The 57671-nt window shown below is 46.9% G+C and carries 54 protein-coding genes, 3 tRNA genes and 3 pseudogenes (2 of these 60 running past the window's edge); 17 read left to right on the forward strand and 43 right to left on the reverse strand.

Annotation, left to right across the window (positions count from 1 at the left end; translation table 11 throughout):
* The 5 genes from C558_RS0109815 to C558_RS0109835 form a co-directional block, all read right to left on the reverse strand.
* Positions 1-1324, reverse strand: the 5' portion of a protein-coding gene (locus tag C558_RS0109815) for a DRTGG domain-containing protein (RefSeq protein WP_018756089.1). It extends 14 nt beyond the left edge of the window; the window shows 1324 of its 1338 coding nt (coding positions 1-1324); the start codon lies at positions 1322-1324; its stop codon lies beyond the left edge, outside the window.
* A gap of 84 nt (positions 1325-1408) precedes the next feature.
* On the reverse strand, positions 1409-4135 hold the full coding sequence (locus tag C558_RS0109820) for an Ig-like domain-containing protein (protein ID WP_018756090.1): 2727 nt from the start codon (positions 4133-4135) through the stop codon (positions 1409-1411).
* Between the two features lie 164 nt (positions 4136-4299).
* Positions 4300-4593: a hypothetical protein gene (locus C558_RS0109825; RefSeq protein ID WP_018756091.1), complete on the reverse strand. Its 294-nt coding sequence runs from the start codon at positions 4591-4593 to the stop codon at positions 4300-4302.
* A gap of 113 nt (positions 4594-4706) precedes the next feature.
* Positions 4707-5042: a YlbF/YmcA family competence regulator gene (locus C558_RS0109830; protein WP_018756092.1), complete on the reverse strand. Its 336-nt coding sequence runs from the start codon at positions 5040-5042 to the stop codon at positions 4707-4709.
* Between the two features lie 43 nt (positions 5043-5085).
* Positions 5086-6252, reverse strand: a complete 1167-nt coding sequence (locus tag C558_RS0109835) for a DUF445 domain-containing protein (protein ID WP_018756093.1) — start codon at positions 6250-6252, stop codon at positions 5086-5088.
* Between the two features lie 147 nt (positions 6253-6399).
* On the opposite strand from C558_RS0109835, the gene C558_RS0109840 reads away from it, so the two are divergent.
* The 6 genes from C558_RS0109840 to C558_RS0109865 are packed head-to-tail and all read left to right on the forward strand — an operon-like array spanning position 6400 to position 13087.
* Entirely contained in the window at positions 6400-7764 is a 1365-nt protein-coding gene (locus C558_RS0109840) for a YheC/YheD family endospore coat-associated protein (RefSeq protein ID WP_018756094.1), read from the forward strand.
* Positions 7765-7777: 13 nt separating this feature from the next.
* Complete coding sequence (locus C558_RS0109845) at positions 7778-8908, forward strand: YheC/YheD family endospore coat-associated protein (RefSeq protein ID WP_018756095.1); 1131 nt, start codon at positions 7778-7780, stop codon at positions 8906-8908.
* Positions 8905-10278, forward strand: a complete 1374-nt coding sequence (locus tag C558_RS0109850; protein ID WP_018756096.1) for a YheC/YheD family endospore coat-associated protein — start codon at positions 8905-8907, stop codon at positions 10276-10278. The genes C558_RS0109845 and C558_RS0109850 overlap by 4 nt, the downstream gene beginning before the upstream one ends.
* Positions 10279-11391: a YheC/YheD family endospore coat-associated protein gene (locus tag C558_RS0109855; protein WP_018756097.1), complete on the forward strand. Its 1113-nt coding sequence runs from the start codon at positions 10279-10281 to the stop codon at positions 11389-11391.
* A 21-nt stretch (positions 11392-11412) separates the two neighbouring features.
* On the forward strand, positions 11413-11880 hold the full coding sequence (locus tag C558_RS0109860; RefSeq protein ID WP_018756098.1) for a GNAT family N-acetyltransferase: 468 nt from the start codon (positions 11413-11415) through the stop codon (positions 11878-11880).
* Between the two features lie 7 nt (positions 11881-11887).
* Complete coding sequence (locus C558_RS0109865; protein WP_083927159.1) at positions 11888-13087, forward strand: YheC/YheD family endospore coat-associated protein; 1200 nt, start codon at positions 11888-11890, stop codon at positions 13085-13087.
* Positions 13088-13196: 109 nt separating this feature from the next.
* Here the strand turns inward: C558_RS0109865 and C558_RS0109870 are convergent, their stop codons facing one another.
* From C558_RS0109870 to C558_RS33090, 5 genes and pseudogenes are all read right to left on the reverse strand, one after another.
* Positions 13197-14336 (reverse strand): YheC/YheD family endospore coat-associated protein, encoded by a 1140-nt coding sequence (locus C558_RS0109870; protein ID WP_018756100.1) that lies wholly within the window; start codon positions 14334-14336, stop codon positions 13197-13199.
* 17 nt (positions 14337-14353) lie between these two features.
* Positions 14354-15700, reverse strand: coding sequence for a YheC/YheD family endospore coat-associated protein (locus C558_RS0109875; RefSeq protein WP_018756101.1), 1347 nt, complete (start codon positions 15698-15700; stop codon positions 14354-14356).
* Between the two features lie 188 nt (positions 15701-15888).
* Entirely contained in the window at positions 15889-16644 is a 756-nt protein-coding gene (locus C558_RS0109880; protein ID WP_018756102.1) for a GntR family transcriptional regulator, read from the reverse strand.
* A 38-nt stretch (positions 16645-16682) separates the two neighbouring features.
* Positions 16683-18428, reverse strand: a complete 1746-nt coding sequence (locus C558_RS0109885; protein ID WP_018756103.1) for a class I mannose-6-phosphate isomerase — start codon at positions 18426-18428, stop codon at positions 16683-16685.
* 222 nt (positions 18429-18650) lie between these two features.
* Positions 18651-18770 (reverse strand): annotated as a pseudogene (locus C558_RS33090) (serine hydroxymethyltransferase); the annotation flags it as partial.
* A gap of 162 nt (positions 18771-18932) precedes the next feature.
* On the opposite strand from C558_RS33090, the gene pdxR reads away from it, so the two are divergent.
* Positions 18933-20363, forward strand: a complete 1431-nt coding sequence (gene pdxR, locus C558_RS0109895; RefSeq protein WP_018756105.1) for a MocR-like pyridoxine biosynthesis transcription factor PdxR — start codon at positions 18933-18935, stop codon at positions 20361-20363.
* Between the two features lie 22 nt (positions 20364-20385).
* On the opposite strand, the gene C558_RS0109900 is transcribed toward pdxR, so the two are convergent.
* Both C558_RS0109900 and C558_RS0109905 read right to left on the reverse strand, forming a co-directional pair.
* Positions 20386-21129 carry a YggS family pyridoxal phosphate-dependent enzyme gene (locus tag C558_RS0109900; RefSeq protein WP_018756106.1) on the reverse strand — a complete coding sequence of 248 codons (744 nt, stop codon included), beginning with the start codon at positions 21127-21129 and terminating at the stop codon, positions 20386-20388.
* Positions 21130-21147: 18 nt separating this feature from the next.
* On the reverse strand, positions 21148-21684 hold the full coding sequence (locus C558_RS0109905; protein WP_018756107.1) for a pyridoxamine 5'-phosphate oxidase family protein: 537 nt from the start codon (positions 21682-21684) through the stop codon (positions 21148-21150).
* Between the two features lie 232 nt (positions 21685-21916).
* Here C558_RS0109905 and C558_RS0109910 point away from each other — a divergent pair, with 232 nt between their 5' ends.
* Complete coding sequence (locus C558_RS0109910) at positions 21917-22537, forward strand: NAD(P)-dependent oxidoreductase (protein ID WP_018756108.1); 621 nt, start codon at positions 21917-21919, stop codon at positions 22535-22537.
* Between the two features lie 116 nt (positions 22538-22653).
* On the opposite strand, the gene C558_RS0109915 is transcribed toward C558_RS0109910, so the two are convergent.
* From C558_RS0109915 to C558_RS0109970, 12 genes are all read right to left on the reverse strand, one after another.
* A tRNA-Leu gene (locus C558_RS0109915) sits at positions 22654-22733 on the reverse strand.
* 11 nt (positions 22734-22744) lie between these two features.
* A tRNA-Gly gene (locus C558_RS0109920) sits at positions 22745-22819 on the reverse strand.
* A 13-nt stretch (positions 22820-22832) separates the two neighbouring features.
* Positions 22833-22907, reverse strand: a tRNA-Glu gene (locus tag C558_RS0109925).
* Positions 22908-22998: 91 nt separating this feature from the next.
* On the reverse strand, positions 22999-23568 hold the full coding sequence (locus C558_RS0109930; protein ID WP_018756109.1) for a manganese catalase family protein: 570 nt from the start codon (positions 23566-23568) through the stop codon (positions 22999-23001).
* A gap of 36 nt (positions 23569-23604) precedes the next feature.
* Positions 23605-23901 carry a spore coat protein CotJB gene (locus C558_RS0109935; protein WP_018756110.1) on the reverse strand — a complete coding sequence of 99 codons (297 nt, stop codon included), beginning with the start codon at positions 23899-23901 and terminating at the stop codon, positions 23605-23607.
* Positions 23898-24128, reverse strand: a complete 231-nt coding sequence (locus C558_RS0109940; protein ID WP_018756111.1) for a spore coat associated protein CotJA — start codon at positions 24126-24128, stop codon at positions 23898-23900. Before C558_RS0109940 ends, C558_RS0109935 begins: the two co-directional genes overlap by 4 nt.
* Positions 24129-24314: 186 nt before the next feature.
* Positions 24315-25463: a sporulation integral membrane protein YtvI gene (ytvI, locus tag C558_RS0109945; RefSeq protein ID WP_245583776.1), complete on the reverse strand. Its 1149-nt coding sequence runs from the start codon at positions 25461-25463 to the stop codon at positions 24315-24317.
* The gene (locus C558_RS0109950; RefSeq protein WP_018756113.1) at positions 25372-26703 is read right to left on the reverse strand and encodes a hemolysin family protein; all 1332 of its coding nucleotides are present in this window, start codon (positions 26701-26703) and stop codon (positions 25372-25374) included. Before C558_RS0109950 ends, ytvI begins: the two co-directional genes overlap by 92 nt.
* Before the next feature lie 28 nt (positions 26704-26731).
* Positions 26732-27877 (reverse strand): radical SAM/CxCxxxxC motif protein YfkAB, encoded by a 1146-nt coding sequence (yfkAB, locus tag C558_RS0109955; protein ID WP_018756114.1) that lies wholly within the window; start codon positions 27875-27877, stop codon positions 26732-26734.
* A gap of 58 nt (positions 27878-27935) precedes the next feature.
* Positions 27936-29030, reverse strand: a complete 1095-nt coding sequence (locus C558_RS0109960; protein ID WP_018756115.1) for an HD-GYP domain-containing protein — start codon at positions 29028-29030, stop codon at positions 27936-27938.
* A gap of 130 nt (positions 29031-29160) precedes the next feature.
* Positions 29161-30009, reverse strand: a complete 849-nt coding sequence (locus C558_RS0109965) for an undecaprenyl-diphosphate phosphatase (protein ID WP_018756116.1) — start codon at positions 30007-30009, stop codon at positions 29161-29163.
* A 134-nt stretch (positions 30010-30143) separates the two neighbouring features.
* Positions 30144-31589 carry a bifunctional metallophosphatase/5'-nucleotidase gene (locus C558_RS0109970; protein WP_018756117.1) on the reverse strand — a complete coding sequence of 482 codons (1446 nt, stop codon included), beginning with the start codon at positions 31587-31589 and terminating at the stop codon, positions 30144-30146.
* A gap of 548 nt (positions 31590-32137) precedes the next feature.
* Between C558_RS0109970 and C558_RS0109975 the strand changes: the two genes are divergently transcribed.
* Positions 32138-33190, forward strand: coding sequence for an HD-GYP domain-containing protein (locus C558_RS0109975; protein ID WP_018756118.1), 1053 nt, complete (start codon positions 32138-32140; stop codon positions 33188-33190).
* 230 nt (positions 33191-33420) lie between these two features.
* Here the strand turns inward: C558_RS0109975 and sufB are convergent, their stop codons facing one another.
* The 6 genes from sufB to C558_RS0110005 all read right to left on the reverse strand — a co-directional run bounded on the left by sufB (position 33421) and on the right by C558_RS0110005 (position 39380).
* Positions 33421-34818: a Fe-S cluster assembly protein SufB gene (gene sufB / locus C558_RS0109980; protein ID WP_018756119.1), complete on the reverse strand. Its 1398-nt coding sequence runs from the start codon at positions 34816-34818 to the stop codon at positions 33421-33423.
* A gap of 33 nt (positions 34819-34851) precedes the next feature.
* A complete protein-coding gene (gene sufU, locus C558_RS0109985) occupies positions 34852-35280 on the reverse strand; it encodes a Fe-S cluster assembly sulfur transfer protein SufU (protein ID WP_018756120.1) in 429 nt (142 codons plus the stop codon).
* The gene (locus C558_RS0109990) at positions 35267-36490 is read right to left on the reverse strand and encodes a cysteine desulfurase (RefSeq protein ID WP_018756121.1); all 1224 of its coding nucleotides are present in this window, start codon (positions 36488-36490) and stop codon (positions 35267-35269) included. The genes sufU and C558_RS0109990 overlap by 14 nt, the downstream gene beginning before the upstream one ends.
* The gene (gene sufD / locus C558_RS0109995) at positions 36487-37791 is read right to left on the reverse strand and encodes a Fe-S cluster assembly protein SufD (protein ID WP_018756122.1); all 1305 of its coding nucleotides are present in this window, start codon (positions 37789-37791) and stop codon (positions 36487-36489) included. Before sufD ends, C558_RS0109990 begins: the two co-directional genes overlap by 4 nt.
* 31 nt (positions 37792-37822) lie before the next feature.
* Positions 37823-38605, reverse strand: a complete 783-nt coding sequence (sufC, locus tag C558_RS0110000; RefSeq protein ID WP_018756123.1) for a Fe-S cluster assembly ATPase SufC — start codon at positions 38603-38605, stop codon at positions 37823-37825.
* A 187-nt stretch (positions 38606-38792) separates the two neighbouring features.
* Positions 38793-39380, reverse strand: coding sequence for a DUF1802 family protein (locus C558_RS0110005; RefSeq protein ID WP_018756124.1), 588 nt, complete (start codon positions 39378-39380; stop codon positions 38793-38795).
* A 212-nt stretch (positions 39381-39592) separates the two neighbouring features.
* Here C558_RS0110005 and mtnK point away from each other — a divergent pair, with 212 nt between their 5' ends.
* Together mtnK and mtnA are read left to right on the forward strand one after the other, a co-directional pair.
* Positions 39593-40813, forward strand: coding sequence for an S-methyl-5-thioribose kinase (mtnK, locus tag C558_RS0110010; protein ID WP_018756125.1), 1221 nt, complete (start codon positions 39593-39595; stop codon positions 40811-40813).
* A complete protein-coding gene (mtnA, locus tag C558_RS0110015) occupies positions 40810-41862 on the forward strand; it encodes an S-methyl-5-thioribose-1-phosphate isomerase (RefSeq protein ID WP_018756126.1) in 1053 nt (350 codons plus the stop codon). Before mtnK ends, mtnA begins: the two co-directional genes overlap by 4 nt.
* Before the next feature lie 74 nt (positions 41863-41936).
* Here mtnA and C558_RS0110020 read toward each other — a convergent pair whose 3' ends face one another.
* Positions 41937-42239: a YunC family protein gene (locus C558_RS0110020; RefSeq protein WP_018756127.1), complete on the reverse strand. Its 303-nt coding sequence runs from the start codon at positions 42237-42239 to the stop codon at positions 41937-41939.
* A gap of 135 nt (positions 42240-42374) precedes the next feature.
* On the opposite strand from C558_RS0110020, the gene C558_RS30810 reads away from it, so the two are divergent.
* Positions 42375-42683 carry a hypothetical protein gene (locus C558_RS30810; RefSeq protein WP_018756128.1) on the forward strand — a complete coding sequence of 103 codons (309 nt, stop codon included), beginning with the start codon at positions 42375-42377 and terminating at the stop codon, positions 42681-42683.
* A gap of 44 nt (positions 42684-42727) precedes the next feature.
* On the opposite strand, the gene C558_RS0110030 is transcribed toward C558_RS30810, so the two are convergent.
* A complete protein-coding gene (locus C558_RS0110030; protein ID WP_018756129.1) occupies positions 42728-44395 on the reverse strand; it encodes a putative bifunctional diguanylate cyclase/phosphodiesterase in 1668 nt (555 codons plus the stop codon).
* A 20-nt stretch (positions 44396-44415) separates the two neighbouring features.
* Positions 44416-44790 carry a DUF423 domain-containing protein gene (locus C558_RS0110035; RefSeq protein ID WP_018756130.1) on the reverse strand — a complete coding sequence of 125 codons (375 nt, stop codon included), beginning with the start codon at positions 44788-44790 and terminating at the stop codon, positions 44416-44418.
* 235 nt (positions 44791-45025) lie between these two features.
* Between C558_RS0110035 and C558_RS30815 the strand changes: the two are divergent.
* Positions 45026-45685: pseudogene (locus tag C558_RS30815) on the forward strand (DUF444 family protein); the annotation flags it as partial.
* A 111-nt stretch (positions 45686-45796) separates the two neighbouring features.
* On the opposite strand, the gene C558_RS33095 reads toward C558_RS30815, so the two are convergent.
* From C558_RS33095 to C558_RS0110055, 4 genes are all read right to left on the reverse strand, one after another.
* Positions 45797-45964 carry a GapA-binding peptide SR1P gene (locus C558_RS33095; protein ID WP_018756132.1) on the reverse strand — a complete coding sequence of 56 codons (168 nt, stop codon included), beginning with the start codon at positions 45962-45964 and terminating at the stop codon, positions 45797-45799.
* A gap of 233 nt (positions 45965-46197) precedes the next feature.
* On the reverse strand, positions 46198-46404 hold the full coding sequence (locus C558_RS0110050; protein ID WP_018756133.1) for a CAT RNA binding domain-containing protein: 207 nt from the start codon (positions 46402-46404) through the stop codon (positions 46198-46200).
* Positions 46405-46434: 30 nt separating this feature from the next.
* Positions 46435-46599 carry a hypothetical protein gene (locus C558_RS34230; protein WP_169445347.1) on the reverse strand — a complete coding sequence of 55 codons (165 nt, stop codon included), beginning with the start codon at positions 46597-46599 and terminating at the stop codon, positions 46435-46437.
* 18 nt (positions 46600-46617) lie between these two features.
* Positions 46618-47109, reverse strand: a complete 492-nt coding sequence (locus C558_RS0110055) for a DNA-deoxyinosine glycosylase (protein ID WP_040674692.1) — start codon at positions 47107-47109, stop codon at positions 46618-46620.
* A gap of 730 nt (positions 47110-47839) precedes the next feature.
* On the opposite strand from C558_RS0110055, the gene C558_RS0110065 reads away from it, so the two are divergent.
* Positions 47840-48691 (forward strand): DegV family protein, encoded by an 852-nt coding sequence (locus C558_RS0110065; protein ID WP_018756136.1) that lies wholly within the window; start codon positions 47840-47842, stop codon positions 48689-48691.
* Between the two features lie 94 nt (positions 48692-48785).
* On the opposite strand, the gene C558_RS0110070 is transcribed toward C558_RS0110065, so the two are convergent.
* The 5 genes from C558_RS0110070 to C558_RS0110085 form a co-directional block, all read right to left on the reverse strand.
* Positions 48786-49787, reverse strand: a complete 1002-nt coding sequence (locus C558_RS0110070; RefSeq protein ID WP_018756137.1) for a Gfo/Idh/MocA family protein — start codon at positions 49785-49787, stop codon at positions 48786-48788.
* A gap of 56 nt (positions 49788-49843) precedes the next feature.
* Positions 49844-51385 (reverse strand): recombinase family protein, encoded by a 1542-nt coding sequence (locus C558_RS0110075; RefSeq protein ID WP_018756138.1) that lies wholly within the window; start codon positions 51383-51385, stop codon positions 49844-49846.
* Positions 51340-51543 carry a hypothetical protein gene (locus C558_RS34235; protein WP_169445349.1) on the reverse strand — a complete coding sequence of 68 codons (204 nt, stop codon included), beginning with the start codon at positions 51541-51543 and terminating at the stop codon, positions 51340-51342. The genes C558_RS0110075 and C558_RS34235 overlap by 46 nt, the downstream gene beginning before the upstream one ends.
* Before the next feature lie 131 nt (positions 51544-51674).
* Positions 51675-52403, reverse strand: coding sequence for a sugar isomerase domain-containing protein (locus C558_RS30820; RefSeq protein WP_018756139.1), 729 nt, complete (start codon positions 52401-52403; stop codon positions 51675-51677).
* Between the two features lie 39 nt (positions 52404-52442).
* Positions 52443-53411, reverse strand: a complete 969-nt coding sequence (locus C558_RS0110085) for a BadF/BadG/BcrA/BcrD ATPase family protein (protein ID WP_018756140.1) — start codon at positions 53409-53411, stop codon at positions 52443-52445.
* A gap of 112 nt (positions 53412-53523) precedes the next feature.
* Between C558_RS0110085 and C558_RS30825 the strand changes: the two are divergent.
* From C558_RS30825 to C558_RS0110100, 3 genes and pseudogenes are all read left to right on the forward strand, one after another.
* Positions 53524-54039: pseudogene (locus C558_RS30825) on the forward strand (DUF444 family protein); the annotation flags it as partial.
* Entirely contained in the window at positions 54036-55472 is a 1437-nt protein-coding gene (locus C558_RS0110095; RefSeq protein WP_018756142.1) for a SpoVR family protein, read from the forward strand. The pseudogene C558_RS30825 and the gene C558_RS0110095, both read left to right, overlap by 4 nt.
* A 147-nt stretch (positions 55473-55619) precedes the next feature.
* Positions 55620-57221, forward strand: a complete 1602-nt coding sequence (locus tag C558_RS0110100; RefSeq protein ID WP_425413920.1) for an ATP-binding protein — start codon at positions 55620-55622, stop codon at positions 57219-57221.
* A 47-nt stretch (positions 57222-57268) separates the two neighbouring features.
* Here the strand turns inward: C558_RS0110100 and C558_RS0110105 are convergent, their stop codons facing one another.
* Positions 57269-57671: the final stretch of an ATP-binding protein gene (locus C558_RS0110105; protein ID WP_018756144.1), read on the reverse strand. 1199 nt of this gene lie beyond the right edge of the window; 403 of the gene's 1602 nt are visible here — the last part of the coding sequence; its start codon lies off the right edge, out of view; the stop codon is at positions 57269-57271.

Consider the following 57671-nt stretch of genomic DNA (forward strand, 5'->3'; position numbering starts at 1 on the left):
AAGCCTGTGCCGTTATCATCACCTTGCAGACGATTTGATCATCACACTTCACGACGACATCGACCTTGCAGAATCGTCGACTTGCCTCGATCATTTCAACGCGAACCGTCATTTCCTTCTCAATCTGAACAGGTCTTAAAAAGTAGAATGTCATGTTCTCCACGTCATGATCGGTGTGCCGCTCGTCTCGAATGAAACGGTACACCGCTTGGGTGACAATGGTCGTAAAGACACCCTTGGAGAGTGATCCCAAATGACTTGACATCTGCGGAGTCACTTGGCCGCGGAAGTACAACTTGTTCTGCTCATCCCGCTCCTCCTCGAAGTGGCTCCAGATGAGATCATCGAATGTCTCTCCAAGCTGCGGCAGCTTCTGTGCATCCCGCATCGCCTGAAGAACCTGCTTCCGCGTCGCGGTCGAGAGCAGCTTGCGATTGCGATCGACGATCGGCAATACTTCGATACCTTCCCACGCCATCATATGGGCGGCAGAGGCCAGTGAAGTACTCATGGTAACCGTGATCGGATTCCGCGTGTAATGCTTGTCGATGACATGATCCTGCTGCAATCCGGAAATATCTTTGTACGTGATCATCCCGATGACATGGTTCCATTCATCGACCACCGGGAATCTGGATTGACCTGTCCGTTCGCGCAGCTCTTGGAAATCACCAATGGTACTGTGCGATTTCAGTGCATTCACTTTTTTGCCGAGCTCAACGATGTCTTCAATCAGCATAATTTTCTTCTTGATCAACCGGTCATAGATCGCCCGGTTAATGAGTGAAGCAACAGTAAACGTATCATGCTTACACGAGATAATCGGCAGATCGAGCGCATCGGCAATCAGCTTCACCTCACGGCTCGCCTCAAATCCCCCTGTAATGAGCACGCCTGCGCCTTGCTGCAAGGCTAAACGATGCGCGCTCTGCCGGTTACCAACGATCAACAGGCTTCCCGCGTCAATATAGCCGAGCATATCCTCCAGCTCCATCGCACCGATCACATATTTGTGCAGCGGTTTGACGAGCCCCTTGGAGCCTCCGAGAACGTGCCCGCCAACGATTTTGACGACCTCCTCGAAGGTTAAATGCTCAGATAAATGACGGCGTGAAGCCTTATCGACTCGAATCGTTCCAATCCGATCTTTCGTTAAGACGTAACCGATATTTTCTGCTTCCTTTACGGCGCGGTAAGCTGTCCCCTCACTGACCTGCATTTCTTTGGCGAGCTTTCGTACCGATATTTTGGAACCAACCTTCAGTCCTTCAATATGCTGCAACAACAGCTCATGCTTTGTGAGCGTCTCTTCATGAATATCCACGCTGTATCACCTCGAATCCGAATCTGTACTATTTCACTAGTATAGCATTCGAAAGCGATTTTTTACACATGAATCCTCACTGTATTATTTCGTACGGAAGCTAACCCATTCTTGATCCATACCGACGTGATTCACATCTACAAGATAACCCGATCCTTGATCTGTCACACGAATCTGTCCATGATTCCGCTTATCCAGGCGATCAACCGTCATCGTGATGGTCTTGCCGTCTTTCGAAATTTCACCTGCCGTAGGCGTGACACGATTCCCACTAATAACGATTTCGAAATCATCGATCCTACCTTTGTAGCCTTGCACAGGATCACTTAAGGTCAATACGATTTTAGTGCCTTCCGCAATTACGCTCTCGATATATGATGCATCGTGCTTGCTTCCTTTGGCCTTGAAGCTGGACTCGTTCGCGCCTTGTGCCGTGTCATATCCTTTACCCTGATCATCCGCGATCCGGCCAGAATCCGTGTTATAGATTAATTTGTAATCATCGTTTTTCTTCAGGCCATCCAATTTGTCGGCAAATAAGTGAATGTAGAGTTTGGTACGGTCTTCCGACACTTCGAACGCAGCATTCTCGCCATTTTTCAGATCCAGTCCTTTCCGTTCCTCATTCCATATTGTAAAAGGACCCTTCTCCGCATTACGTACAGGTTCGCTGAATTGCACGGTAATATTATACGGATCTGTCGAAGCTGTGCTTGCGATACGCGGCGCTGCATTATTGTCGCCAATGCCTCGGAACTGTACACTGTACGGATTCGATCCATCGGTAACCTTCATGCTGTTCCAACCTGCTGCATCTGTCACGGCACCCGTAAACGTCATCGTGTAGACATCCCCATCCGTCGGCGAATCGAGATAAAGAACAGCTTCATCGACCACTTTATTGCGATTATTGATAGAATCCGATTTGATGGTCACGTATCCGCCTTTTGCATCTTTAATGATGAACCCATCGCGCGACACATTACGAACCGGCTCGCTGAATTGCACAAGGACAGAACGTTGATCGAGCGCCTTCACCTGCTTGATCGTAGGAATTGGATTCGCATAATCCGTACCCGAGAACGACTTCACATTCGCTTGATTCCGCGTATTCAAGTTCGGCAGTCCATAGACGGAGGCTTGGATCGTATGCTGCTCACGGAACAGATTCGGGTTCCCGTTATCCGCCGTTCTGAATTGTACACGGATCGTTCGGCTGTCTGGCTGCGTCACATAGGATTGCCATCCAGACATGGAGACGGCATTCCCATTATCCCGGTTCACAACCACGTTCAGCTGCGCAAGATCAGCAGCGGTAAGCGGATCGTCAACCCGAATCTCGAGCGTATTCCAATCGATAGACCGAATGCTCTGCACATTTAATGTCATCCATGCATCATCATTCACGCCTGTAAAATTAACCCTCGTCGGGTTATTTATTTTGTTCCCGAAGCGATCTTCGATATATTTCATCGAGATCGTATATACTTTCCCATTCACTTGATCTGGTGTTGTTAACGTGACCGATTGGTTCGAATCATTGTAGCTGACACCCGATGGATATCCCAAATCTCCGTTCATGCTGTAGTTGTACTTATCCTCCGCGGTTCCACGTTCCAGACGTTCATCGAACCAGATGGTTACACGATTCGAATCAGAGGTCACCTTCTTTACGGTCGGTCCCGATCGATCATCATCTTCCCCGAAGCTGAAGTTAACGGGATCGAGTGTATTGCCTGCCTTATCCGCGACCCGATAAGCAACAAAGGTATAGCGTGTATTCGACTTCTGTTCTGAAGTCTGAATCGTAACGGTACGGCCATCGTTCGAGAGATCTGCACGATACAGATAGAGGTTGTTATTCACGGAGTAATTGGATAAGTCTGTCGCAGAGCTTAGATCAACAGGCTCTGAGAAGGTAATTGACAGCCAATAGTTCGAAGCGGTATGGAAATCGGTGATTCGAGGCTTCGTCGTATCCACAGCAAGCGAGACGAATGACTTCGTATTGTCATCTACTGTTAATGTGTATTGTGTGGATCCTTCTTGTGGATCAGTTATAATCTCAACCTTCTTCCCGTCACTGCTCAGGACAGCTTGGCGAATGGTGAGTTTGCTATTGCCATAGGTCTTACGAATCGTAATATTCTCCGGTTTAATGACAGACACCGCTTCATCGAGGTTCAAGACCAGCTTCGTATTCGAAATGACGTCTAGTGATTTCACCTTAAGCGTCTTGTATTCAGGCTCAGCCATCTTCTGATAAGCGGCGTACGTCGCGTCCACGAGCAGCGCTCTCGTCGCATTCCCGGTGTAATCGTACATAATCGGAATAATGCCCTTATCGAGTGCGACAGCTACCGTACTCCGCGCCCAAGATGATACTTTGCCACCAACCCCATTGCTGCTTGATCCTTCGATACCATAGGCACGCACAAGCATAGTAGCAAGCTGCTCGACCGTCACCGGCGCTGTAGGTCCGAACTTGCCTGCTCCAAGGCCCTTCATGAGACCTGCTTGCGTCGCTGCCTCTACGTATCCATAGGACCAGCGTGTCTTAAGTACATCGTTGTAACTCGGTGAACCGGTAACTTGCTTCAAGTCCATCAATCGGAACAAGACGGCAGCGAATTGCTCGCGCGACATTTCCTCATTCAGTCTTGCGCTGCCGTCCGAGAATCCCGTGAATATCCCCTTATCTTTCAGAATTTGATACTTCTCTAGTGTCGTCTGCGCAGCTGCTGATACGTGATTTGAGATACTAACGGAAACGAGCATGAACGTTAATAAAACCGATACCCATCTTCGCATGATGCGAACCTCCCCCATTCTCACTGGTCTGCTTTGCAAAGCATGGATATAGACGTTCTTTTTTCCAGAAAGTTTCAGTTCCGAAGGCCCAAATATTGTTCGACAAAAACGATTAAAATTCTACCCCATCGCCTCGACAAAGATCTTGCTTAACAAGGAACGGATCATTCCCCTCTGATTCGTGTCTTCCGTTCGAGTGACTGCGATAGCTTCTGCTGCCATTGTAAACGGCGATATCTTCTTAGGCGCTGAATTTTCTCCTCCTGCTGCTCGCTCGATAGCAATAAATAATGAAGCTGCGATAAAATGATTAAGAAAGCAAATAAGAGCCAGACATAGACGAATACCGTACCTGCTGACCACGACAATAATAGATGAAGTTTCGGCCAAGCGAAGAGCAGCATGCCGAGAGCAACCCCCAAATAAATAACCGATTTTGCTACTTTCCAAGTACGCATACGCAAAAACTCCTTTGCATGTTTGTCCTATTCTTCACCCTATGTGGATAAGGATCGAAATATGACAAAAAGCAAAGGAGCTCGCTATAGAATTATTCTTTTTTCGCTACAACTTATTGATATAGGAACTCCAAGTTCTGAAGCACAATTTTGTTAATGTCTTCAATAATTACACTAAGACGACGCTCTGCATCGAACAATCGACTGATATGTTGGTTCATCTGGAGCAGTTCGAACATTTTCTCCATCTTCTCCATCTCTTCCGGATTCGGCATATCGCCTGACATCATTCTCTGCTGCATCTCAGCTTGATTCGCACGGAACTCATCCAGCATGCGTTTGCTGTCTGGGTCTGCAGCGATCAAATTCATCATACTTTTAACTTCAGCCACCTCTGGGCAATCTTTCAACGCTTTTGCAAGCTCATGTGCTTTATCATATACATTCATTCTTCTTCTCTCCCTTATCCTATCAATCTGTTATGAAATTCCATCACCCTAACCATAGCATGAACAGAGCCTGGAATAACCCAATAATACCGCCGAGCAGTGCGCCAAGCCATGTAATCGCTTGGAATTCTCGTCCCGACACACTCAGAATAATCTGTTCCAAGCGTTCGATCGGGAATCGCTCAACCTGTTCGCGAACGAGCTGAGGCAATTGAATCGACTTGACGATATTCGCCATATTACGTTCCAACATGCCTAGCGCCACCTGAACAACACGAGGCATAACCAACGTTAGACGTTCTTCAAATCGACTTACGAGCGACCCGATATGTATTTCTTCCGCCTGCTGGACCCATTGCTTCCATTGTAACATGTTCCGGGCATGGCGTGATATCCAGTTCAATCCATCCTCACCCGCCATGGAACGAAGCACCTGATCGAGTGGCAATGTCGACAAGGATTCAAGTTTACGTTCGATCTTCGTACTAAGAATAACCCGAACATGTTCCGACTCTAGCTGCTCGACCAAGACAGGGGTCATCTTCTGAACGATCTTCTCCTCATCCATGAACATGGAAGCCATCGCGCCCAGGAATCCACCCGACTGGCTCACGAGCCCCGAAGCTACACGTTTGAGCATCCGTTGACCTTGCAGGGAAGTAATCTCTTCACGAACAGCGCTCATAATACCTTCCGCGGCCATATCGGACCACCGTGTCATCAGCTCAGGCGACCAACCTGGAATTAGTTCATGAAGAGGCTTGTCCGCCAGTTCATATCGATTCCACGTCCACTTGATACCCTGATCCACCGCGCCCTGAAGCCAGAGGACCGTTCGATCTTTGTAAGCTTCCCACGCTTCTTCTGACATATATCCAAGCGCGAATTGTTTGAGTGTTCGCTCATCTTGACCTAACCGCTGTATACCCTCAATCAATCTGTTCTCAATTTGGGCTCGGAATTGAGGCTTTTGCAGGAGCTCTTGCAGACCTTCCGTTGTTACGAGGTAATCCGAGACAATTTCGCCAAGCGAACCTGCAATTTCTTCTTTGCGCTTAGGAATTAATCCTGGCGTGAATGGAACGCGCCAACTCCCTAGATAAATCGGTTTTCTCGGATGAAATAACATTTTAATGGCAAAATGATTGGTCAGACCGCCCACAAAGGCGGCGACTGCCATACTAATAAGAATATATAACCATGTCGGCATCCTACTCCCCCATTTCTTGTTGGTTTCTTTGTTTTTCATAAGTGGGTCAATCACCAAGGGAAATATGTCCTCATATGATGAATCTATGCAGTGTAGTACAGTAGGCCACTCTAGTCCCATTAAGTTGTAGTTGAGAGGAGCTCCACAATGTCTAAAAGCAAATTCCCCATCCAGGTGACCAGCTCCGGCATCATACAAGAAGACGTGCTCATGATTGGGGAAAGTACGATCAAACAGTGGAAAATCCCTACCCACCAATACTTGATGCTCCATTTCGGTTCATTCAGACAACACGTGAAAGTCATTCCCGTACCAAAGTACGACGGAATCCGGATCCACCCCGCTTTGGCGCGCAAAACAGGGCTGTTCTCGGGTGTTCAACTTCGATTGAATTACAAAAGCGGAGTACTCAAGATGGGGCCACTTATTAGCGTGTTGATCAGTCGTGACTATTCGGAAGATTCGGATAAACCCTTTGGCACCATCACGAGCTTCTGCAAAGAACTCGTCGACGCCTGCCGCGTACAAGGTGCTTTTGTGTATTTCTTCACTCCGGATCACATCGGCTCGAGCACATGTCAACTTCAAGGCTGGGTCTATAATGGCCGTTGGCAGAAGTCGATACTTCCCATTGGAGATGTCATCAATAACCGACTTACATCCAGAAAATTTGAGAACAAACCTAGCGTACAGCATTTTCTGAAAGAAGTAAAATCCCGTTACAAAACCCCATTCTTCAATGAGAAATTTCTCGATAAGTCGGAAGTCTTCGAGGCCCTTCGCAAAGATACGTCCTTGCAGCGATTTTTACCGGAATCCCATATGCTGCGCAATTTTGCGGGATTGAAGAGCATGTGCGCCAAATACAGCCATGTGTTCCTCAAGCCTATTCGCGGGAGTCTCGGGAAAGGAATCATCCGTGTGAGCAAGCAAAATGGCGGAATCGCATATCAAGCGCATTATGCCACGATGAACGGTACGCGGCGAGCCACCTATCCCTCTTTACCGAAACTGTTCTCTAGCCTCTCAGTCAAGATGAAAACGACCCGCTATCAGATGCAGCAAGGACTCAATCTCATCGAGAATACCAAGCGTCCCATTGACTTCCGTGCCTTGGTGCAGAAGAATGCAACAGGCAAATGGAATGTCACCTCGATTGTCGCAAGGACGGCTGGGGATCATCACTTCGTATCCAATCTCGCACGAGGCGGAACGCTGAGTACAGTGAAGGAAGCGGTGAGTAAATCCAACCTTCCACCCGGCAATAAAGGGGATGCACATCTTCGACTTCATAAAGCGGCGCTTGAAATCGCCAAGGGTGTTGATGATTTCATTCCCGCACACTTTGGTGAACTCGGCATCGATCTCGCACTCGATACATCGGGACATATTTGGCTGCTGGAAGTCAACTCGAAGCCATCCAAGAATGACAATACACCACTTAAAGAGAATAAGATCCGGCCTTCTGTTAAGCAAATGATTGAATACTCGCGTTTCCTGTCCGGATTCTAAAGGAGTCTTGCCTGTGTCAAAAAATAGAGCCTATAAGCCCGCTCAATATCTTGGCATTATGGTATGTGAGACGAGAGGGGACCTCCCGATTCCTGAGAAATCATTCTGCCGGCGATTGTGTGAAGTCGGGCGTAAACATGGTATCACCGTCTTTGTCTTCTCCCCGACCTGGTTACGGCCCAAGCTCGGGTATATCGTTGGCTACGCCTATACCGATAAAGGTTGGGAACGTGGTGCTTTTCCTATTCCGAAAGTCGTCTACGACCGTTGCTATTATCCAACGCTTCACAAATACCTGGAAACCCAACGTGCCATCCAGCGACTGAACGAACTGGCTTCCATTACATTCCTCGGCCGTGGATTGAAAGGCAAGTGGGATGTCTATCAGATCATGTGTGGGTATGAAGCCGTGAAGCCCTATCTGCCTGAAACTGTGCTCTACGAGTCGATCACTACATTGCGGGAGTGGATTGAATCCTGTGGTGGTGAAGCCTTCCTGAAGCCACACGGCGGCAGTCATGGCAAGAACACATTATATGTTCGAAGACAGGACGGCAAATTACGCATTCGCGGACGCAACGCGAGCAACGATATTATCGAACGCGTGTTTAAGCAAGAGGAAGCAGGGTATCGCTGGATTCATAAGTGGATTGGAAAGCGTAAGTTCATTATGCAGCCCTATTTGTATTTAAATAATCGCAATGAAGAACCCTTTGATATTCGATCCCTTGTTCAGAAAAATGAGCATGGGGAATGGCAATTGACGGGGATGGCTGTAAGACGAGGAAAGCCGGGTTCACTAACCTCCAACTTGCATGGCGGCGGGCATGCAGAAGCAGCGATCCCGTTCCTTGAACGTGAGTTCGGCATCGACAAGACGGCAACCCTCATAGAGAGCATCAAGGAACTTTCACAGCAGATTCCCATTCTGCTCGAAGAATGCCACGGCAGATTAGCGGAGCTCGGTATTGATTTTGGTGTCGATCGTAACGGAAATCTCTGGGTATTGGAGGTTAACTCCAAGCCAGGACGATCCATCTTTCTGCAAATGAATGACCGCTCCACCGCCTTGAAATCTGTTGAGAATCCCATTGTATATGCCCGTTATTTATTGCTTCGACAACTTAGGAGGGTCCATTCATGAGTTTAATGGTTTGTAATGTTCATTTTACGCAGCAGCCCGAGAAGGTCGTCTATGTATCCAATGCTCTGATGAAGACATTGAAGCTATCTGGCAAAAAGTCTATTTACCTCAGGCTTGGGAGAGTATCGATTCCTGCGACAATGAAGCCGATCAAGAAGTCGGGGAAACACCTCTATCTCACAACCGGCCTTCGTAATTCCATTCGGGTCCCGAAATCCGGTAATGTCTACCTGCTGAATAGCAACGCAGATGAAGTCCAGATCGGCCCACTGATTGGTGTCCTCTCGGATGCTTCAGTACGAACGGCGACGAATCCTTTTGGCAGCCGTACCGATTTTATTAAATCACTGCTGCGTGAAGGCAATAAGAAAGGGTTCTTTTTCGCGTTCGCCCCCCGGGATATTAACTGGGTTGATGATACTGTCCTCGGCTATTTCCTAAGTGATTCTGGCACGTGGACGCGCAAGACCGTCCCACTTCCGGAGGTCGTCTATAATCGGCTGCCGAGCAGACGCGCAGAGACGGGGTCGATGATTGCCAACTTACGCGACCGCTTCATCAAACGTAAGATCCCCTTCTTTAACTGGAGTTTCTTCAATAAGTCAGATGTCTACGAGCTGCTCAAGGATGACGAAGAAGCGAACCAATATGTGCCCGAATCGGTCATGGGACCGACATCGGAGAAGGTGAAGGAGATGCTCGAGAAGCATCAATTCCTCTACTACAAGCCGACGGCGGGAAGTCTTGGTATCGGCATTTATCGTCTGACCCATAATCCCAAGAAAGGGTATTTCGCCAGGTACCGTGCGAAGGGAAGCAATGTGCTGCTGCGCTTCAATACCTTCAACAGCCTCATGCGCATGCTCCAAGCAAGGCATGGCCGTTCCCTGCATAACTATGTCATTCAGCAAGGGATTCGACTGATTGAGATTGATCAATGCCCGATTGATTTCCGATTCCATATGCATAAGAATGGCAGCAATCAATGGGTCGTCGTCGGCATCGGCGCGAAGAAAGCCGGGAAAGGCAGTGTCACGACCCATATCAAGAACGGCGGCCAGCTTCTTACGCCAGAACAAGCATTAAGCCGGACGTTTGGGGCTCGAGGCAATGAAGTGCTCCAGAAGGCCAAAGAAATCTCCATCAGCCTTGCGGAATCGATTGAGAAGAATTACCCCCACCTGCTCGGGGAACTGGGCTTCGACATTGGTATTGACCAAGATGAACAGGTATGGATGTTCGAAGCGAACGCGAAGCCTGGAAGATCGATCTTCAAGCACCCTGCGCTGCGCAAGGAAGGGAAAGCTTCAATCGTTCACATCATTGAACACTGCATGTATCTCAGCAAATTTCGGAGAGGGGAGAGCTAGATGGATGCAAGCACCCAAGAGACTGCAGCAAAACCTGTTATCGCCATTCTAACAGTCGATGATGACCATCTGATGTTCCGGGGGAACAGGGACAATTTCATTGATATCTTACGAACAGGCAAAGAACTCGGGTATCTGGTCTACGTCGTGACAGTTAAGGATTTAAAGCTCAATATGGCGAAAGTCACTGGCTACACGTATTACAACGAATCAAATCAGTGGGTGCAGCAATGGTTACCTGCGCCCCATGTCATCTATAATCGTATTCCTCTTCGGGAAGATGAGATCGAACCTGCTGTACAGAGCAAAATTGCAGAATGTTTGGCGAATCCGAAGATTAAACTGTATAATCCTTACTTTTTCAATAAGTGGCAGCTATTCGAATGGCTCAAGAAGTCCAAATCCACGAAACCGCATATCCCAAATACGCATCGGTTAACAGGCTCGACGGAGCTCGGCAAACAACTTCTGCGACACTCCTATCTCTATCTGAAGCCGGAATCCGGTAAAGCCGGGGTCGGCATCATGATGGTGAAATACCAGCCGAGCAGATCGCTCCCGTTCCGTCTGAAGATACAGGATAAGAAGAATAGCATCACGTACAAATGCTCTACCCTTAACAAGCTCTGGACACGAATTAAGAAAGAGGCAGGACAGAACCAATATATTGTTCAACAAGGGATCGAACTGGCCTCGATTCAACGGAGGCCCTTCGATTTGCGGGTTCTCATCCAGAAGAATCGCCGAGGACAATGGGAAGTATCGGGTATCGGAGCTCGTATGGCAGGCTCCCTTAGCATTACAACCCATGTTCCACGCGGTGGAAGCATCGAAGATCCCGAGAAGCTGCTTATCTCGGCTTTCGGGCAAGTGCCAACCCGAAGAATCCTCTCCCGTGCCCGGAGTACCTCCTTAACGATCGCCAGACAACTTGAACGTGGGTCTGGCTTTCAATTGGGTGAGATGTCCATGGACCTCGGCGTAGATGCTCAAGGTCATGTTTGGTTCTTCGAAGCCAATTCGAAGCCAATGAAATTTGATGAACCGCATATTCGGAAGCGCTCGATTGAACGTATTTTCCAATACAGCACATTCCTCGTGCAACAAGCTTAGAGGAAGACAGGAGGAACCCCTGTGGACATTCGCGTCATTCGCTCTCCGCACGAAGAGAAATGGCCTGTGCTTCGTGCTAGATTTATCCAATTCATTATTAACGCTGGCGATCAACGAATCACCACCGATGCGTTGAAGAAGCTGGAATCATTACCTGTACGCGGATTACAAGAAGAAGGAACACAGCTCTTGATTGCAACCGAGCGAACATCACGTGCGAAGGCACGTCTAATCGGGCTATCTTTTGTCGAAGACTTCGGCAATACGACATGCCTTGTCGTCGTTCATCCCGAATTCCGCGGGAATCACATCGGCACGATGCTGATGGAAGAACAGATTAGTCGGCTCGGAAGTCTTACCTGCCATGTGGCCATAGATAACCTGTCCAGCTTACACATGTGTTTTCAAGCGGGCTTAATCGCACATCATCTCATGGAAGGGCCTACGGGGAAACCTACATTAGCATTTGAATACGACGCAAGAAGGTGAATTAGCCTTGTCTCAACCAGTCCTCGGTATACTCACGCTATATTTGAATGAAAAGAAACATTTGGAGGAACGTCCCATCTACCAGCGCATGATTGCAGCGAGCCACAAACTGGGGATGCAGACTTTTGTCTTTACACCGCAAGATGTCGATTCGAAAAAGAAACAGATTTATGGGATGTTCTATCACCCCAAATCGCGTACTTGGACGAGGAAATGGACACCTTTTCCACATCTTATATTTGACCGCTGCCGCATTCAGAATACGTATCGCTTCAAGGAATTACTGAAATTCCGGGCAAGGTATAACTCCTTATATTTCCTGAATCGTCCGCTTCGAAACAAATGGACCATCTACCAAGTTCTGCGTAACCATCCCTTGATTCAACCTCATTTGCCTTATACTAAATTATATAACTCTGCGAACGATGTACATCTGCTGATGAAGAAGGAAAGGCTCGTCTTTCTCAAGCCGATCAACGGTACAGGCGGGCGCGGAATTCTGCGCATTGAACGCCTGATTGGAAGTCGTCGATATGATATTCAAGGACGAGACCATAGACGTCATATCATCTCCCCTCAGCGTATTCTGCCCTCACAATTAGCCTCAAAGCTCTCTAGCTGGAATGCGAAGAATCGCTATATCCTGCAGCAAGGGATCGCCATCAAGCTGCCAAATGGCCGCGTTCACGACTACCGTCTACTCGTCCAGAAGGACGGCAGCGGGGAGTGGACGGTAACTGGCTGTGCCGGTCGGGTAGGTGCCTTACGGAGTGTCACCTCAAATCTGCATGGAGGCGGAGAAGCCGTCCCGATGATGAAGCTCTTGAACGAGTGGATCGAAGACCCCGAGAAGATCAGAACGGTCAAGGAAAAAATGGAGACGCTAGGAATTGAGACGGCAAAATTCCTGGAAGAGAAATACGGCGCGCTCTGTGAGCTCGCACTCGATATAGCGATCGATCGCAGCGGGCACGCTTGGCTGCTCGAAGTCAATCCGAAACCAGCGAGGGAAGTATTCGCCAAAGCCGGTGAGAAGGATACTTACAATCTAGCGATAATAAAGCCGATTGAATACGCCTTCTTCGTCTACAATTCGATGTTCAAGGTCAAAGTCAAACCAAAAGCCCGCGAAAGAATACGGAGAAAAGAGAGCCGGGTTACCTCCTTCGATACACTGCTTAACTTAGAAGATATTACGAATCTATGAGATCAACCTTGACCCTTATTATAGAGCCCTCCATACGATTATGGAGGGCTTCTCATTATCGTTTCATTACGAACTTCGATAACAGAAAAAAACCCTTAGATCACTGGATCTAAGGGTTCTCCGTATAGTTATCTGTGCTCAGCGAACTGAGATAAATACAATATTGGATTAACGTCTTGAGAGACTTACGATGTATACGCGGTTCGTCGAATTTCATCGGCTTCGAATTGGCCTCGAAAAACCACAGCTTCCCGTTGCTATCCACGCCGATGTCCATCGACATCTCACCCAGTTCATATCCCGACGATTTCTCAATTTGTTCCGCAATGATGAGTGCTAATGTTCCCGCGTTCTCTTTGATATCTTGCGCCCTTGTCGCGCCGAATACCGCCTTAAGCACTTTGTTTGCGCTCTGAATTGATCCTCCCCTTGGGACATGGGTCGTAATGCTTCGCTTACCTGCAACACGTGCGCCAATCCCTGTCAACTGCCACGTATTCGTCTGATTCTTCTGTACGAGAATCCGAAGATCGAATGGATCACCATGCGATTTCGTTAAATCAATCGCTTGCTGCACGATATATTCTTTGGCCCCCATTTTCTGCCTCAGATGCAGCCACATCTCGGGAATCGTCCAGAAATTATGAACGTGCCGCTTCTTCCCCTTGGTATAAATAAGCCTGTATTTCGGACCGCCTTCATTCTTCAGTCTTTGCCCCTGCATGATGCCTTTGCCGGCTTTCCCATGAATCGGCTTCAAATAGACAGCTGCATGCTGCTCCAAATAGGTCTCCAGGATGGAGGAGGACGTGAGCTTCTCTGTCTTCGGCAGCGATGTCCTCGTAGATTTGGCGCGAGACAACCATTCATAGAGGGTCCATTTATTGAAGAAAAACGGGTTGAATAACCTCACTTTGCGATCTTGCAAAAAATTGTGAATGGTCTGCTGTATTTCCGGCCTCGCCTCATATTTACGGAAGGGAATCCGGTTATAGATCACATGGGGTGCAGGAAAGGACTTCGTCATCCACATGCCAGATTGCTTACTGTAATAGAGACCCACAATTTTTTTCTGCGATGACCGGATATCCTCAGCGGTCGTGACATACACCGTTGCTCCGAGCTTTTTGCCGACCCGAATGATATCGCCGAAATTGCTGAATCTTCCGCGCATACTTCGATGTTGATCCTTGGCTGTTAAGATAGCTATGACAGGACGTCTGCGCGCCTGAGCCTGAACTGTTGTCATCACCCTACCCTCCCAGGTCAAAACTTGCTAAGGTATTTGCAATAGTCAATCAAATTGTCGAGCGAGGCACGCTCCCCGGATTTCGCGGTAGGATGTTTGAAGATGGAGCGGCCTGGCTTCGCATTCGCTTCGAACATCCAGACCTTACCGGACCGATCGATCCCTAGATCAAAGCCAATTTCCCCTAGTAAATATGGATAATTACGCTCAATAGCTCGCGCTAGATCAACCGCGGTTGACCTTACTTTTCGCAGCATCTGTGGAGCCTCTCCTCCGAATGCTTGTCGAAATACTTGCTCTGTCGCCAACAGCTTCCCGCCGCTAGCTACATGTGTCGTAATGCTGCCTTTCCCCGCTTTTTTGGCGCCAATCGCAGCGACGACCCATTGATTCTCTCCGTCCTTGGTCATATGGAATCGAAAATCAACCGGACACGAATCTACCTGGATGAGATCAATCCCTTGCTGAGCAATATACTGATGGAATCGGCTTCGCTGATGCTTCATCAGCATGTTCAACATGCGATCCGCACTTGTATAGTGCACGACTCTATTCTGACCATGAGACCGATAACGAACCGTATAACGATGTTCTCGATGGCGTATCAGCTTATAGATGCCGACCCCGAGACTCCCTCCCGACGGCTTCAGGTAGACAGTACCGTACTTGTTCAACATTTCCTTCATCGTAATCGCCGACGGGCTCAAATGCGATTCTGGAATATGCTTCGCGAGCGGATCGTCAACAAGCAGCTTATAGACATCCGACTTATCAAAAAAGCTCCAGTTAAATAACGGAATGGATCGGCGCAGGAAACGCTCTTTGAAGCTGCCCATCGATGTCACCCGCTCGGCCTGTCGACTCTGCATTCGGTTATATACGACATCCGGCAGCGGAAGCTTCCTGCGAATCCACCCTCCTGTTTTTTGAGGAAAATAACCCGTAACGGTCTCCTCTTCCCAGTTCACATCCTTTGGACTAAAGGCAAAACTATAAGATTTACCCTCGCCTGCGCTGATCTGCTGCTTGAAAAAACCTGACATTCCTCCGAAGGAAATCCCTCCGTGCTTCGTACGTCCTGCCAGGATCCCAATGAGTGGACCAATTTGAATCTCGTTGTCACCTCGTTTGGTGACGAGACATTTCCCCGCATGGGGAAGCTTCAGTTCATTAGACAGCGCTGAGGATAGACGCAGGGAATGACCTTGTCTGTGAGTCAGAACCAAATCAGAAGTTATTAATTTACTACCAAACTTGAGACTGATTTGGCGAGGTTTCCCAATCCCGAGCGTCTTGAGTAGTAGAGAAGAAATACGAATACCATGCCCGGGAGCGATCTGTATCGAACAATTTGCAGAACTCATCGACAGCCTCCCACACTTCTACGAATGTATCAACAGTCTATGGGATTTGACCCTGAAAGGTCACTCATCCGTTGGAAAAAAGTAATCCTACTGCTGAACCGCTGATTCCTTCGTCTAAAAATTAAAAAAGGGCTGTTCCTTTGGTCATACTTCATGACCTATGGAACAGCCCCTTATCGTAAAAGCTGCTACTTTGATATTTGATCAAACTCCAGATAATAGCGATAACGCTCCCCAATGTAGTAACATTCCGTATACTCCGAGAAATGCTTCTGTTCATTGAACGTGCTGCGCACGCGTTTGAGAATCGGTTGGTTCGGTTCGATATTCAGGATTTGCTGCAAGCTTTCACTTGGATTCACAGCTTCAAGGTACTCCTGCACTTTCTTAACCTTAATCCCAAGACCAAGCAGCATCTGATATAACGATCCGTAATAATCCTCTGGCTTCAGCGAGAGCTCAATCGGAACGTGGATGTACGTCTTGAAAAATACGATGGCTGTATCCCCTACGCCTCTGACACGCTGGATTTCATAGATAAGCTCACCCTCTTGGACACCAAGCTGCTCCGCGATAAATGCACTCGCTGGAGTACGCATCACTTCTGCCTTTAAGGTCCCCGCTTCCTTGCCCAGCTCTTTCATCTGATGCGTAAAACTCCGAAAATGGGTTTCATAGACATCCGAATCCTGCCGTTGCCCTGGAACGCCAAGTACATACGTCCCTTTAGCTCTTCGCCGAATGAGATACTCTTCCCATACCAGCTCGTTCAGCGCGTCCCTTACTGTCGTTCTGCTTACATCGTACAGCTTGCACAAATCAAGCTCATTTGGGATCTTATCTCCCTCGTTCCACGTCCCATTCAGAATCTTCGCTTTGAGATCCTGTTTGATCTGAATATATAGAGGCAATGCCTCCTTACTCTGGTCTAGCTCAAAGGCCATTGATATTCCCCCTAAACCCTATCTATATATCGATTCCGTTACACTCTTACAAATGCTTTTAGCGTCGCGATCGTCTTGCCAACCGACGGCCCATGCGGACGAATCGTGTACGTTTTGACCGAAGATGGAATGAAAAACGTCTCTGCATAGTGGACAATGAACGGTTCGAATGCTTGGGAAGGACTCTCGACGATAGCTTCTTCCCCTTCCACCAAGTTTAGCACATTCACGCTCTCATGGGTGTCATGCAATACCGTCTTGGAGAACCAATGTCTTCTCGTCTCGATAAATTGCCGATCATGAAGTCCCGTTCTCTCTTCGATCCATCCATCACCTTCTGCAATCTTCTCGAACCGATTGATCAAATTTGTATCGACCCACTTCGTATCCCGCTCCCACTGAATAACCTTCTCACCATGATCGATATGAACCGGGCGAGGTCGTCCATCCAAGCCGAGTCGGTCCCAATCCCACAACTTGAACGTAAAAATATACGGGGTTGCGCTGATCTCGAGTACCATCGTATTTTCCCCTGAGCAGTGAATCGTACCCGCAGGAATCAGGTAGTGATCATGCTTCTTCGCAACGTATGTGTTAATGTACTTGTCATCAGGAAAAGAGGACTCTCCTCGTTCGGCTTTTCGCAGATCTTCCATCATTTCTTCTGAATTGATGCCTTCTTTGACGCCCAGATACACGAGCGCTTGATCTTTCGCATCCAGAATATAATAACTCTCATCCTGCGTGTAGTGCATGCCAAAGTTCTCTTGAATGTACTCCGTTAACGGATGCACCTGAAGACTTAGATTCTGGCCGCCCATCGTATCGAGGAAATCGAACCGAATTGGGAATTCTGTTCCGAAGCGAGCATGTACCTTATCGCCTAGAATTTCGGCCGGATGTCTGAACACCAAGTTAATCGAAGGCACTTCAATTCGAACGTCGCCATACGTGAGATACAAGCTGTTCTCCTCCGGTACCCCGTCGAAACTCCAAGCAAAATTGATCTGATCTCGATCAAGGTCACAGACTTCTTTCATCCATTGACCGCCCCATACGCCGGCATCAAAATACGGTACAACGCGGAACGGACGACGACTAGCTTCCGCAAGACCTGCCAAAAAGGCTTCCCCGGTAACCATTTTGGGTTGATTCAACACATTCGTGTCTACGAGATAATCGATTTGTTGGTATAACCGTTTTTTATGTCGATCGGCAATACGCCACTCGACGAAATAACCTCGTTTATATTTGCGCAATATATCCTCGTTATGATTATCAACCTTCCAGTTCCCCATCTCCTTGGAGCGGTATCGCTGTTGAATCTCCCAACGTGCGAGGTCCAAATATACGAGCAGATCCGGCTGGTAGACGAGCGAAGCGCCCACACCATAGATCACGATTAATCCTTGGTTAACACCATTTATTTTGTTTTTGGCTTCATCTATTTTGGCTTGATCATAAAATTCATGCAGCTGGTGGCATGACATGACACCGAATACGCGATCATCCGTTAGATTACGCTCGATCATCGCTGTAATCTCATCACCGGAATAGGCTAAGTCATCAGAATGAATCACAAAATCCGCGTTCAGCGGCTTGATCATTTGCTCTAGAATCTCTTCATATCGAACACCGGGATAACAATCAATGACCATTACTGTTCGCTTACCCAGCTTATTCAATGTGGTATTTAGTTCAGCAACAATTGAATCATAGCCTTTCCATGCGCTTGAATCTTTCCCCGTAACCCGAACCTCTGGAAACTTATCATAATTAGACATCTGTTCTTCCTCCATATCCGAATCATATGTTTTGTTTGTATATTTGTTATAATGTTATAACATTATAACTTAATATGATCATAGCCTAACACAGGCGCACCATATAAGCAATACAACAACGAAAAAGATGATATCCGCGATCTTGCGAGCAGATATCATCCTCTTTGTTTAATGCCGTCCTTCATATAAAGGAAACTGGGACGTAATCTCACGTACACTTCCCATGACGGCCTGACTGACAAAATTCTCCGATGCAATCAGTTCTATCGTATCCCGCTGTCGCCCAAGCTCTTGTCTAATCGCATTAGCGACTGCTTTGTCTTGCTGTTCTAAATGAATCATGAGAATCTTCCTTTCTATCTCCATAAATTCGCTTTTTGAATTATTGTTATCGTTGCAAGGCTATTATCATCATGCTAGTATCAAGTATTGGAATGACCCTAATACTCATAAATCAACAATTTGAACAATCCATATTTTAAAACATACATGGGGGTGCAACGAATGCTAAAAGTTAACCGTGACGACGACCGCCCAATCTGGCAACAATTGCTGGACCAAGCAATTCATAATATTTCAACCGGAAAATGGCCTCCGGGCGAATTGCTGCTGCCGTCTCGCGAACTCGCTCCATTGGTTGGTGTCTCTCGCTCCACCATACAGATTGTATATGAAGAATTATTCAGCCGTGGTTACACCGTTACGTCTCGGCGCGGCGGCACAAGGGTGAGCGATTGGACCTGCATGACTAATTTTACGAAGGATGATAACCCCCAAGGCCCTGTCACCCCCGAGTTACCTTTATTAAACGATGCAGTCGGCCATCTGCATAGCTGGTTTAGAGGCAAGGAATACCGAAACGTGGAAATCGATTTTAGTCCACACGAACCTTATTTGGATGCACATTTCCAAAAAAATTGGAGGCAATCGTTTCTGCAAGCTTCTGCAGAAACAGATCTGGCCAGTTGGGCTTACGGTAACGCCTACGGTTTCGTACCGCTGCGGGAACAGATTCAGCGTTATTTGTCTCTTGAGCGAGGCATTCACGTGCATATCGATCAAATTATATTAACTTCAGGCGCACAGCATAGCATAGATTTGATCGCCCAAGCCCTTTTAACTGAAGGAGATACGGTGTCTGTTGAAGATCCCGGTTTTCCCGCGGCCTGGATGGCGATGAAGTATCGGCGGATGAATGTTGTTCCCGTCCCTGTCGATGAATACGGACTCCAAGTAGAGCATCTTCATCCACAATCCAAACTAGCCTTTGTTACGCCTTCGCACCAGTGCGCAGTTGGCGTGATCATGTCGGAACCCCGTAGACAGCAACTACTACACATGGCCGCTCAACAGCAATTCTGGATTGTTGAGGACGACTATGATAGCGAGTTTCGATATCGCGGCGATCCGCTCCCAACTTTGTTCAGCCAGCAACCTCAGAATACGTTGTATATGATGAGTTTTTCCAAAATGGTTGCTCCTGGTATTCGTATATCGGCCATCATTGGCCCAACAGAGGCCATTCGTCAGCTTGCTCAAGTCCATGAGTTAACTTATCGCCATCTTCCAATTATGGAGCAATTAACGCTTGCTCATTTTATCGAACACGGTCATTTCATGCGCCATATGAGAAGAGTCAGAAATGTATATCGCCGCAGGCACGAAGCCATGACGAAGGCCATCCTTTCGACCGGTCTAGGTGAACGCTTCACACTCAGCGGTGTAGAGACGGGATTGCATATGCTTCTTGAAGCGGAAGACTCGTTTGACGAAGAAGCTGTGACAATCCAAGCGCTTGAACAAGGAATCCGTGTCTATCCACTCAGTATGTATTGTTTGGAAAGCAATCGAAAAGGATGGGTACTGGGCTTTGCGAAAGTAGATGAGGTAGCAATTATAGAAGGCATTTATCGTCTTGCGGAGATGCTTTTATAACACAAGCATCCCCGCCTCTCCCCTAATCATCCTGCTGGGCATGTTCATTCCAGTAATACCCGTCCGGCAAATAACGTTGGCCAAATACGCTTGTCCCCACTCTTATGAGGGTAGCACCTTCTTCGATCGCCACCTTGAAATCCCCGGACATGCCCATCGAAAGAATATCCATTTCTACACGCGGAAATTTCGCCTCCATCATTTGCATTTGAATTTGTTTTAATAATCGGAAGCATTGCCGGGTCTCTTCGTTCGTAGCACTCAGTTTCCCAATCGTCATCAATCCTTTGATGTTCAACGTATCAAACTGCGACAATTGTTCTACCAATGCCAGTGCCGATTCTGGCGAAGCACCGAATTTACTTTCCTCGTAGGACGTATTGATTTGCACCAAAATATCCATGGTCCTGTTCTCTTTGACGAGCTGATAATGCAACGCCTGCCCCAATTTCAGACGATCTACCGAATGAATGAGCGTAACATATTTGACAACGTCCTTCACTTTATTCGTTTGCAGATGGCCGATAAAATGCCATTCCACTTGGTTGTGCTGCTGCATAAGCGTAAATTTGTCCCGAAGCTCTTGTGCTTTGTTCTCTCCAAATAGTACCTCGCCCGCTTGAATGGCAATTTGTAATTTCTCAAGCGGAACGGTTTTTGTCGCCAACAACAATTTCACATCTTCTATCTTGCGCCCTGAAGCTTCGCAGGCTAATTTCATCTGCTGCTTTACGGTTTCGAGATTTTCTTCGACGAGATGCCCCATGTTCTCCCCTCCTTTCCTTTAAATTAATTTTTCAGATTTGTACATTTTTTGTTCTTCGATTGGATTTTCCTTTGCTGTGATATGGTAGGGATCAATACGGTACACTTGAACTGGCCCACCGAATACAGCTGATCTGTATTTGTCTACGTGCTGCTTGGATAACGGACGGTTGTAATAGCTGGGAACATACTTATTAATCATTTCTTGCAGCACATGTGTAGCTTCGTCCAGATCGTCGACAGGCTCTGCCTTGCCGAAAATCATTACACTCATATACGCAGTGTCCGTCTTGGCTGGTACCGGATCGGTAATGGTTCCATACTCTTCGCACACCGTGAGACAGACCTCCGGGTTCGCACTCATGACCTGATTGCGTCTCCCACCCGTAGCTCCATGGAAATAAAGCTTTCCGTTTGTCCACACAAAATTAAGCGGAACAACGTATGGCAGTTGACCATCAACCATACCAAGATGTCCAATTCTTGCTTTACGGAGGAAAGCTTCTATTCTGTCTTGGTCCAATACTTCTCTTATTTTGTAACGAACCTCATTCATTCTTAACCACTCCTATACTGTTAACGTGTTTCGCTAGTATATCAATCATTGGAGTGAGTTTATATATCCAAACATATGCTGTTTGTGCAATCCATAACTTTCAGGAATGAGTTTGTGATCTTGTACTTCCCTCATGCGCGACTTCGCTGTAAAATGGGGTAACTGTAATGGAAAATGCGCTGTTGGCGGCGTTTAAAACACGATTTTCCTGACAGCATTAGGGAGGTACTCTATGAACATTTTAATTTTAGGAGCAACGGGGCGAGTGGGAGGCCATTTCGTCTCTCATGCTCTTCATAACAACCACCATGTTAAAGCGCTAGTTCGCATGCCAGAGAAGCTTCAAGTTAAGAACGAAAATTTAACTATTATTCAAGGTGACGTATTAAATAAGTACGATCTCCTTAACGCCATTTCAGGAACTGACGTGGTCATCAGTGCACTGAATACAGATGGTACAAATACGTTATCAGAAAGTATGCCGCTCATTATGGAAGCAATGGAACACGAGGGAATAAAACGAATAATTACTGTAGGAACTGCTGGTATCCTGCAAAGCCGTACCTCACCTCATTTACTGCGTTATCAGTCGAGCGAGTCTAAACGCAACTCCACTCGTGCAGCCCAAGAACATCATAAAATGTATGATCTCCTCAAACGATCGACATACGATTGGACAATTGTCTGTCCTACGTATTTACCTGATGGAGAACGTGTGGGGAAATACCGCGTTGAACGTGATTTTTTGCCAGAAGGTGGCGTCCAAATTTCTGTGCCGGATACAGCCGAATTTACATATCAGCAAATAAATAGTAATGATTATATAAAATCACGTGTGGGTATTGCTTACTAATATAATATATTTTCGTAGGAATGGCGTCTGCCGAAGGGCGCAAGACATGAACGAATGCCTTAAAAATAAAAACGAAAAGAGTTCATCAGGATATCCTGATGAACTCTTCGTTACAATGCCGGTGAAGGGACTCGAACCCCCACGGTTTCCCTCACGATTTTGAGTCGCGCGCGTCTGCCAATTCCGCCACACCGGCTTATGAAGTTATGGAGCGGACGACGGGAATCGAACCCGCGACCCTCGCCTTGGCAAGGCGATGCTCTACCGCTGAGCCACGTCCGCATGTTGTTAAAAATGGTGACCCGTAGGGGATTCGAACCCCTGTTACCTCCGTGAAAGGGAGGTGTCTTAACCCCTTGACCAACGGGCCTTCATATCAATTCCGTATTTACCGGACAGTTATTTACTTTATCATAAGTTATACGACTTGACTAGAGGTATTTTTTTACAAATATTTTATCTTAAAATACCCGTTTCGTATTCCAATCTGCTTTAATAATCTCAACTGCTTCCCGGAAACGCAGGGAATGGATGATCTCGCGCTCCCGAAGAAATTTCAAGCTATCCTGCAGATCGACATCATCCGTTAGATCAATAAGCCATTGATAGGTCGCACGTGCTTTCTCTTCCGCTGCGATGTCCTCGTATAGGTCTGCAAGTGGATCGCCTTTTGCCTGGATATAGGCCGTTGTGAACGGTACGCCTGACGAGTTGCTGTAGAATACAGCACGGTCATGCTGTGCATACATCTCTGAAAGCCCAGCCTCCTTCATCATCTCTACCGTCGCATCTTTGGTCAGCTTGTAGACCATCGTGGCGATCATTTCTAAGTGAGCAAATTCTTCTGTACCGATATCAGTAAGTAGACCAATCACCTTGTCAGGGATCGAATAACGTTGATTTAAGTATCGTAAGGCCGCTGCGAGCTCGCCGTCTGCACCTCCGTATTGTTCCAGCAGCAGCTTCGCCATACGGGGATCGCATTTGCTCACTTTCACCGGGTATTGCAACTTCTTCTCGTACAACCACATATCGTTGTTAGCCTCCCTTCAAATGGTGAATCCGCGTTATACCTGCCAAGGCCATGGGGTCTCGATCCATTGCCATGGGAATCTGGAATAACTATGCCCATACTGCAAGAGCGGTCCGTAATTCAGCTCATATTGATAAGCAAGCTTTTGACGTTGTTCAACCCCCTGGTTGAACTGTTGGATGGATTTCATGTCATTCGGATGCGTGTTCAGGAACAACGCCAACTCGAGCAGCACAAAATCAACCGCCTGCAGCTCATGCAGCAGCTTGTAATACTCATCATCGATCGGCTTGGTATTCGTGTTCGCATTTGCGTTCATTTTATCACTCATGACGTCGATTCTCCTCCTTCTGACCCTCTCGTCGGTTCATAGGGACTGAATAATGCCGGCCATAGTGTTCCATATCTCAAAGCTTCCTGCGGTGTGAACTGCGGTAGATCGAGCGGTTGAAATTGAATATACTGATTCGGAGGCACGACATATGTCTTCACCCGAATGGGTGGACACGGATTGTTAGGACCAATAAAGGGGTACCAGACGCGGACCTGATCGTTCATATCAAACCCTCCTTCATCTTCGACTTACTCTCCTAACATATGTCGTTCGCCTAGGGATGTGAACCAGAAATTAACCCCACAAAGTGACGTTTTAGTTGCAACGTGATTCTAAATATATACAAAAAAACCGCCCAAGCTTTTACTTAGGCGGTTTCGCTCATACTTCTAATACGTATCCGAATCACATTATTCAAATTTAATCTTGATCTGGAACAATCCTGCCTTGCGCATCGCTGAATAGACAATAACGACCAGTGGTCCCAGAAATAACCCAATCGCTCCCACTAGCTGCATCCCGACATAGAGACTGATCAGGGCCGATAAGGAACCGATCCCCACCGCATCCCCAAGAATTTTCGGTTCAATAATACGACGCAATACCGTAATCACGAGGAACAAGACGATGAGCCCGATCCCTGTGAAAATATTCCCCGTTAGCAGACAATATACTGCCCACGGAACGAGCGCCGAACCAACCCCAAGGATCGGGAGAATATCGACAATTGTCACGAGGAGTGCAATCGCAAGCGGATATTTAATACCAAGAATTAATAAACCGATCAGCGTCGTGATATAAGTAAACATACTAAAAATAATTTGTGCACGAATAAATCCAAACACCGAATTCTTAAGACTATTCAGCACCTCATTCACTTGGTCGCGAGAGCGTTCTTCGAATAACGTCAGCATGGTTCTACGCATGGTGTCCATATTGAAGCAGAACAGATATACCGCGACGATAAAGAATAGGAAGAAGAAGAATAAGCCAGGAATGCCTGAAGCAAATGACAAGAGAATCTGCGATAACTTATTCACTAAACCGCTAATGGAATCCGTTAAATTCGATAACATCCCGATGACACGGTTCGCGATATCCGGTGACATGGTATCCAGGAATCCCTGCCCCTGTTCGATCAATTTGAGAATATAGGCCTGAACCCCTTCGAAATATGCTGGTGCATTCGAAAGGAAGTTCATCGTCTGCTCTAATACTTGAAGCCCGAGGAGATAAATCGTCACCAAAAAGATGAGCATGAACAACGTACAGGTGATAGAAGATGCCACGATCCGCTTCATTTTTAAATTACGCATCAACAGGCCATTGATCGGTTCCAATAGCATGGCGCAAATAAAGGCGAGCAAGAACGGCGCTCCTACCGTGAACAATCCATACAGAAAAGCAAGGCCCAGCAAGATTAATATCAATTGTTTGATCTGCATCGTTCCTCGTCTATCTCCTTTCTCACGTGACTGGATCTTGTCCTCCCTTTTGCCGATAAATGTGTATTCGAACAATCCGCAATCGTTCGACTTCCACCACTTCGAACCAGACATCGTCGATCAGAATCTTCTTGCCTTCCGCAACATTTCCTTCTAGCTGCTTGAACAACCATCCGCCGATGGAATCGACCTCGTCATCCTCAATCGTAACGCCGAGCATCGCATTCACATCTTCAAGCAGCATCCGGCCATCCACCGAGATAATGCCATCCGTCGTCTCGACATTTGGCCGCTCATCCTCATCGAACTCATCGCGAATCTCGCCGACGATCTCTTCAAGAATCTCTTCTGTCGTCAGCATGCCAGCAGTTCCGCCGTATTCGTCTACAACAAGCGCAATCTGCGCGCGATTTTTCTGCATGAGACGAAGGACATGACTTACTTCCATCGATTCTGGGACGTTCAGAATCGGCCTTACCAGCGCTTGCATCGCTTCTACGGATTGCGGAGGCGTAATGAAGAGATCAGAGATATGAATGAAACCAATAATCTGATCTTTATCTTCTACGGCCACCGGATACCGCGTATGCTTTGTCTCAAAGACGATCTCCATATTCTCCTCAATCGAATGGGTCGTATAGAGGCATTCCATATCTATGCGCGGAAGCATCACTTCACGAGCCAATCGGTCAGAGAAATCGAAGATATTGTCCATAAGCGTCATTTCATCTTTATCAATAAACCCGCTCTGTGCGCTCTGGCTCACAAGGATGCGAATTTCTTCTTCCGTATGCGCGAGTTCATACTCGGCAGCGGGCTGCAGCCCAAATAGCTTCAAAAAGCCATTCGCTGCCGCATTCAAGAGCCATATGGCAGGCATGAACACCTTATAGAACAATAACAGCGGTCCAGACAACCATAATGATGCAGCTTCTGCTTTCTGAATGGCCAGTGTCTTCGGTGCGAGCTCGCCAAGTACGATATGTAGGAAGGTGATGACAGAAAATGCAGCGACGAAACTAATCGTCTGCGTAATTGTCGGATCAGCCACGCCAAGCTTCGCAAGCAGCGGTTCTACGATCAAATGGGAAATGGCAGGCTCACCCACCCAACCGAGCGCGAGAGAGGCAAGTGTAATTCCAAGCTGTGTCGCAGAAAGATAGGTATCTAGGCGATGGTTCACTTTCAGGGCAAAATGAGCTCGACGGTTGCCTTCATTCGCTAACTGCGTCAAACGAGTCTGTCTCACTTTGACAAGTGCGAATTCTGCCGCAACAAAAAATCCATTCAATAAGACGAGTACCAATACAAGCAGGATATGAAGGAAAATGGCGCCAGGCTCAAAATGGGTCATACTCTAACTCCTCTTCACGTTAGCGAATCTAGATGATTGCTTTTCTTGACTTGAAATCTACATTCTTATAATACATATCTGCGACCAATAAATTCGGACCACAGCATTTTGCAGCACTACAATGACAATTAATGCGTTGATTCAGTGGATGTTCATGCAACCAGCGGTTGAAGATATCATCCAGCTTCTCTTTCTCCATATTACCAAATGGAGGGATATCTGCAAAATCCGTCACAAACACGTCGCCTGTAAAAGCATTCAAGTTCACACGGTTACGTCCATCCGGATCGTTCCGAAGCGTAACATTCGGTTCCGTTCTAAGACGACGCAGCAGCGTCTGATCTTCTTCGTTATCATTACATGCGTAGAACGGTAGTGTCCCGAACAGCATCCACATGTTCTGATCGCGTGTATCGAGCAGGCGATGAATTGCAGTGCGCATTTCAGCTTGCGACAAAACAGGGAGATCCGCTGCAAATGCGGAAGGGTACATCGGATGCACTTCATGACGGAGACAGCCCATCTCACGAATCAGCTCATGAATCTCAGTAATTTTGTGATGGGTACGATAATTAATCATCGACTCTGCGGAGATGAACATCCCTTCACGGCTAAGTCGACGCGTATTCTCAATCATCCGGTCATACAACTTCGTTGCCGCCTCGAGGCTTACGGAATGCCCCGCGTGCTTGAAGCCCACTTCATGGAAGTCTTCCGGGCTCACATAGTTAAAAGAAATGTGCATCACGTCCAGATAGGGTGCGAGCACTGCATAGCGATCATAGTCTAACGTTAAATTCGAGTTGATCTGTGATCGAACCCCGCGATCACGTGCATATTTCAAGAGCGGCACCATGTAATCCTGCACCGTCTTCTTATGGAAGGTCGGCTCGCCGCCTGTAATACTTATCGTCTCCAAATGTTCAACTTCATCCAATGCTTTGAGCAGCTTAGTAAGCGGAATTTTGTCCGGTTCAATGACCGTTAACGAATCGCCTACTGCACAGTGTTCACAACGCATATTGCATAAATTCGTTATCGTAAATTCAACACTCGTCAATACATGTTTGCCGTATTGCTCAAGTGAGCGAATGGGATCCCAAGGGTCATATGCCGGTGATAATACTGGCAGTGTACTTGCTCTTTCTGATGATAAAATGCTTCTTGATTGCATGTCTAAATCCCCCTACACTTCGTATTGATCTAAAAAAACCTGGTCCAATGTCCAGGTTTTATACTCCGCCCGTTAAAACAGCAACGATCATTAAATTGAGTTTCACGGACAAATCAACGTCATAAATCGAGCTAAGCTCCTGTCCATCTTCATCATACAGAATCCGGATGATCGGTCGCTGCGGTGATGTTGAATTTAAATCAACGACGACGCCGATCTCACCTGTATTCAATTTGACCGTGACGCCAATCGGATAGATGGCGATCCGATCCCGGAACAGTTCGAGCATCCCCTGCTCATAGAGCGTACCTGATCCTGTGTAGAGAATTTCTAATGCTTGATGCGGCATCATCGCAGACCGATATATCCGATGACTTGTCATCGCATCATAGGAATCGACAATGCCGATCATTTTGGAATACTCATGAATCTCTACGCCTTTAATGCCACGCGGGTATCCTGTCCCGTCAATTCGCTCATGATGTTGAAATGCACAATGGGCTGCGAGCAACGGAATATTCGCTTCATCTTTCAGAATGCGATACCCTAATTCAGTATGCTGTTGAATAATGCGATATTCCTCATTCGTTAACTTATCCGGTTTCAAGAGCACTTCCATCGGGATTTGTGTTTTCCCAATATCGTGCAGCAGCGCTCCGAGCGCAATTGTATTTAGCTCTTCCGAATTGTAGCCTTTCGACAGAGCCATCATTACCGTATAAATGCACACGTTCAAAGAATGACGATATAAGTAAAAGTCCGTTGAATTGATATCCGATAGCATGATCATGGCATCCTCATGACTGCTCAGATCATCGATCAGATTCGTAATGACTTTGCGAAAATTTTTCCCGAGACTCGGGTATGCCGATTGCTTCTCCGAAAAAGGTTGATTCATTAATTCACGAAAGTTCTTACGAATTTCATACATCGATTCCCGCTTGGTCTCTTCTGAGATTAATTCAGGAATGAGAATATCGTCTGTTCTTGCGTCTTCTATGTACAAGTATCGGAGCCCGAGTTGCTCTAGCCGCAGGATCATCGACGGAGTCAACTCGATATGCTCAGATAAGAGAACGAGTCCATCTTCGTTATATATCTTCTTCCCAAGCTTCATGCCTGGCTGACAAAAATGAATAGGCATTAGTCGCAAATTAAAAACCTCTGATCTGTTTAAAGATTCATATCAACGATTATGAAAAATGATTAACCATCCTATTATGACATATTTACAGCATCAGTTCTACAATTTAGATCATATTGCCTAGATGATTTTTCGCTTATTAACGCAGAATAAAGAACCAGAACAAGAATGCAACGATGAGACGATAATAAGCAAAGTGACGCAGTTGAATCTTCTGAATATATTTCAAGAAAACGACGACGACGATATAAGCAACAACGAAAGAGACAATAAACCCGACGAGGAAGAACATCCAGTCACCGTTAAGAATCGCCTCATAATTCTTTAGCAGCTCATATCCTGAGGCCGCACACATAATCGGAATCGCCATTAAGAAGGAGAAATCGGCTGCTGCTTTGTAGCTGAGACCGCTTAACATCCCTCCGGCCATCGTCGAACCGGAACGGCTAAATCCAGGCCATACCACGGACAAGATCTGATAGATACCGATGAGGAACGCTTGCTTGTACGTCATGTCATCCATGTCTTTCGCCGTAATTTTCACACGACTGCGCGAGAAGAACTCTGCGAATAAGAGGAACAACGCACCAACAACCAGTGCCCATAAGACTGTAGTCGAAGAATCGAACTTACTCTTGATATAGTCTTTCAAGAAAAAAGCGGTAATTAACGCGGGGGCAATCCCGAGAAAGACGTGCATTAAGTTTAATTGTGATTTACGTACACGCCCTCCAGCCGTCGAAGTGGATGGCATTGCAGCTGCTTTTTTCAATCCGAATAGTCGATAAAGACGCTCGCGGTAGACAATTGCAATGGCAAGGATCGCAGCAAGCTGAATAATGACCTCGAACGAACTTAGAATATCACGCGGCACATTGGGATGAATAAGTTTGTCTGTTAGAATCATGTGACCTGTGGATGAGACAGGAATAAATTCTGTCAGACCCTCGACAATCCCGAGAATAATCGCTACTAAAATGGAATCCATAATGGTTCGTACTCCTCTTTTCTTATTATATTATTATTCCATATTCAAGCATTAACGCCTCCGGCGTCCTTTCGAGGACGGTCTGCGTTAACGCGAGAAATATATATAAAGATGTGTGTGACTTATCTTTCCTTCTATTCCAACAAATGCCAGTGCTCGGTTGGACAAGTAGAGAGCAACGATTCCTGACTTAATGCCCAAGCCAGCAGATCCCGGATGAACTCCGGAAGATAATATCGTCTATCGATCCCTTCCTTCAGCGCCATGTATCCGACGCCAAAAGTGAACATATCAAGTGTTGCTACTTGATAGACTTCATCCTTCTGAAGTCGGCCCCCCGTTCCGGTAACAATAACTTCCTGAATCCGTTCATACGGCGGCTGGTCTACATCGTAATAAATCTCTAGACCATCCACAGCGATAGTCCCTAGTACTCGTCCTCGAAATCCGAACCCGCGAATAGCCCGCTGCTGAAATTCTGGGAGAAGCGACTCCTCTAGGGATTGCAGTAATTGCGCCCCCGTAAGATTCAGGACACAAGGATTAATCGGCGATGGACATATGCGGTGCAGCATTTCAAGGGAGATATCCCCAGCTTCAAGCGCAGCCAGCAATTGCCCGGTATTCGTGAGGCCAATCTCTGCACCTGTCCATGTCTTAAGCGCTGCAGCCAGCAAGTTCGCGAGTGGTGATTCCTTTTCCTCCGAGATCGTCAGCCTATGGTCCAACCTCGCTACGACCTTGCTCAGATTCTGCCTTGCTATCGCACCGTATTGATCAATGATGGATAGAATCCCAGGGTCTGGCGGAACCTCCTCTAGTGAAACCGCTACGGCACGCGTGACATCATAACGTCTTGAATCCGAATCGAACTCTAGTTCAATACGTCCCAGATGAGAACCAAATTTCCCGGCGGCACAGATATAGGTATCTCCGATTTTCTCAGCTTCCTCGAACAGGTGATGCGTGTGTCCGCCTAGAATCAGATCGATTCCAGGGATACGTTCGGCTATCGCTCGATCATGCTTAATCCCAAGATGCGACATGACGATGAGCACATCGACTTGCTGACGCAGTTCGGCCGTTAACTCCGCGATGACATCGTAGGGCTGCAGCACATGCCAGCCGAGCAGCTCATAAAACTCTGTAAACGCGGCTGTGACGCCGATTAGACCAATGCGCAAATCGCCTTTATGCAGAATTTCATACGGGACCATCCATGCCGGGATTTCTCCACTTGCCATTTCCCGAATATTGCTGCCAATAATCCGAAAGGTTGCTTGATCCGTATATACCTGCTCCATCTGCTCGGGGGTATAAGTTAATCCCTCATTATTGCCTAGCACAATCGCTTCATAACCGATGTGGTTCAAAATATGAACATTGACAGCCCCGGTACTCCCCTCGGTCTCCACACGCATTCGATCCATATGATCACCGATGTCTAGAATAAGCATTGCATCAGAGGGTCGCTTTTCACGCTCCAGATCAATGACCGTTGCGATTTTAGCCGCTTGCTCCAGATGACTATGAATATCATTAGAATGGAACAGCACAAAGCTACGTCTTTCTTTATCCATAAACTCTCCTTAAGCCCGTCTATTATTATGTACTCTGTCCCTAGTATCGATCAGCTTAGCCACCAGCGTCGTATTAATCTCTTTATCGAAAGGGGTAAATCTTCCAATCATTTTACATTTACGCCCAAGTCATAGCATACCATTATCCAGCGCATTATGATACGGGTGATATTCCTAAAAAGCCCATGATGTACCCACTCCATTTGGACGCTACGCCGCGAGCACTCCCCTGCATTGAACACAACGAGATTGGCAGCGCAAGTCGGCCTTCTACCTGATAACTCAAGCAATCCTCCCTATTGGAAAAATAAAAATATGGGAAGACAGTTCTGTATAAGGAGAACTTCGAGTAGGTCCAGGGAACCCAGCCGAATAACAATTCTATCAAAAACGAAAAATAACCCACTACCAAAGCCTTAGTACTAAAGTCGTGTTTTCATCGACAAAAAGGCTCATTTATTGTCATTTTTTTCATTTGTGATATGATGAACTTAATGTTTTTTTCTAGTAAAACCATACCTCATAATGTGAAAAAGGTGGGCACCCCCATGCGAGTGCATGTCATGGATTTAGGCATCGGAGATCGACTAAAGAACGATACGTTTAATTCCTACGGACTCCATGTTCTGTCGCGCGGAACTGTTCTAAGTTCCCAAGAAATCTCTAAATTAATCTTACATCAAGTTGAATATGTAGATGTTGAACCGAGTGAACCTATTGAACCAGCGACAAACTTATTAAATACGCTTACTGTAGATTCCTTGCAGTCGATCAAACCCCTCTTTGACCATTCGATATTAGGAACTAGCACCCTATTCGAAGAAGCGCTCGAGAATGGGTACATTAATGACGAGATTGTCCAAGATACGTTCATTCCACTAACGAACGAAATTAAGGATCAACGCGATGTCGTGAATTTGCTGCTCATGCTGAATGGCAAGAATGACTATACCCTGCAGCACTCCATTCAAGTCGGTCTCCTATCCTATTTTATTGCCACTTGGATGGGATATGCCGAAGAAGAAGCCCAGCTGATCGGTAAGGCTGGTTATCTGCACGATATCGGCAAGTGTCGTATTGATGATACTATCTTATATAAACCGGGTCGATTAAACGATTACGAATTCCGAATGATGACACAACATACGATCCATGGTTATGAGATTATTCGGAATTCCATCTATCCTTACTCCATTGCCATCGTAGCACTACAGCATCATGAACGAATGGATGGAAGCGGTTATCCTTACCACTTGCTAGGATCTAATATTCATCCTTATTCGAAAATTGTCGGTATTGCGGATGTCTATTGTGCGATGATTACAGATCGAATTTATCAGCAGAAGCGAGATCTCATGTCCGTCTTGAAGGAACTTCATGAGATGAGCTTCGCGAAGCTGGACCCTACGATTACGCATATCTTCATCTCGCATATGATTCCGAACTTCATCGGCAAGAACGTCTTACTAAATTCCGGAGAGACCGGCAAGATCGTCATGACGAACAACTCCGATTATTTCCGACCGCTCATTCATTTAAATGATCGCTTCGTTGATTTATCGATGGATCATTCCTTAGAGATTACCGAAATTTATATGTGAGAAAACCTCTATCGAGGCCATTTCAAAGATGAGCGACCGCGTTTAGAGGTAGGTTTTATCGCCAAATAGAATTTGGATGTTTCGTTTGCAGCGAAACTAAATTCTATTGTGGTGATACTACCCGGCAAAGTAATGTTAAATATCGCTGTACTTTGTGGGGGCCCCGAAAACCTATAAATCTTAATAAATAAGCCGTCCTTCAAATGAAGGACGGCTTTTATTTTGTGATATTAACCGATGGAACCTTCCATTTCGAACTTGATCAGACGGTTCATCTCTACCGCATATTCCATTGGCAATTCTTTCGTGAATGGCTCGATAAAGCCCATAACGATCATTTGTGTCGCTTCCGACTCGCTTAGACCACGGCTCATCAAGTAGAACAATTGGTCTTCCGATACTTTGGATACCGTTGCCTCATGCTCCAGCGTGATGTTATCGTTCATAATTTCATTGTATGGAATTGTATCTGAAGTCGACTCGTTATCCAAGATCAGCGTATCGCACTTGATGTTCGCTTTGGAGCCTTCCGAATTACGACCGAAGGATGCAAGACCGCGGTAAGTTACTTTACCACCATGCTTACTGATCGATTTCGATACGATTGTTGAAGTTGTATCCGGTGCAAGGTGAATCATTTTCGCCCCTGCATCCTGATGTTGGCCTTTACCAGCAACCGCGATCGATAGAACACTACCTTTCGCGCCACGGCCTTTCAAGATCACTGCAGGATACTTCATCGTTAACTTGGAACCAATGTTACCATCAACCCATTCCATTGTCGCATTTTCTTCTGCAACCGCACGTTTCGTAACGAGGTTGTAGATGTTCGGCGCCCAGTTCTGGATCGTTGTGTAACGTACGCGTGCATTCTTGCGACATACGATCTCAACGACCGCACTATGAAGTGAGTTCGTGCTATAGATTGGAGCTGTACAGCCTTCAACATAGTGCACGAAGCTGTCTTCATCCGCAATGATCAACGTACGTTCGAATTGTCCCATATTTTCGGAGTTAATCCGGAAATATGCTTGCAATGGAATCTCACATTTTACGCCTTTCGGAACGTAGATGAAGCTTCCGCCGGACCATACTGCGCTGTTCAATGCTGCAAACTTATTATCTGCTGCCGGAATAACTGTAGCAAAGTATTCTCTGAAGATCTCTGGATGCTCACGAAGCGCTGTATCTGTATCCGTGAAGATAACACCTTGATCTTCAAGATCCTTCTGCATGCTGTGGTAGACAACCTCAGATTCGTATTGTGCAGATACCCCTGCAAGGAACTTCTGCTCTGCTTCCGGAATACCAAGCTTATCGAAGGTTTCTTTAATTTCCGTAGGAACCTCTTCCCACGTCTTACCTTGCTTCTCCGAAGGACGAACATAATACTGGATATCATTGAAATCCAGATCATCCAGATCTCCGCCCCATTTTGGCATAGCCATCTTCTCGAACTGTTTCAACGATTTAAGACGGAAGTCTAACATCCATTCCGGCTCATTTTTAATTTTCGAAATTTCACGAACGATTTCCTCTGTTAAGCCTTTACCAGTTTGGAAAACCGCTTTATGCTCATCGCGAAAGCCGTATTTATACTCTTCCATTTCAGGCATTTTTTTTGCCATGCGAGATACACCACCCTTTTCCTTATTATTGTTCTATGCTTGATGATCGTGTTCAATCCCTTTACGCAAGGCATTCCACGCTAAAGTTGCACATTTGATACGTGCTGGAAACTTGTTAACTCCAGACAACGCTTCGATATCTTCAAGTTCCTCGAACTCGACCGCTTCACCTTTCATTAGGCCAGAGAATCGATCTGCCAGTTCCAAGGCTTCTTCGATCGTCTTCCCTTTGACAGCTTCCGTCATCATCGACGCGGAGGATAAGCTAATCGAGCAACCCTCTCCAGAGAATTTAGCTGCCTTGACGACATCGCCATCCATCTGCAGCTGCAGCGAAATTTTGTCGCCACAAGTCGGATTGTTCAAGTTAATCGTTACCGCGCCTTCGTCGAACGTTCCACGATTACGCGGGTTTTTATAATGGTCCATAATGACTCGGCGGTATAAATCATCCAATTGCATAACCAAAATACTCCTTCGTCTGGATTAGACCCTTCACTAAGCGGTCTACGTCTTCCTCTGTATTATACAGATAAAGACTCGCGCGTGCTGTAGAACTTGCTTCCAGCCACCTCATAAGCGGCTGACAGCAGTGGTGGCCTGCACGAATCGCGATTCCTTGCGCGTCGAGCACCGTCGCAACATCATGTGGATGAACGTCGCCTAGATTGAAGGTCACAAGGCCCGCACGCTTCTGCGGCCCATAGATCGTAATGCCTTCAATTTCAGATAATCGCTCCATCGCGTACGCCGTGAGCTGATGCTCATGGCGTTCAATCTCATCCATTCCGATTTCCTCGAGGAAATCGATGGCTGCTCCTAGGCCGACTGCTCCAGCAATGATCGGCGTTCCGCCTTCGAAGCGGTAAGGAATCTCTTTCCACGTGGACTCATAAAGTCCAACTTCATCAATCATTTCGCCGCCGAATTCGATCGGTTCCATGTTGTTCAGAAGAGACTTCTTCCCATATAATACGCCGATTCCCGTCGGACCACACATCTTATGTCCTGAAAAAGCGTAGAAATCGCAATCCAAATCTTGCACATCGACCTTCATATGCGGTGTACTCTGCGCACCATCCACAACCATGACTGCACCATGGCGGTGTGCAATTTCAGCCACTTGTTTCACCGGGTTCACAACGCCGAGCACATTGGATACGTAAGTCATCGAGACGACCTTCGTCCGATCCGTAATGATCTGCTCGACATCGGAGAGAAGAATCGTACCATCAGGTTGCAAGGGAATATATTTGAGCGTTGCTCCTGTTGCTTTGGCTGCTTGCTGCCAAGGAATCAGGTTACTGTGATGTTCCATCGGGGTAATCACAATCTCGTCACCTTCTTGGCAATTGAGCCTAGCGTATGAGCTCGCTACTAGGTTCAGTGCAGTGGTCGTTCCACGCGTAAATATGATCTCTTCCGTGCGCTTCGCGTTAATGAATCGAGCCACTTTTTCACGCGCGCCTTCGTAAGCGTCTGTGGCACGAGATCCTAGCGTATGAACGCCGCGATGCACATTGGCATTATCATGCTCATAGTATTGCTTCACCGCTTCAATGACCGAGATGGGCTTCTGTGATGAAGCCGCACTATCGAGGTAGACGAGTGGATGTCCGTTAACTTCCTGGTCTAAGATCGGGAAGAGCTTACGAATTTGCGCACTGTTCATTGTCCTAACTTCCTTTCCGTCAAGCTGCGAAGCTGATCTTGAACATTCTCAAGAGGAATCTCAGAAATAACTGGAGCCAAGAATCCATGAATAATCAAGCGTTCAGCATCTTGCTTCGAAATTCCGCGAGACATTAAGTAATAGACTTGCTCTGGATTTACTTGCCCAACAGATGCCGCGTGGCCCGCTGTTACATCGTCTTCATCAATGAGAAGAATCGGGTTCGCGTCCCCGCGTGCTTTCGGGCTGAGCATGAGAACTTTCTCTGTCTGCTCTCCGTTTGCTTTCGTAGCACCCTTTTCAATCTTCGTAATACCGTTGATGATCGCACTTGCTTGATCGCGCATGACAGCACGTGTGAACATTTGGCTGTCAGAGCTTTTACCGAAATGAACAGCTTTTGTTGTTATGCTAAGCTTTTGATCGTTCGTCCCTGTACAGATCACTTTCATATCGGAAGATGAGCCATTTCCTTTTAGAACGGACATCGTCTCCGATACCGCGTTACCATTGTGCATTTCACCGATAATCCACTCAATGCGTCCGTCGTTCTCTACCACGGCACGGCGGTATGTCACGTTCGTTGCATTCAAGTGGTGAACGGAAGCAAAACGTACGTTAGCTCCAGCATTAACAAATACTTCAACAACGCCATTGTGAACGACTTGATCTACGCCAATAGCGTCTGTCGACAAGTAATTATCAACATAGGTTACGCGGCTGTTCGAATCTGCGATAAGTAGAACATGCGGTGCAAATGTTGCATTCGCATCATCTGCCATCAATACGGCTTGCAATGGCAAATCCACTTCAACATTCTTCGGCACATAGACGAATACGCCGCCGTTCCAAATTGCTGTATGCAATGCTGCAAGACGATTCTCATCCTTCTTCACAGCTTGGAATAGATATTTCTGTACCAAATCGGCATGTTTCTCAATCGCTGTCTGCAAATCGGTGAAAATAACACCTTTCGCCGCGAGCTCAGCAGATAATTGCTGAAACACAACGCTCGAGTTACGCTGTACTAGAACGCTGCTGTTCTCTTCTAATTTCACAAGAGATTGCAAGGATTCTGGCAATTCATTCACCGACTGAATCGCTGGGGATTTCGTATATGTTCCGTAGGTATCTAAATTCCAACGGCTAATTTTTTGTTTCTCTACGATGGGTAATTCCAATTGACCTGCAAGCTCCAAAGCTTCCAAACGTAACGCCGACAACCAAGCTGGCTCATTGTTGTTCTGCGACAACGCCGCTAACGTCTCACGGTCAATAGGAAGGATTGTTTGTGTTGTCATCTTCTTTACTCCTCCTCTATTCGCTCTTCGATTAAGCTTCTTGACCTACCGTTTCATCAACAATGCCGAGCTCTTCTTTAACCCAGTCATAACCTTCGTTCTCGAGACGCTCTGCAAGCTCAGGACCGCCGGATTTCACGATACGTCCTTGCATCATAACGTGTACGAAGTCTGGTTTGATGTAGTTAAGTAGACGTTGGTAGTGCGTAATAATCAAGAATCCACGATCTTCACTGCGCATCGTGTTCACGCCGTTTGCTACGATTTTGAGTGCATCGATGTCAAGACCGGAGTCGATCTCATCAAGGATCACAATGCTCGGATCAAGCAGCAACATTTGGAGGATTTCGTTACGTTTCTTCTCGCCGCCGGAGAAGCCTTCGTTCAAGTAACGGTGTGCGAATTCAGGGTTCATCTCAAGCTCTTTCATTTTGCCTTCCATTTGGCGAATGAACTTGATCAAGGAGATCTCGTTACCTTCTTCACGGCGAGCATTGATTGCACTGCGCAAGAAGTCGGAGTTCGTTACACCTGCGATTTCACTTGGGTACTGCATCGCTAAGAATAGACCTGCACGAGCGCGCTCATCTACAGCCATTTCAAGCACGTCTTCACCGTTAAGTTCTACGCTGCCATCAGTTACTTCATATTTAGGATGCCCCATCAATGCGGAAGCTAATGTACTTTTACCTGTACCGTTCGGACCCATGATCGCATGAATCTCGCCGCCTTTAATCTCTAAGCTAAGACCTTTCAGAATCTCTTTTCCTTCGATCTCAGCCTTCAAACCGTCAATTTTAAAATGTGTTGCCATGTTTTTGGTACTCCCTTCGAGCATCTATGTTTATTTTTTGAACATCAAAACAAATATTACTTTATAATCATTCTAAAGTGATTCTCACTGATTATCAACAGTAATTTTACTTTATTTTCATCTTGAAAGCAATGAAACCGACTTTGGGGCGCGCAACCTGTCCGTCCATGTAAGATTACGGCTCAGTTCACGCTTCTAGCGCTCTCCGAATCGACTCAACCTGCCCTTGAAACTTTTCATCCGATAATACGGGGACGAGATGACTTCGCTCAATGGATGTCACCTGGGTCGGCAGATTTACCCATGACTTACAACCTAGATATTCTTCTACAATCTCAATTGAAAGTCCCGGATCCAGCTTATAGACACGCAGGAGCAGGACATGCAGCGGAAGCTTCTTCTTCCATTTCAGCCGTTCTTCTGCAAAGTGATCCGTCCAGATATGGAAATCTCGAAGCCGATTCAGCGTCTCTTGATCATGAATCTCGATATCTTCGATGACCTCCGCATACAAACGAAGCGTTACCGTTGTATCATCCTTCGACCATCCAGCTAGCGTTACATCGATATCGGATTGATTCGCTTCCTTCAGCAGCTCTCTGCGCTGATGTTCATAGGTAGGATATACATAAAAGGACGGGCTCTTCAGTTCAAAATGCCGTGTCTCTTCAACAATTCCTCCTTTGCGCATTAGCAAGATTTGCTTCCCTGACGCAAGAGCTTCTATGGCGACGGCCCACTCTTTTAATGCGACGGGTTGTGCGTTATTCTGCATGTAAGTAACCGCCTTTCTCACCAACAATATCACTATTATACCTTGATTTCGACAAGAGTTCATCTCTCGCCAGCAAATCTCCTGAAAATTCGCCGTGATTTTTATCACATCGTCACAATTTAACTATTTTAACATTGGTTCTTATCCAGTATACTTAGGGACAACTATACCATTCCAATGGGAGAATATTGAATTATGGAGGTGGGGCAGAGGTGTCCGCATATCATCCTTTAACCCTCGAAGAAGCGACTCAAATCGCGAGAGAAATTCCAGATTTATTCCATGAACAAGCCGATCTGTCAGCACGTGAAATCGGAGACGGCAACCTGAATCTTGTCTTTCATATTTCGGATGCATCATCGAATAAGAGCATCATTCTCAAGCAAGCACTCCCTTATGCCAAAGTCGTCGGGGAATCGTGGCCCCTCACCTTGGACCGTGCAAGAATTGAGAGCGAAGCACTCCTCCTAGAGCATCAGCTATGTCCGGACCTTGTACCTACCGTGTACCGCTATGATGCAGAGCTCGCCATGACGATCATGGAAGATTTAAGCGATCACACGATTATGCGCAAAGGCTTAATTGAGGGTAATCGTTACCCGCTGTTCGCAGGTCATATTGCGGAGTTTCTCGCAAGAACGCTCTTCTTCACTTCCGACCTTGGCAAGAACCAACAGGCGAAGAAAGAAGCCGTCAAGCAGTTCATTAATCCCGAGCTATGCAAAATTACAGAGGATCTCATCTTCGCTGATCCTTATTTCGATAGCGAGACCAATAACTTCAACCCTGCCATCCGTGATGCGGTAGAAGCGCTCTGGGCCGATCAGCCGCTCAAGCTGGAAGTTGCTCAATTAAGGGAGAAATTCCTTACTTCGGCACAAGCCCTCTTGCACGGTGACCTCCATACAGGCAGCATCTTCATAACGGAACAATCGACCAAAGTGATCGATCCTGAATTCGCTTATTACGGTCCGATGGGATTCGATATTGCCGCCGTTATCTCGAACCTTGCCATGAATTACATCGGTCAAGCCTATTGGAGCAAGACGAGTGAGGCTCGCGAATCCTATCGTGATTATCTCACCGAGACGCTTCGCGAGATCTGGTCCGCATTCGACACGAACTTCCGTGCCCTTTGGAATGAACATACTGTAGACCCACTGGCGAATACGCCAGGCTATCAAGACCTCTACATGCAGCGGTTATTGCAAGATGCGATTGGATTCGCGGGCTGCAAGATGATTCGCCGCACGATTGGACTGGCCCATGTCGCAGATATCGATACCATAACAGATACGGCTGTGAAAGAACGTGCAGAACGCCTTGCACTTGCAATCGGTCGTACGCTTATTATGGAACACCGTCAGGCGAAGACCTTTGATACATTTATTGACACTCTAGAACAAGCGATAGAAGGAGTTCATGCATCATGACAACCGCACCTCTGCAATCCGTCCGCTGGGCGGATACACATCTAGACTTATTGGATCAACGACTGCTTCCCGAGCAAATCGTAATGCTTCCCCTTACAACGGTGGAGCAAGTATGGGAATCAATCCGCCACCTGGCGGTTCGTGGCGCACCTGCCATTGGAATTGCAGCAGCGTACGGCGTTGCCATGGGTGGCCGTGCACTTCAGATGGAAGAACCTGCTGCATGGCTGCAAGAAGTTCTTAAGGCTGCAGAATACCTCGCGACTTCGCGTCCGACGGCAGTCAATCTGTTCTGGGCGCTAGACCGCATGAAACGTTGTGCTGAAGGTGTCGCAACGGATGGTTCGACACTTGCAGGACGGAATGCTGCGCTGCTCGAAGAGGCGAATCGCATTCAAGCTGAAGATGAAGAAGTCTGCCGCCTCATCGGTGAGCATGCATTAACGTTGTTCGAGGATGGCATGGGCGTGCTTACGCATTGTAACGCCGGCGGTCTTGCTACAGCGAAGTACGGTACGGCACTCGCTCCATTCTATCTTGCCAAAGAGCAAGGCATGCATCTGAAAGTATTCGCAGACGAGACACGCCCTGTCTTGCAAGGCGCACGTTTAACGGCCTTCGAACTCCAACAAGCCGGCGTCGATGTCACATTGATCTGTGACAACATGGCTGGTTATGTGATGTCCAAGGGCTGGATCCAGGCTGTAATCGTCGGTACCGACCGCGTAGCAGCGAACGGGGATGTCGCGAACAAGATTGGTACGTACAGCGTTGCTGTTCTTGCCAAGGCGCATAACATTCCTTTCTATGTTGCGAGTCCATTGTCTACGATTGATTTGAATACAGCCAGCGGCGCGGATATTCCAATTGAAGAACGCCCGGATTCGGAGATTACCGAGGGATTTGGGAAGCGTACTGCACCTCAGGATATCAAGGTGTTCAATCCTGCCTTTGACGTGACGCCACATGAATATGTAAGTGCGATTATCACGGAAAAAGGAATTATTAAACCGCCTTTCCATGTGAACTTGCCGAAGTTATTTAACTAAATAAATCAAAGGTACAGAAGGCATTCATGTCATCATGAAACCTCTGTACCTTTTTGCGGTTCATAATCAATTGACTATACCATCATCAGAATAGCATCTTTCCCTGTCATGCCGGGATGAATACCAAGCGCATCTGCTTCATGAGTCACCGACTCTAGCGGGGCTTCTAATAATTCAGTCAAGGTCTTAACACCAACGGCTCTACCAGCAATAATGTTCCGGTCCTTCAATCTGTCATTGAGTAGTCCAACATCTAACGCGCCGCACATAATGTAGCCGCGTTCGGTTGTCACAGCAAGCAGCGTCGTCTTCGGCAATTTGACTTCAACTCCGATGACTGTCACGCTACCTATTTGAATCGGCTCAACCCGAACCATCATTTATCGCCTCCTTCATATCGCGACTTGTATAATATATGCGATTCAGCAATTTTAGTTCTACATCTCATTTCAGAAACGTGGTACAATAGCACTACTCTTTATCAACGAAGTTGGAGGCGGCATATAGGCATTATGGATAACAATTCACGATCAGACACATCACAGCCAATAGGATACTTGAACCAAGTTGATTTGGCCCAAGCATTATCGCCTAAAAATCCAACGGATGTACAGCTATCTATCGCAGACATTATTCTAGCAGCCATACACCAATCGAAATTGATTCGTTTCATTGTGAACAAAGGACGCGGCGTTCAGCAGAGTATTCCTGGACGCATCTTAGATTTTGACCCAAGCCGGTCCTTGATCCATGTCTATCATGTGGATGAGAAACAGGTCTACATTCTAAACCTCACAGAAATTGATGAATTTATCGTCTAAAGCAGACAGCGAAAAGGGAGCCCCTCAGGAGCTCCCTTTATCTATCATGACACGACATTCTCGGTCAGCATCTCTTCAATTCTACCGACAGGTACAGGCGGACTATAGTAGTAGCCTTGGATTTCGTCGCAGCAGTGCGCCTTCAAAAAGTCAACTTGTTCCTCAGACTCGACACCTTCGGCGATGACTTGCAAATTCAGATGATGCGCCATCGCGATAATCGACGCCACGATGGCCGCTGCGCTTCGGTCTTCCATAATATCCCGAACGAAAGAACGGTCTATTTTGAGCCGATTGATCGAGAAATCTTTCAAATAGCTGAATGAACTATATCCGGTACCAAAATCATCGATACTAATCCCTACGCCCAGCTCACGCAGCTCCTTCAGACAATTGGATGCATGATCCACGTCCATCGTCATGCTCTCTGTAATCTCGAGATCCAAATACTTCGCCTCGAGTCCCGTCTTTTCTAGCACTTGGCCAACCTTCTCATTCAAATTCTGAAGTAAAAATTGACGCATCGATAAGTTAACAGAGATCGGTATCGACGGCAATCCCGCTTGCTGCCAAGCTTTATTCTGTCTGCACGCTTCTTCTAACACCCATTCGCCCATCGGGACGATCAAGCCATTCTCTTCAGCCAGAGGAATGAACTGGTCCGGTGGGATCAGCCCTTTCTCAGGATGCTTCCAGCGAATCAGCGCCTCCGCGCCAACAATTTGTCCGGTCTCCATATGTACTTGCGGCTGGTAATAGAGCAGGAACTCTCCATTTCGCATCGCTTTGCGCAGTTCATGCTGTAAGGTCAGACGCTCTAGGGACTTGGTCGACATCTCTGAAGAGTACATCTGATAATGATTCTTCCCTTTATTCTTCACGGTGGAGAGCGCAATATCCGCTTGTTTGATCAGCTGTCTCGCATCGCCTTGATGTCCCCTGCTCATGGATAAGCCTATGCTCGCCGTCAAATGGATGGGTTGATCTTTCAAAATAAACGGATCATCGAGCACTTGAACAATCTGCATACCCTTCTGAAACGCTTCTTCCTCCGTACTGATATTCACAAAATAAAAAATAAACTCATCCCCGTCCATTCTCGCAACGAAATCATATTCCGTTACGATCCGGGTAAGCCGTTCTGCAATCTGAAGCAGCAGCATATCCCCGAAATCTTGACCGAAGGAGTCATTCACGAGCTTGAATCGATCCAGATCCATATAGGCGACGGCGACCCCCACATCCGCGGAACGTGTCGCATCCAATAGATCTGTAAGCCGTTCCAAGAACAATCGCCGATTCGGAAGGCCCGTCATATCGTCATAATAGGACATATAGCGAATACGATCATTCACACGTCGCCGATCACTTACGTCTTGGCTGATCAGCATTATACGTTCAAGCCGGTCTTCCATCATGATCGGATAGATCACCATTTGCAGATCGATTCGGATTCCTCTCTTATCATCGAAATAGGTCGACTTCTGGGTTGCCTTCCCTTGCAAAATATTGGCATGAATCTGCTCATCACTTAACAACAACCGATAATCCATGCCGATTAATTCATGTTCTTCATATCCGGTCAACTCACAGGTATGATGATTGGCATTTGCGATCTTCCCGTTCAGCTCTAATTCAATCACAGAGATCGGGTAATATTCCATTATCGCCCTCAGCAGCTGGTCATTAGAAGATTGCTTCTTCGCCTCCATTGCCACGATCCTCTCTTTATCTATGAGTTACGTAAAGCCGCTACTGCTAGCAACAACCATCCGAGCAGGAATGCAACGCCGCCGAGCGGTGTAATAATACCTAGAACCTTAATGCCTGTAACACTGAGTAAATACAGGCTTCCGGAGAATAGAATAATACCTGTGAATAGAAGTCGTCCTGACCATAACAATTGACGCGACATCTTCAAGTGCCCTGAGAGAAGTGCAATGACGAGAATACCTAACGCATGAATCATATGGTAATGAACGCCTGTCTCATATGTATTGAGCTGCGACTCCGTCAATATGGATTTCAAGCCATGGGCACCGAATGCACCCAGAGCTACGGCAACAAGTAAATTTAGACTGCCGATCACAACGTACTTACGTAACATGGACGAATCTCCTTTTCTGCTTTCCATATTTTAAACTTAGCTTAACCTCCTCTATCATAATAAAAAACGTCGTAATTTTCCATATCCTCCACGAAAACGACAATGATTGTATCCTTCCGCTGATCCACGCTCGCTGAATGCGGTCACATATCGTTCACTCTTCTGAATATATTAGAATAACAGGCGATCAAGCACGCGAATGATTTTTTTGGGGAGGGGTTCCTGTATGGATAGAATGGATCAAGTGATGTCCATCGTGTCGCGAGAAGACTGGTCTTTGCATCGAAAAGGGTTCCAAGATCAATCTCGCCATCAGCAAAAAGTCCGTGACGCGATTAAACAGAATTTACCCGATCTCGTCACCGAAGAGAACATTATCATGTCAGACGGCAAGCAAATCATTAAAGTCCCCATCCGCAGTCTGGATGAGTTTCGTTTTATTTATAATTACAATAAGAAGAAGCATGTCGGCCAAGGGGATGGAGACAGTCAAGTCGGTGATGTCCTCGGTACCGATCCGAAGAGCGGACCTGGCAAAGGGGACAAAGCAGGTGATCAGCCAGGCCAAGATCTTGTCGAGGCCGAAGTGAGTATCGAAGAGTTGGAGACGATGTTATTCGAAGAACTCGAACTTCCCAATCTGCAACAGAAAGACAAAGATCAGTTGGAGACAACCGAAATTCGATTCAATGATATCCGCAAGACCGGAATCATGTCCAACATTGATAAGAAACGCACCATTCTTGAGAATTTGCGCCGCAACGCCACAGCAGGCGATCCCGGTATTCATGGCATTTCTCCAGAAGACCTTCGTTATAAGACCTGGGAAGAGATCGTAACGCCCCATTCCAATGCCGTGATCATCGCCATGATGGATACCTCCGGTTCCTTGGGTATCTCATAATGAACCAATAGGATACTCCCCCCTCTCCTATTGATAGCGATTGCATAACATCACAGAGACAGTTCGTTATTCAGGTCAGATGACTTCTACATAGTAGACTCGTCACTTCACTTGGCTTATGGTATTCGATTCCATTGGCTCGTGCACTTCACAACCGTCACACAGACTATACAGAATCGTTACTTTGTACGCATCAATCTCATCAATCACTTCATTACACTGTTTGCAGAGAACAACACCAAACTTTAAGCTGTCGCCATGCGTTGGCATTCACTTTCACTCCTTCATGTAATGGGTTAAAATCAGACTTCATTAGAAGCATATGCGAAGGCGATGTCGTACCATTCCATATATTACCATAAAGTGAAACTTTGGCTCCAAAGCTGATCCAAGCGCTCTGCTGGGGCCCCCGAACACGTATTACGCAATACGAACAAAAAAGCCTGCACCGCGAACCTCAGGTTCTGCAAGTACAGGCTATATTCTCGATTCAATTGAGTCTGCTATACGCAGCTTTTCATCGCGACATTGGAGGCATGGTAGACTGGCAGCAGCAAATATTCTTCTGCAATTTCCTCTTGGTCAATGACCATCCCCGGTTTCTTCATATAACCGATCCCTCTTCCAAAAAGAATGGACTTTGTCCCCGCTGAACTACTTACAATCACGGTATTATGGGATAAAATTTGAGTAATTTTACGATCCGACATCGTCATCCCTCCAAAAAGTGATAGTCATTTTCACTCTCCATTTGAACGCGTTAGTATTGTTGCAGCACTTGGAATCGCCCAAGCCTTGGATTCGTCCCCCTCTTTATCATAAGATAGCAGCAATATTTCTAAGTTATTTCGACAGCCTAACTTAAATTCCTTCGCAATCGAGGCGATTAATTCATTTTTTCCCATACGGAAATTAGATGGAAGTCATATCCAGCCGATTTCATTCCTCCATGCTTCAAGCTTCCTCGCATAGGACATTGTGTTCGCCGGGCTCGTCGAAGGAAGCTTATGCAGCGTCATATGCTCCAGATCGAGATGCGGCGCCACCTGTCGCATGAACACCTCATAAGCTTTCGTTCCATTGAACAGTAGATGGGTAATGTGAGGATACGATGCGAATAACGAAACGAAGTCATTCGGAACGGCCTCTTGAATATTCGAATCCAGACTCCCTTCCCGGACACACTCTCCTAATACATCCCACAAGCCGATCCCTTTCGAACTTGCGAATGCAATGCGTTGATCATAATCTATCTCAAGCGGTAGTTGGTACAAGTCATAGAGGATCCTCCAGAAATGATTCCTCGGATGCGCATAGTATTGATGCTGCTCTAGCGAGACAACGCCTGGCATAGAACCTAGAATCAAAATATTGGATTGGTCATTGACCATGGGTGAAAAAGAATGGACGCGCATAAGTTCTCCTTTGTGTATACTGTAAGTAACATTATAACGAAAACACTCTGAAGGAAAAACCTGACTGATATCAGAACATTGTCTTATCATATCAAAGCCCGTTCGAATCCGAACGGGCTTCTTACATATTCATTATGATGAAATCCGTCCATCCTTTGGACTTGTCCCTAGCACGGCTCCAATTCCACATAATCCATCACTCCACATTCACACGATTGCCGACATTATTTTTGCAAAAATCACGAATATCGGATGACGTCATCAATCGTGACATAAGTTCATCCCCTTTTACTCCAAGACAGGTTTCCGATGATCCTATAACAACGTAATGAATCTCACACGGAAAAAAGGAATCACAATGATAACATTGAGCCCGCGCCGTCTCACTCGCAATCGGAAAGATCTTCTGCCTGCAGATAAGATCCGCCCCCTATGAATGGTGCCATCAAACAAACTGACAAGTACACGATCTCCAACATGATTCTTAACAAAGCGACGAACTCGACGGACATGATCCCATATACTCCATTTCACCTCAGCCATGGACCGAACACTTCCTTTCTGATCGATATACTACTAAAATATGAATCTCTGAATCATTCGGATTGTTCTTATGTCCTAATAGATTCACACAATTCTATTGTTAACATTTCCCTACTCTAATTCTGGATTCGTAGTATATAATGAGATCATTGTTCTTACATATTTTCATTTCAGGAGGTTGTTCTTCATGTCTAACATTCGGGTCTTCTCAGACAGCACTTGTGACTTGCCGCCTGAGTTACGCGAACAATATCAAATCGGTATTATTCCCTTGTATGTAACCTTTGGTGAGGAGGCTCTTCGTGATGGCGAGGATATAACCCCGCTTCAGCTCTATCAAAAAGTTGATGTCGTTGGAAGTCTTCCCAAGACAGCTTCACCTTCACCGGGTGACTTCATAAAGGCGTTCACCCCTGCCATCGAAGCAGGTCATGACGTGGTCTTCATCGGTATTTCATCCGAGTTATCATCTGCGTGCCAGAATGCAAAAATAGCAGCCGCCGAGTTCCCTGAAGGACGTGTTGTCGTCATCGATTCACGTAATTTATCGACCGGCATCGGCCTGCTCGTGCTTCAAGCCGTCCGTGCTGCCGAAGCAGGACATAACTTACAGGCGATCGAACAAATGATCCTCGAGGCACGCGATCGCATCGAAGTAGAATTCATCATCGATACGCTCGATTATCTGCATAAAGGTGGACGTTGCTCCAGTCTGCAGAACTTCATCGGCAGCTTACTTAAGATCCGCCCTGTCGTAAAGGTCGTCGACGGAAAAATGATCCTCGCTTCCAAGATCCGCGGCAAACGTGAAAAGGCCTTCGATCAGCTGCTGCAAAATGCGCTGAAATACAAAGACCACCTGGATGGTGCTACCATCTCCGTGACCCATTCGTTCGCGGAGGAGGAAGCCGTGAAGATCCGTGAAATTTTATTGCGCGAGACGAAGGTACGCGAAGTGCTGCTCGCTGAGACAGGCTGCGTCATCGCCAGCCACTGTGGTCCGCAGACCGTCGGTATTGTCCTTGCCTGTAACGCTTAAAACACGCCGAAAACGTAAACATTCTATACGAACAAAAAGAATGCCCATCGCCTCTGAATGAACAGATGCAATGGGCGTTCTTGTGTTATAAATCTTACAGCTTAACTCTCACTCGTTCCTTTGCCGAACGTATGCAGGCTTCTATCACACGCATATTGTGAGTGGCATCCTCAGGTGGGAATCGAAGGGACTGCTCCCCCCAGATGGAACGCGCGAAATCATCCACCATCAGCGCATATTGATTGCACGATGCGAACCGCTCTTCACGACGCACCCCATTCGTCACAACGGTAAAACCGTGGGTACCTTCATCCGTCGGTTTGAACGCATGTTCCAATTCGATTCGTCCGTCTGCCCCGACAATCTCTACGAAATTCCGATAGCTCGCGAGCATACCGCAATCGAAGGTTAATGACAAACCATTTCCGAACTCCACCAATCCGGATGCCATCATATCCACATCCCCGAATTCGGACAGAAATTGCGCATGTACTGATACTGCTTCGGGCTCAAGCCCCGTAATCAGCCGCGCTGCACTAATCGGATAACAGCCAACATCATAGATCGAACCGCCGCCAAAGTCCGAGCGGAACCGGACATTCCCCCGATCCATGCGAGCGCCATTGAACGTAAAAGCTCCACGAATCGCTCGAAGCTCACCAATTTCACCGCCTGAGATGATCGCACGAATCCGGTCCCACCGCGGGTGATGGCGGTACATGAAGGCTTCAGCCAGCTTAACGCCCGCCTTGTCGGCTGCTCGAACCATCTCTTCTGCCTCTTCCGGTGTTAAAGCTAATGGCTTTTCACAGAGGACATGCTTCCCTGCTTCCGCAGCACGAATCGCCCATTCGCGGTGCAAATGATTCGGCAGCGGAATGTACACTGCATCGATCTCTGGATCTTCCAGCATGGCTTCATAACTGCTGTAGCTCTTCTCGATGCCGAATTGCTGCGCAACTTCTCGGGCTTTTGCTTCGTCTCGACTAGCAACAGCCGCCAATCGACTCGTCTCCGATTCCACAATCGCAGGCATTACCGCTTTAACCGCTATTTTGGCACACCCGATAATCCCTATTTGAAGCTTATTATGCATTGAACTTCCTCTCCCTCCGCGAAACACATTCATTACTTTCAGTATAAGGGACAGACCTATTCACTGCAAAAATAAACCTGATAAGCAATCATCAACTGTTCAGAATCGATCGTTACCCGCTCCAATAGCTCATGGAACAATACCCGCGCAGCTGTATCACTGCTTAGCTTCAACGCTATAAATGACTCATAATAATCCTGAAGTGCTGTATCCGCAGCCGGACGCTCTTCCAATGTTGAGATCTGACGTTCAATCTCCTTCACTTCCTCGTCCACTTGCTCGAGCTGCCCTTTGAACGATCGCATCTGCTGCTCATACGTATTCGCATCGAACAGTTCTCGCTGATGGAATAAATCCAGTTGATCCTTATGCCGTTTGGCCCGCAAGGTCAACTTGGTGCTCAACGTTCCTCGAAGGCGTTCTAGATCCTGACGACGATCATAGGTGAAGCGGAATTGATCCTGCGCTACCTGTGCCAATTGTCGCCGAATAGCATCCAGTACAGCTACTTCCAGCTGATCCGCTTCCGCATTCGGCTGCGAGCAAGCCTCTCGGCCATACTTGTGTGCCGTCGAACAGACATAATACCGATACGATTTGACGCCGGATGATCGCTTCTGGCAGACCATGCGCTTCCCGCATTGGCCGCAATATAATAGCCCGGTAAGGGGATGATAGGCACGCCGAGGCGCACCCTTTTGCCCTCTGCCCGCTAGTATGCGCTGCGCGGCTTGGAACATCTCCTCATCCACAATCGGTTCATGCGCACGCTCAATAATTTGCCAATCGGATGCGGGAATACGGACTTGCACCTTACGCTTGGACATTTTGCCGGCGTCATCGTATTCTCGCTTCAGCTGATTTCGCCGCGTACCATAGACGACATGTCCGATGTACGCCGGATTTCGTAGCATTTTATTCACATTCTCTCGCGTCCACTTATTCCCGTTCTTCGTGCGGTATCCCCGCTTGTTGAGATCCTCCGCCACGCGGAATGTTCCCAGTCCCTGCTCCACATAGAGTTTAAAAGCTAGCGCAGGAATTTCCTCGTGCTCTGGATCAATCTCAAGCCGCTGCGTAGCGCCCTGAATACGATAACCAATGGGTGGTTCTCCGCTCCATTGCCCGCGGCGTGCTTTTTGTTTTCTGGCGCTGCTAACCCGGGACGATATCTTCTTACTCTCTTGTTCAGATAATACGGATAAAATATCGAAAGTGATGTTATCTTTATTGAGCGAATCATAGTTATCATTGATCGCCACCACGCGCACACCATATTGCTCGAACATGCCGATGATCGCCGGGTTCTCCTGCTTATCCCGACCGACCCGGCTGACCTCTTTGAAGACGAGCAGCTTGAACGCTTGCTCACGGGCTGCTTGAATAGCTAGCTTCATCTCCTGCCGGTCGAATACGCTCGTATAATATCCCGATACAGCTTCATCTCGGTAAATCATAATATCCGAAGTATCATAATGCTCGCCAAGACGATGGATGTATTCTTCACATTGACTTATCTGGTTCTCAATGGAATCCCCTTGCTGATCTGTACTTACCCTCGCGTAGATGGCGCATCGAATTCGAGTTTCTGGCTGCATGCGTCCGCCCTCCTATTCGAGTCTATTGCGACGGGTACCGCTACCCTATTAACCTCAATCTCCACACCGTAATGCTCAAACACATAAGACTTGAACCGTGTTCCAATCCACGCAGCTATTGGCTTGTCGCCGAATTTTTCACTTACGGTATAAGGCAAGGGACTCGCCTCCCCTGATTGTCATACTGAAGTGTATGCGCAGCCGAACTTGTCTCATGCGTCCTGTCCTTTAGGCTTCTACAGCTAAACGAAAAACGCCAAGGGGATCCCCTGGCGTTCGTAAATGCATATCAATAGCCTCTCTCGGCGTATGCCTTCTCCTGCACATCGTTGTATTCCCAGCCGTCCGCATAATTGTAGCTCTTATAGACTGACGGTGTAAGACCTTTTGCCAGCAGCTGATCGATGGCTTCGGCCGTTACCGCCCACATGATATAAGCCGCGGACAACCCTGAAGCAGGGCAAATCCCTGTCCCTAGTCCTTCAACCAGCAGAAGCGCATCCCCAAGCGGCGCACCGTTATCGAGTACAATATCACCGACCTCGAATAACCTCTTATGAGATGAATGCATGGACTTCACTTGAGACGAATAGGTTAAGGACGTTAAGACGATCAATGTGACACCCATTTCTTTCGCCGCCAGTGCAATGTCGACCGCCTCCACGCTTTTACCCGAAACCGAACCCATTATGAGCACATCGCCAGGCATCACATTCGAAGCACGTAGGAAATATTCTCCCAGTCCTTCCATCGACTTTTCCTTGCCATACAAGTCACGCTTCCGCACAGGATTGTCAACTTGAAGTGTTGCCCGAAGCGGCTTCATCAACAGTAATCCTCCAGCCCTTCGAATCAATTCATGATCGACAATATGCCCCGTATCGTAGAGATGAACAGCTTGTCCCACCGCGGATGCTTCCGCAATCGCTGTCGCAGCTTGAACAATCGGTGTCTGCTGCGTCGACCGAATACGCGCCTGCAGCGCTTCAACCGCTTCAAAATATCGATCCATTAACATAAATACCCCTCCCCATTCGGTGAATGCATATGTCATGACTTACCATAAAACTCTATACATCAGCGGAGCATGCCGATCTTCAATAAGCTGTGCTACGGAGGTGGCGAGTCGATCCGAACTTCCTGCATCTTCAGCATAGAACTGGGCGAATAACCCACCCAATGCCGGCTCGAATCTTGGAATGTGGATCTGAACTGAAGGGTGCTTTTCATGGACCTTCTCGCAGAATCGATCGTACATCGTCCTGCAGCCTTTCCATGCGCTGCCTGCGATCATAAGAGAGACCCCTGATTCCTTCTGATCCCTGTCCAACATTTCATTTGTCTGCTCCGCCATCGCTTCACCGGCCTTCACGAATATCCGTTGAGCTACCTCATCGCCTTGAGCAGCTGCCTCTGCACCTAAGATCGCCGCAGAAGCGATCTGCCGCCGTGGATTTGCAGCTTGGTAGACATGATGGATGAGCGCTAGTCGATCTTGCACCTGCCAAGCATCGATAAGCAGCTGCTTCAATCGCGTAACTGGGCCTCGATCTTCGAAATTCCTTAATACGGCTTGAATCACATCTTGGCCGATCTCATATCCACTACCTAGATCGCCGAGCAGATGTCCCCAGCCGCCTAGATGATGCTCTTCTTCAGCAACCCTGAATACACCGGATCCCGTCCCCGATAACGCAACAATGCCTTCATGCTGCACAATCCCCGCAAGCAGCGCCATCTTGCCTTCGCTAAGCCATCGTTCCTCATGAACGTTCATATGCTGCCGAAGGATGGTCATGAACACGTCAGTCGAAGCTGGCATCGCATAATAGACCTTCTGGATGGTGATCCCACTGTATCCTTGCAGACATGAGGCCAGACAGTTCTGAATGGAACCTGCAATATCTATTTGAGAGGCATAATTAATAGCTTGTCCACGCCCAACGCCCAGCACTTCATAACGATCATTGAACAGAACGGCTGTGAGTTTCGTCCCGCCACCATCTGCGCTCAAGTAGTATGGCATGCTTGGCTCCTCCTTTGGATTCATCAGACACGCATGTATACCGTAAAATAGCTTCATCCATACATATGTAGGACAGAACAAAGCTAGTACACATTTAAAAATGGTTCATTATGAGACCCCTAGCTCCATGGGCAGCTTCGAAAAATATTGCGCACGAAGTTTCTTCTTCTGGATGACCCGCTTCCTTCGTCAACAATACGAGAAAGTGGAAATTGTGTTCATCGCGCATCATACAGAGGCGAAGGAGGTCACCGAAGATGAATTCTTCACTCGCGGCGAGAGCGGCGGTACAATCTGCTCCTCCGCCTATATCAAAGCACTTGAAATTATAGATCGTCGCTTTCCGCCTGCGAACTATAACATCTACCCGTTCCACTTCTCTGATGGCGACAATCTTACATCCGATAACGAGCGTTGTGTCAAACTCATCGATGAATTGCTGAAGCGGTGCAATATGTTCGGCTACGGCGAAGTGAACCAATACAATCGGAGCAGTACGCTCATGTCGGCTTACCGGCATATCAATAAACCCCATTTCATGCATTACGTCATTAAGGAGAAGAACGAGGTCTACAAGGCGCTCAAGACATTCTTTCAGAAATCACCGGAAGGGGCGACACGATCATGACGCAGGAAATCCGAGATCTTGAATTTGCCATTGCCGAGATTATGGAGATCGCTGACGGCTTCGGCCTCGATTATTATCCGATGCGTTATGAGATCTGCCCGGCCGACATCATCTATACGTTCGGCGCTTATGGCATGCCTACGCGATTCTCGCATTGGAGCTTTGGAAAAACTTTCAATAAAATGAAGATGCAATACGATTTTGGTCTAAGTAAAATTTATGAACTCGTCATTAATTCGAACCCCTGCTATGCCTTTCTCTTGGATGGGAACTCCCTCATTCAGAACAAACTGATCGTTGCTCACGTTCTCGCACACTGCGACTTTTTCAAGAATAACGTCCGTTTCTCCAATTCGAACCGCAATATGGTGGAGAGCATGTCCGCCACGGCGGAACGGGTAAGTCGCTACGAGCTTGAACATGGCACAGAAGCGGTCGAGAATTTCATTGATGCCGTACTCGCCATTCAGGAGCATATTGATCCGCAGCTCATTAAGCCTCAACGTCTCGATAAGAAACGCTATACTGAGAAGCTCATGCAGCAGACGAAAGATCCAGCTAATGCGTACAAGGAGCCTGGCCAATACGATGACCTATGGAATCTGGATCAGAAGAACATTCTTAGCAAGAGCGATACCCCGGCCAATCGAACCTTTCCGCCGGAACCCGAGAAGGATATCGTCTGGTTCATTCAAGAATATTCACCGATCCTTGAAGATTGGCAGCGCGATATTATGTCGATGCTGCGTGAGGAGATGCTCTATTTCTGGCCGCAGATGGAGACGAAGATCATGAACGAAGGCTGGGCTTCCTACTGGCATCAACGCATCCTCCGTGAACTTGACCTCACGAGTGAAGAGACCGTTGAATTTGCGAAGCTGAATTCATCGGTCGTTCAGCCGTCGAAGAACAGCCTCAACCCTTATTACTTAGGGCTCAAAATATTCGAAGATATCGAGCGCCGTTGGGATCAGCCAACGCAAGAGGAACGTGATCGGCTGCACCGCGTACCAGGACAGGGTCGGGCAAAGCTATTTGAAGTCAGAGAGCTGGACTCTGATACATCGTTCATCCGCAATTATTTGACGAAGCAGCTAACGGAGGATTTGGATCTTTATGTGTTCGAGAAGAAAGGCAGCGAGTGGAAAATTACCGATAAAGCATGGATGAATATTCGGGATCAATTGGTCTACTCTAGAGTAAATGGCGGGTTCCCATTCCTTGTCGTACAGGATGGCGATTTCATGCGGACCGGAGAAATCTATTTGAAGCATCAGTATGAGGGGATTGAGCTGGACCTGAAGTATTTGGAGCGGACACTGCCGTTTGTTTATCAGTTATGGGGCAAACCCGTTCACCTCGAAACTTTTGTCGAAGATAAAAAAGTTCTATTTACCTACGATGGCAGAAAACAAGCGCGAAAATTTCTTTAACCGACACTTATTTACGGTCTTCTCCCATTATGGAGGAGATCGTATTTTTATGCCGAAAGACTCGACAACTTTCGATATTCTTTTGAAGCTTTCTCATTTATAATAGAATCGAAGTAGATTTGATCGATCCTTGCGAGTCTGGGGTGTGTGAGATTGATTATTAATATAATCAGACAATTTTTTGTTCCCTCCATCAGTGTATTCGTCATTTTATCGTCCATCTTTCTTCATACAGCAACGAACATCTATCTCTTAGTCATCACGGGATGTCTATTCGTGTTCAGTATCCTACTCGACAAGAAGTTCCCTCGATTGCAGCCGTTCCAGATCATTCTTCTCGGGGTGTTCCATTGGAGCAGCAGTCTGAATTGGTGTCAACTTCTCTACTGTATTCTGATCATTATCACCATTCAGCGAAAGATGAAATTCAGAGATTCGGTGCTCACCACGCTGCTCTATGCCATGCAATATACGTTAATTAACTTAACTTATCTACCCATTAATACCTACCAGATGCTCGTGTCCATATTTGATATCCTAACCTTTGTAATCGTTCTCCTCCTCTACTACTTTGTTCACGTCTCCGAGATGGAGAAGAAACGACTTCGTGAGAAGTTTCAATTTCTTAGCATCCACGACTCCGTTACCGGACTCCTCAACTATGAAGGCTATATGAAATCCATTCAGAACGATGTGAAACGCAAAGAACCTTTTGTGTTGCTCCTCCTAGACCTGCAAGATTTCAAATCCATCAACCACGAGAGTACACAGAACGGCAATGAAATTTTGGCCAAAATCGCTCAGTTGTTACGCACATATTTTCCGAATGCCAAAGCGATGTCTAGATATGCAGGAGACCGGTTCGCGCTTGTCCTGCCCCCTTTCGATAATATTCATCAAGAAATTAGTGACGTTCTCGATTCGAATATGCTTGGGTTCCAAGTCACACACAGTACAACGTTTTTCCCGCAGGAAGCCGAAAGCGCACAAGAAATTATCACATTCGCAGAAGAGAAGCTCTTCCAGAATCGACGCAAGCTCTGGTTCAAACGTGAAGAGAATATGTTCCGAACTGAGAAGCTCAAAGCCGTCGGTGAACTCGCTGCAGGGATGGCACACGAAATTCGCAACCCCCTCACGACAATCAAAGGCTTCATGCAAATTTCGATGCATCATGATTACAATATTCGCCCCTGGTTCGATACCATTATGAGCGAGATAACGCGCATGAATGAACTAACCGCGGAATTTTTGCAGTTCTCGAAGCCTCATATTGGCAATATGAAGCCAGAGCCCATCGCACATGTGATGGATCGATTGTTATATCTCGTGGAGTCAGAAGCCGCATTCCGCGGTCACCGCATCTATTATGAGCCCATCGGTGTCTCCTTACATATCCATATGGATCGTGACAAAATTGTACAGGTGTTATTGAATCTTGTCCGTAATGCCTTTGAGGCGATGGAGGAGCCCGGGGATATCTACATTCAAGTATCGCAGATTCATAATAAGGTGATCATCGAGATTCGGGATACGGGATGCGGAATCGCAGAACATCATCTCACCAAAATATTCAATCCGTTCTATACCACCAAAGATAACGGCACAGGCCTTGGATTATCCCTCTGTCAGAAAATCGCCCAAGATCATGGAGGTTCGCTCGAGGTTCGAAGTACATTAGGCGAAGGCTCGATCTTCCGCGTAAATCTCCCGTTGGATGAGGTAGAGCTCATCGAGGCTATCAATTAATAAGAGCCTGTGCACCACGCTTCGCATGGTGTACAGGCTCTCTATCTTTATTTAGGCAGTGGGAGCGTAATACTGAACTTCGTCCCTCGCTCCTCGCTGGCTTTAATTTGTATTTTGCCGTTATGGTTCTCGATAATGCGATAGCAGATCGATAGTCCAAGTCCGAGCCCATTCTCTTTCGTCGTGAAGAAGGGGTTAAAGACGTTCTTCATCTGATCTTTCGAGATCCCGATCCCGTAATCCCGAATCGTAATCACCGCCGTATTCTGCTTCTTATTGCAGGTCAGTCGAATATCGACCTGACCGCCCTTCGGCATCGCTTCGAACGCATTCTGGATTAGATTAATCAGCACCTGCTTAATTTGAACCGAATCGATATAAATCGGAAGCGGTAACTCGTATAAATCTGTCGTTAGAATGATGTTGTTGAAATTCGCCTGGCTGGTCATG

The sequence above is a fragment of the Paenibacillus terrigena DSM 21567 genome (assembly GCF_000374845.1).
Lineage (GTDB): Bacteria > Bacillota > Bacilli > Paenibacillales > Paenibacillaceae > Paenibacillus_K > Paenibacillus_K terrigena.

What these genes read in the sequence shown, in the direction of transcription:
- C558_RS0110085 (WP_018756140.1), bottom strand. Translation starts at nt 53,411, where the DNA reads ATGCCATACTACTTGAGCGCAGATGGTGGCGGGACGAAACTCACAGCC.
- C558_RS0109875 (WP_018756101.1), bottom strand. Translation starts at nt 15,700, where the DNA reads ATGAGTTCTGCAAATTGTTCGATACAGATCGCTCCCGGGCATGGTATT.
- C558_RS0109975 (WP_018756118.1), top strand. Translation starts at nt 32,138, where the DNA reads ATGCGAGTGCATGTCATGGATTTAGGCATCGGAGATCGACTAAAGAAC.
- C558_RS0110095 (WP_018756142.1), top strand. Translation starts at nt 54,036, where the DNA reads ATGACGCAGGAAATCCGAGATCTTGAATTTGCCATTGCCGAGATTATG.
- C558_RS0109850 (WP_018756096.1), top strand. Translation starts at nt 8,905, where the DNA reads ATGAGTTTAATGGTTTGTAATGTTCATTTTACGCAGCAGCCCGAGAAG.
- C558_RS0109855 (WP_018756097.1), top strand. Translation starts at nt 10,279, where the DNA reads ATGGATGCAAGCACCCAAGAGACTGCAGCAAAACCTGTTATCGCCATT.
- C558_RS30810 (WP_018756128.1), top strand. Translation starts at nt 42,375, where the DNA reads ATGGATAACAATTCACGATCAGACACATCACAGCCAATAGGATACTTG.
- pdxR (WP_018756105.1), top strand. Translation starts at nt 18,933, where the DNA reads ATGCTAAAAGTTAACCGTGACGACGACCGCCCAATCTGGCAACAATTG.
- mtnA (WP_018756126.1), top strand. Translation starts at nt 40,810, where the DNA reads ATGACAACCGCACCTCTGCAATCCGTCCGCTGGGCGGATACACATCTA.
- C558_RS0110035 (WP_018756130.1), bottom strand. Translation starts at nt 44,790, where the DNA reads ATGTTACGTAAGTACGTTGTGATCGGCAGTCTAAATTTACTTGTTGCC.
- C558_RS0109910 (WP_018756108.1), top strand. Translation starts at nt 21,917, where the DNA reads ATGAACATTTTAATTTTAGGAGCAACGGGGCGAGTGGGAGGCCATTTC.
- C558_RS0110005 (WP_018756124.1), bottom strand. Translation starts at nt 39,380, where the DNA reads ATGCAGAATAACGCACAACCCGTCGCATTAAAAGAGTGGGCCGTCGCC.
- C558_RS0110050 (WP_018756133.1), bottom strand. Translation starts at nt 46,404, where the DNA reads ATGTCGGATCGTAAAATTACTCAAATTTTATCCCATAATACCGTGATT.
- C558_RS0110020 (WP_018756127.1), bottom strand. Translation starts at nt 42,239, where the DNA reads ATGGTTCGGGTTGAGCCGATTCAAATAGGTAGCGTGACAGTCATCGGA.
- C558_RS0109830 (WP_018756092.1), bottom strand. Translation starts at nt 5,042, where the DNA reads ATGAATGTATATGATAAAGCACATGAGCTTGCAAAAGCGTTGAAAGAT.
- C558_RS0109970 (WP_018756117.1), bottom strand. Translation starts at nt 31,589, where the DNA reads ATGGATAAAGAAAGACGTAGCTTTGTGCTGTTCCATTCTAATGATATT.
- C558_RS0109880 (WP_018756102.1), bottom strand. Translation starts at nt 16,644, where the DNA reads ATGGCCTTTGAGCTAGACCAGAGTAAGGAGGCATTGCCTCTATATATT.
- sufD (WP_018756122.1), bottom strand. Translation starts at nt 37,791, where the DNA reads ATGACAACACAAACAATCCTTCCTATTGACCGTGAGACGTTAGCGGCG.
- C558_RS33095 (WP_018756132.1), bottom strand. Translation starts at nt 45,964, where the DNA reads ATGCCAACGCATGGCGACAGCTTAAAGTTTGGTGTTGTTCTCTGCAAA.
- C558_RS0109820 (WP_018756090.1), bottom strand. Translation starts at nt 4,135, where the DNA reads ATGCGAAGATGGGTATCGGTTTTATTAACGTTCATGCTCGTTTCCGTT.
- C558_RS0109950 (WP_018756113.1), bottom strand. Translation starts at nt 26,703, where the DNA reads ATGACCCATTTTGAGCCTGGCGCCATTTTCCTTCATATCCTGCTTGTA.
- C558_RS0109825 (WP_018756091.1), bottom strand. Translation starts at nt 4,593, where the DNA reads ATGCGTACTTGGAAAGTAGCAAAATCGGTTATTTATTTGGGGGTTGCT.
- C558_RS0109835 (WP_018756093.1), bottom strand. Translation starts at nt 6,252, where the DNA reads ATGCCGACATGGTTATATATTCTTATTAGTATGGCAGTCGCCGCCTTT.
- C558_RS0110075 (WP_018756138.1), bottom strand. Translation starts at nt 51,385, where the DNA reads ATGCAGCCAGAAACTCGAATTCGATGCGCCATCTACGCGAGGGTAAGT.
- C558_RS0110055 (WP_040674692.1), bottom strand. Translation starts at nt 47,109, where the DNA reads ATGCGCGTCCATTCTTTTTCACCCATGGTCAATGACCAATCCAATATT.
- C558_RS0109990 (WP_018756121.1), bottom strand. Translation starts at nt 36,490, where the DNA reads ATGAACAGTGCGCAAATTCGTAAGCTCTTCCCGATCTTAGACCAGGAA.
- C558_RS34230 (WP_169445347.1), bottom strand. Translation starts at nt 46,599, where the DNA reads ATGGGAAAAAATGAATTAATCGCCTCGATTGCGAAGGAATTTAAGTTA.
- C558_RS0109885 (WP_018756103.1), bottom strand. Translation starts at nt 18,428, where the DNA reads ATGTCTAATTATGATAAGTTTCCAGAGGTTCGGGTTACGGGGAAAGAT.
- sufU (WP_018756120.1), bottom strand. Translation starts at nt 35,280, where the DNA reads ATGCAATTGGATGATTTATACCGCCGAGTCATTATGGACCATTATAAA.
- sufB (WP_018756119.1), bottom strand. Translation starts at nt 34,818, where the DNA reads ATGGCAAAAAAAATGCCTGAAATGGAAGAGTATAAATACGGCTTTCGC.
- ytvI (WP_245583776.1), bottom strand. Translation starts at nt 25,463, where the DNA reads ATGTCTGGTTCGAAGTGGTGGAAGTCGAACGATTGCGGATTGTTCGAA.
- C558_RS0109900 (WP_018756106.1), bottom strand. Translation starts at nt 21,129, where the DNA reads ATGGGGCATCTCGTCGAAGAAAATCTCGAAACCGTAAAGCAGCAGATG.
- C558_RS0110070 (WP_018756137.1), bottom strand. Translation starts at nt 49,787, where the DNA reads ATGCATAATAAGCTTCAAATAGGGATTATCGGGTGTGCCAAAATAGCG.
- C558_RS30820 (WP_018756139.1), bottom strand. Translation starts at nt 52,403, where the DNA reads ATGTTAATGGATCGATATTTTGAAGCGGTTGAAGCGCTGCAGGCGCGT.
- sufC (WP_018756123.1), bottom strand. Translation starts at nt 38,605, where the DNA reads ATGGCAACACATTTTAAAATTGACGGTTTGAAGGCTGAGATCGAAGGA.
- C558_RS0109935 (WP_018756110.1), bottom strand. Translation starts at nt 23,901, where the DNA reads ATGAGTGATAAAATGAACGCAAATGCGAACACGAATACCAAGCCGATC.
- C558_RS0109940 (WP_018756111.1), bottom strand. Translation starts at nt 24,128, where the DNA reads ATGAACGATCAGGTCCGCGTCTGGTACCCCTTTATTGGTCCTAACAAT.
- C558_RS0109840 (WP_018756094.1), top strand. Translation starts at nt 6,400, where the DNA reads ATGTCTAAAAGCAAATTCCCCATCCAGGTGACCAGCTCCGGCATCATA.
- yfkAB (WP_018756114.1), bottom strand. Translation starts at nt 27,877, where the DNA reads ATGCAATCAAGAAGCATTTTATCATCAGAAAGAGCAAGTACACTGCCA.
- C558_RS0110065 (WP_018756136.1), top strand. Translation starts at nt 47,840, where the DNA reads ATGTCTAACATTCGGGTCTTCTCAGACAGCACTTGTGACTTGCCGCCT.
- C558_RS0110030 (WP_018756129.1), bottom strand. Translation starts at nt 44,395, where the DNA reads ATGGAGGCGAAGAAGCAATCTTCTAATGACCAGCTGCTGAGGGCGATA.
- C558_RS0109870 (WP_018756100.1), bottom strand. Translation starts at nt 14,336, where the DNA reads ATGACAACAGTTCAGGCTCAGGCGCGCAGACGTCCTGTCATAGCTATC.
- C558_RS0109930 (WP_018756109.1), bottom strand. Translation starts at nt 23,568, where the DNA reads ATGTGGTTGTACGAGAAGAAGTTGCAATACCCGGTGAAAGTGAGCAAA.
- C558_RS0109965 (WP_018756116.1), bottom strand. Translation starts at nt 30,009, where the DNA reads ATGGATTCCATTTTAGTAGCGATTATTCTCGGGATTGTCGAGGGTCTG.
- C558_RS0109905 (WP_018756107.1), bottom strand. Translation starts at nt 21,684, where the DNA reads ATGAATGAGGTTCGTTACAAAATAAGAGAAGTATTGGACCAAGACAGA.